Source organism: Thermoplasma sp. Kam2015, from assembly GCF_003205235.1.
GTDB lineage: Archaea > Thermoplasmatota > Thermoplasmata > Thermoplasmatales > Thermoplasmataceae > Thermoplasma.
Genome location: NZ_QJSM01000021.1, coordinates 1 through 56,380, shown reverse-complemented (window position 1 = coordinate 56,380; position 56,380 = coordinate 1). Strand labels below are relative to the sequence as shown.

Genomic DNA, 56,380 nt, shown 5'->3' with positions numbered 1-56,380 from the left:
GGCTTCAGAATGGCCACAATGCTTGGATCGGAAGCAAACGATCCCTTTGAAATCGTTGACGGAAAGATTATGACGACAACCAATCATAACGGAGGTATACTAGGTGGCATAACAAATGGAATGCCCATAAGATTCTCGGTTGCCATCAAGCCAACACCATCAATACATAAACCGCAGAAAACCGTCAACTTGGAGAAAGGCGAACCATCCATGATAACGGTTAAGGGCAGGCATGATCCATGCGTTGCCATAAGGGCCGTTCCGGTGATAGAATGTCTGACTTCGTTTGTTCTTCTTGATCTTCTGATACAGTCAGGGCGCGTCGATCGATACAACATTGGAGATATATGAGGTATATATGGGCAGAGGAAACAATGTCAATACCCTTATAAATGAAATTAAAATGTAAGTAACGTGTCGTTGAATATTCTTGGATATGATGTTGGTGGTACAAAGATATCAACTGTTGTAGGTAACGATTCAGGCAAAATACTTTCAAACGTCAGAATGCCCACTGTAAAGCATCTGGGAAAAAAGAGACTGATCGAAGAGATGATAACAATGGGCGATGCCGCACTAAAAAAAGCCCATGTTGATAAACCAGATCTGATAGGCATCATATTCGCCGGGCCTGTAGATCGGAGCAGAGGCGTGGTCATAGCCTCACCGAACATATTTGGTTTGAGCAATTTCAACATAGTTGAACCAATTCAGGACTATTACAAGACCGATACTTTTCTGGAAAATGATGCACAGGCGGCGGCAATAGCTGAGCGTCTTTTTGGTTCAGGTAAGAATGTGGACAACTTCGTCTATATGACGTTGAGTACTGGAATCGGCGGAGGCATATTCATCAATGGAAAACTTTACCGCGGTGCCCATGGGATGGCTGGTGAGATAGGGCACAACGTGATCATGGTCAATGGCCCAACCTGCGGATGCGGAAGGCGTGGATGCCTTGAGGCGCTTGCCGGCGGTAAGGCCATAGCTAGAAGAGTCATTGAAAACCTGCGTGCAGTTAGGGACTCGGATTTCTTTTCCAAGTTGAAGCCCAACGAGATAACTGCGGAGAAGGTGTTTGAAGGCAAGAGGCAAGGTGACATGTTCTCCCAGCTTATGCTTGAGGAGACCATATATTATCTTGCAGTCGGTCTCGTTAACATAATAAATACACTGGATCCAGAACTGGTGATAATAGGCGGAGGCATTTCGAAAGCTGGCAAGGATCTATTTGATCCGCTGAATGATGCGGTGAAGGAGGAGTTTAAGAGCATGTACAGGCCATTTAAGATAGTTCCTGGCCTGGAAAATGGATCGGATCTTGCAGCGATATCGGTTCCTCTGTACACGGAGATGGAGATGCATGGCGAGAGAGAAAAGCAGTATTGAGATGTGCCTCTACTACGAAGACGGAATGTGTCATTTCTCATCCTATGCCACTCCGTGCACACTGTGCATGAATTACAAGACGGCATATCCCATAGGAAAGAAGAAAAAGCCGATATACGATATATTCGATCTTGCTCCGGATATATTTACAGAGGGCAGCGATCTCCAATCACGGCTTTACTGATTTTTTTGATATCATTTAAAATATGTTATATATAACGTGGAGTAACACTACGCCCATTCAGATATTGTATCGGATTTATGTTGGTGTTTTTCCAATGAAACCCGAAAATTCGTTCCTAAGTTAATATTAACCGGTTATTTTTCTTCATTAATTCTAAGTTTTTTATATCTTGTTGTTGAAGTGAAATATTTTTCATCAACGTTATATATGATGAGGTATGATCATTCCACATGGCGAACACGGTTGCGGAAGTGATAATAAAGACACTGGCTGAACTTGGCGTAAAAAGGATATATGGAATACCTGGCGACTCCATTAACCCGCTGGTGGATGCTCTGAGAATGCAGGACAAGATAGAATTCGTGCAGACAAGACATGAGGAGGGCGCAGCACTTGAGGCGGCATTTGAGGCAAAACTGACCGGCCAGCTGACAGTATGCATGGGTACATCTGGCCCAGGTTCAATACATCTTCTAAATGGCCTATATGAAGCCAAGATGAGCAGGGTGCCTGTCATAGCCCTGACAGGACAGGTTGAATCTGATCTCATCTATCATGATTATTTTCAGGAAGTTGATCTTAACAGGCTTTTTGAGGATGTTTCTGTTTTCAATGCACAGATTGTCAATCCTGAATCTGCGTTCTACATCATTAATAGAGCTTTCCGCGAGAGCGTCAGCAAGCGTGGTGTATCACACATAACGCTACCGGTAGATGTATTGAGAATGAATGCCGAGATCGGATCCATAGACAATAATTTCAGGGATAATCCGCGCTTTGTCATAGATCCAAAACCAGCAGAAGATATGATAAACGGCAGCAAGAGGCCGCTGATATTCATGGGCAGGGGTGTCATCGGGGAGACCGGTCGCCTGAATGAATTTGCCGAAAAGATAGGCGCTCCGGTGATATACAGCGTGAATGCCAAGGGGCTCGTCAGCGACGAGGATCCAAAGGTAATGGGGCCACTTGGTCTGCTGGGCACAAAGCCCTCAGTGGAGGCCATGAAGAAGGCGGATCTCGTCATCCTTCTCGGAACAATATTTCCATATGTTTCCTTCATAAATGAAAAAGCGAAGGTGATTCAGGTGGATATAGATCCGTCAAACATAGGTAAGAGAGTCCATGTTGATCTGGCCTATCACTGTACGGTTTCTGATTTTCTCAGTCAGGTTAAGCCTTCAGAAAAGAAGGAAAAATTCTACACAGATATGACGGCAGAGAAACAGGACTGGATTGCAAACATGGAAAAGCTTGAATCTGACAGGTCAAAGCCCATAAAACCTGAATTTCTCACGAGCGTGATATCGAAGAAGGCGGAGAAGGATGCTGTTTTCATTGTTGACACAGGGAACGTGACGGTCTGGTCCATAAGACATATTAATGGCGGTCAGGGGCGAACCTTTCTGCTGTCTCCCTGGCTTGGTACAATGGGCGTTGGCATACCGGGTGCAGTGGGTGCTTCGTTCGCAACCGACAGGCAGGTCATAGCGATCACCGGCGATGGGAGCTTTGCAATGACAATGATGGAGCTCATAACTGCGAAGAAATATTCTAGGCCGGTAAAAGTGGTTGTATACAACAATTCAAAGCTTGGAATGATAAAGTTTGAGGAGGAGGTTATGGGATACCCAGAATGGGGCGTGGATCTTATGAATCCAGACTTTTCCAAGATCGCCGAGGCTATGGGTATAACGGGGATAAGGGTTGAGGATCCAGAAAGGATAGAAGAGGCTGTGGATGAATTTCTCAGGATCAGTGGCCCTGCAGTGCTCGATGCTGTTGTTTATGCAGATGAGCGCCCGATGCCACCAAAGCTAATGTTTTCACAGATAAAGGGATATGTGACATCAATACTGCGAGAAAAGCTGGAATGATCCACTGATTCCATTTTAAGTGTTCTTATTTAAGAAATAAATGAAGATGAAATTATATTATTTTGAACCTGATTGCTTGAGTCTCTCGAGGAGCTTCCTGTTAATATTCAACAGCTCTGTGCCCTTTGCCAGGCCCATGCTTATGTTCCTTGATCCTATGTTCCTCATTATATCCTCGGCCTCTGGATGATCCAGGCCTATCACAGGCAGCATCATCTCTACGGTTCTTGATGCCGTGCGGTTTCCAGTGAAGTACCTTATGACAAGCCTTATTATCCTGTCCAGGTTCGCAAAGAGGAATTCACGGCCAGGCAGAGTCTCCATCGCAGAGCTGAAGAATGTTATCATATCCTGTTTCTTTATCTCCGTCTTCTCTATCATTCCATAGATGGTTGAGAGATCGGTTGATGATTTCAGTTTGCCGAAGGCAGATATTATACGCACGCGATCCTCGTCCCTGTCTATGGATCTGAATTTCTCCAGAAGTCCCTTCAGATCCCCCGTGACAAGGGCATAGGCAGTTGCTATAGAATTCCTCATCTCAGGGTCAGCAGAATCCAGATCCTTGAACTGCTTCGACATCTCCTCAGCATAGGACTCATCCACTATCACATACAACCTAGATACACGTCCAAGGGCTATTCTGAGGTTCTCGTCTTCCTTCCCGATCAGATACTCAAGCCTGGATCTGCAGAATGATCTGGCTTCATCGTCGAAGGCGTGCGTCAGCATGTGCAGGTACTCCATCTGGCTCACTATCGATGTTATTACGTTATGATCATCGTCATTGAAAAAGTTCCGTATTCTTTCCCTGTATGTATCCGGATCTATCGTTCCTGATAGAAGGAAGGCAAAGAGATCGTCAACCATGCCCACGCGATCCAGCGGAGAAAGGTCAGCGTAGTGATCGATAACGGTACTGAAAGTTCTGTCGTCGTACAGAACTCTGTAGAATCCGGTGCTATCGGCGTTGATCTTTATGAAGTCTTCCTTTTCGATCTCTGTCCTGCCTTCGACAAGAATCTTTTCAACGCCGTGGCCTCTTTTGATGTTTACAGGTATCGGCCATGCACTTTCCTCATCTCCGTCAAGAAGGAAGCGTCTCTGGATCAGCACGATCTTCTTGCCTTCTGACCTTGCCTCTATGACCGGGTATCCCGGATTCTTTATCCAGTACTCCATGACCCTCTTCACAGGTTTACCGGACACTTCCTCTATTGCAGTCCAGAGATCTGAACCCTCAGCGTTTCCGTACTTATGATCGTTTAGATACTTCGCTATGCCCTTCCTGAACTCCTCGCTTCCAGTATAATCCTCTATCATGCGGAGTATGGATGCACCCTTTCCATAGCTTATCTCATCGAATATCTGCGATATCTCATCTGGATCCTTGACGTCAACCTCGATTGGATGGGTGTTCTTCAGTGAATCTGACCGAAGTGCTCCTGACGTTCTGCTAACAAAGAAGTCGCCCCAGAATGACCATTCGGGAAAGATGCTGTCCATGGTCTTGTAGGACATGAACGTAGCGAAGCTCTCATTGAGCCACAGATCGTTCCACCACTTCATCGTGACCAGATCGCCGAACCACTGGTGCGCGATCTCATGAGCTATCACGTTTGCTGAATTTCTCTTCACCGTTATGGCAGAATCCTCGGCGAGATCCATGTATATCTCCCTGAACGTTATCGCGCCCCAGTTCTCCATTGCACCTGCACCGAACTCCGGCACTGAGATCAGGTGCATCTTCGGCAGTGCGTAGGGTATGCCGAAGTATTTCTCGTAGAATTCTATGGATCTCTTCGCTATCTCAAGCGGATATTTCGATCTTATCTCCTTGAGCGATGCGAGTATCAGATCGATGTCCCTGTACTTCTCATACTCGTACCTGAACTTCCCAACACCTATGTATAGTAGATACGTTGACATCCTTGGTGTATCCTGGAACTCGATCACCTTCCTGTCTGATACCTCCACACGCTTTGGAGGCATGTTGGATATGGCATCGTACTCCTTATCTATGACCGCTGTTATGGAAAACACTGCCTTGTAGGCGGGGTGATCGACGCAGGGAAACATACGCCTGGCATCGGTGGCCTCGAAGTGTGTCGTTATCATACCGTTCTCCTTTCCAGCATAATATATGCCAGACAACGAATCTGATACCTTTCCGGAGAACGATATTTCTATCTTCTGTGGTTGATCTTCGCCCTGAGCCCTGACGATCTGGCCATCATAGGAATATGAAGCATCCTTACCATTTACCTTCATCCAGTTGATCTGCAGGCCTACGGCATCCAGAACGATTTCACCCGGCCCTGCGGTTATGGTTTCAGTTCCATTGAACGTTCTCTTATTGATATCAAAATCCAACGTGAGATCGTACTTCTCTACTTCCATGAGAAAGGATCGCTGACTATGCTTAAAACTTATTCCTCAAAATGCAAAAAATTGTCAGTAGGACTTTGTTACGTTCAGCCCACTGACAATCATATATGGAAATCTTGACGGAAATATTTCATTCCACCACCTTACATACTCACTTTCCCTCGAAAGCGCAGATATATTTTTCAATATGGATGGCATAGAATCGCTGATCCTTATGCCATCCCAGTACTCCTTTATCTCTCCGTTTCTGATGTAGTAAACCCCATCCCTGGGCACAGTTGAGAATACTCCATTTCTGTAGTCCTGGAAACGAAGATACCAGCTATTCATTATCATCAGACCTTCATGCATATCTGATATCATCTCGTCAAGTGTTCGATCACCTGCAGACATCTCTATCTGCCATGCTTCGGGGGAGATAATGCCAGCATTTCCGGTCGTTTCGGTGTTCATGTACCTGGCTGTGGATGTTGAGTGCAGATATGTTTTCAGAGATCCACGATCGATTATGGGAACACGTTTTGTGGCTGTACCTTCCTCATCGAAGAAACGATAGGCCATTCCCATCGTATCGGTTGGATCATCGTATATGGAAACGATCGGCGAAGCGACCTGTTTTCCGATCATATCCTTAAGATAGCTGAGACCCGAGATCACGGTATGTGCGGAGAATGCGTAGGATCCTGAGGTCAATATGTTGCCGGCAGCCATTGGAGCCAGTATCACGTCGTAGCGTCCCTCTCTGCCTTCATGCTTCTCCACATTTCGGATACCCTCTGCTGATCTTCTTCCGATGGCGTAGGCGTCGAGCTTTCCTCCGATGCCACTGTGTCCGCAGGCCTGACCAGATCTATCGTTCTTGAAGGATCGGACAACGGCTTCTACACCAAGGGAATTGTAGTTTCCTCTGTTGTATCTTGTGGCGATCTCAACCCTAGATCGCATGGCATAAACTAATCCGGCCATTCTTTCAGATCCGGCATCCACTGCGCCATTTATAGCCTGATCTGCAAGATCATCGGCGTCAAGAGCCATGTCTGAGGAGTCTGAGATCGCATAATTCTGTCTTCTGTCATTTATACCGTAAAACAATGGATTCTCTGGCGCCTGATCCAGCCTCTTTGACAGTTCCTCAATGGATTTTTCGAGATCGGATCCCTCCTTTATGGTGGTCATGATCGTTCTCTTTCCTCTAGCAACAAAGACGTTCAATACGGATTCTTCCCATATATTATGAAGATCCCTGCTGCCATTGGAAAACCTGATCTGTTCGTCGTGGTTTGTGAACATGATCACGGAAAACTCATCGAACCTTTTCTCAAGACAACCTGATACCTTATCCAGATCGAACATGGTCATCACTTTATCCTCATGTTTCTAAGTCTCATGTGCGGGCCGCCCATCCAAACCTCAACCCCCTGCTCCGGATCGCCCTTTCCGCATATGCCGGCGCTGAAACGCAGATCCTTGCCCACCGCATCAACTGCGGAATAGAATTTTATGGTGTTTGTCTCGATTACAGGACGCCTGACTCTGCCGCGTATATCTCCGTTCTCTATGTAATATGCTTCCTTGCCCACGTAACGTTCATTGAACCTAATATCGTCGATGTTCCATTCGGTGAACGATTTAATGTATATCCCCCTGTGCACATCCTCGAACAGTTCTTCAAAGGAGTAATCGCCTGGCTCGATGTACGTTGTGCTCATGCGCGCCAGAGGTTCCATATCCCATGCTGAGGATCGACCGGATCCGTTGCTTTCTGTTCCTATCCATGATGCGCTCTCCCTGTTCAGCAGGAATTCGGACGTGAATCCGTTTCTGTAGAGATATCTCTTCCTCGCATGCACGCCCTCATCATCGTACTGATAATATCCATAAGAACCCTTTATCGTCGGATCGTCTATAACGCTCACCTTGTCCGATCCTATCCTGTACGGAAACCTCTTACCTGTGAGAAACGATTCTCCGGCTAGCGCAGCCTCCCTCCCGGATATACGATCGTATTCGGTCGGATGTCCTGCGCTCTCATGCGCAACTATTCCTGATATCTCAGGGCCAACTATAACATCGAAATTTCCGGGTTCAACGGAAGGTGCCAGTATGATCTCTCTGAGGTTGGATACATCGTTTCTCATGGACTCAGAAATGTATGGAAAATCGAAGATCTCATAGCCTCCTGTCCATCCGAATTCCTCCGAAGACTGTTCGTATCTGTCGTTCTCGGAAACGCCGATCAGATAGTTGAAGAAGATTCTTGAGTACGTTCCCTCAACGCGCGATCCATCTGTATTCTCGTATATCTGATGCACGTATCTGTCTGAAAGTGCACTGATCCTGACGCTGGATCCATCAGCGGCCACTGAATCTGCTTCCTTCAAGATATTGATCATATCCTCCAGGCTGTGATCCTGTACCCGATCATTACCTATCTCTGACCAGCTGGCTTTTTCTGCCTTCCCATGGTATATCTTATTTTTGCCGGGCTTTTTGGATCTGGATACGGCGTCGTCGATTATGCTCTTTATCCTCTCCCAGTCCTCGGAATCCGTATACGCCATCGCTATGGAATCATTGAGAACCCGAATGGCATATCCACTGTCATTGGCATAGACCGATTCGTCAAATTCTCCGTTCCTGATCACTGCACCTCTGCCTTCGGTCTCCATGTACCTAACATCTGCATATTTAGATCTCTGTCCAGCGTATTCCATTATGCGGTCAATAAATTCTCCTCCCATATCATACCCCCTTAAAAACATCATACACTTGAACGCGAATATTTGAAATATGAAGAACAGAATCAACTGGAGAAGACAGCATTTTCACTGCTTCTCCTTTATCTTCTTAAGTCTCTCTTCATATCTGTCGAATATCTCGCCGAGAACCTCCGCGAAATTCCAACCAGATCCATTCTGGACGAGGAACAGTGGCGGAGCAGATATCCTAGTTCTTATACTGTATTTGGTGGACCCCTGGGTCTTGTATTTCATAACGTGGATCAGAAGCTTTCCCTGGGACACATCTGTCATCCTGGAGAATTTCTCAAGGAAGCGCTGTGAGAGCTCAAAGGCTATATCGTACAGATCCTCATCGTATATGTCCAGGCCACTTATCTCTATGAGTATACCCTCCTTGCTCTCTGTCTTTATCATGTTTATGAGATCGCTGAAATCCACTATACCCACAATTTTTCCGGAGTCTGTCACTGGCATTATGTGCAGGCTGTACTGCATCATTAGCTTGACGGTCTCCTCAATGCCGGCATACCTGTCCACGCTCACAGGCGGATCCATCAGCGATTTGCAGGCAATGTTTATGGGCTCCTTCTCACCGTATCCTCCATACTTGATCTTCTCCTTATGCCTGTACAGTATGTTCAGGATGCTGTTCAGTCTGATTATGCCTGACAGTTTGTCGTCCCTGCTGGCCACAGGTATTTCGACCTCGTTGAGCATTCTCATGCTGTCGAATGCCTCCTCTATTCCGTCATCCTCGTAGACATAGACTGGATCAGAGCTCATGATCTGGAATATTCGCACATCCTTGACATCCACGATCTGCGGAAGATTCTTTATTATGTCTGTCCTTGAAATTATCCCCACGAGCTTGCCCTTCTGGAACACGGGAATAGCGGATAATCCAGTGTCTTTTATCAGGCGCACGGCTTCAAGGACGTCATCATCTGCGTCGAGCGTCGGTGTGCTTATTGCATAGTTCGATATCTTTGATTTAACCTGTATGCTTCTCTTCTTCAGCAGATCCGAATAGGTTATCATGCCGGCATAGCGATCCCCATCCATTACGGGGAGCTGGTGTATGCCGGTTTCGTTCATCTTGGACATCACCTTAGAGAACGTGTCTTCAATGCTCACAGTTATGGGGTCCGTGGTCATCAGTTCGCTAACTTTCATAGTACCTCATTTTCATATTGCGTACGAATTTATTAACCCTATCTTTCACATCGACTCCCTTGAAGGCATCTATCATCATGGCCGCCAGTTCATCAACATCATCAACCCCCATCCTTGTTATCTCGGCAGTCCCTATTCTTCCTATTCTGTCGACTATTATACCGTTATCTTCCATCACTCGGCTGAATCTTACAAAATCATAGCCATGGGATGAAAGCCAGCCAGGTTCCATGAGTATCTGATGGGATTCGGTGTACCATGGACCGTACTTGATATGTATGTGTTCATCCAAGGCTTTGGCAAGATTTCTGGCATTTCTGATCACGCGCGGTGCATACTCCCTGCCATACTTCATCATCTCCTCTATTGCAACGCCCACTCCTGCCATCCTGGCGATATTATAGTTGTCCATGGTCTTCCAGGTTATGTTTTCCTCAACGCGCCTGTACAGGTCGTCGTCATCGGTGAGAATCAGACCTCCCTGAGGTCCGAAGAAAGTCTTATGCGTAGAACCGAAAATTATATCGGCCTTCTTCAAATCCTTCTGGAATTCGCCTCCAGCTATCAGGCCCATCACATGGGAAGCATCGTATCCTATGATGCACGAATTCTGATCACATACCTCCCTGATTCTGGCCATATCATATGATTTAACGAAGATGGACTGTCCGAGCAGTATCATCTTGGGCCTTATGTATTCGGCCTGCTTAGCGAGGCCATCGTAATCAACAAAACCATCAGCGGTCACGGGTATATCATAGGACTTGAAGTTCATCATCTTCGGTAGATAGTTTCCTGAATATCCGGTGTATCCGCCGACGGATTCAGGTATCTTCATTACGCTCTCCCCTCTCCGCACCAGAGCTGCAAGAACGGTCATTGCAGCTATATGCCCACTGAGGGGCCTTACCTCTGCGTGTTTGAGGCCAAACAGTTCAGAGGTTTTTCTTGAAACTGTATCTTCGAGCTCTTCTGCGAACCTGGTTCCACCATAATCATTGACGCCATTCTCAATATGAGAATATCTGGACGCGAAATCAGAACCGATGGCTCTTATCACATTGGGACTAACGGCGTTCTCAGAAGCCTGCAGATTTATGACGGAGGATCTGTATCTATCTGCATCCCTGACTATTTCTATAACGTTCCTCATAAAGGGACATTACGAATGTCGCGATAAAAAATTATCGATCATTCAATTTTGAAGCATTATCAGAAAGGAGCAATTCAAATATATTTAAAAATATTTATATATTTTTAAAGACTGATTATACGATAGTTATGGTGGGAGGTTTTACGGGGAAGATTCTGAGGGTCGATCTTGGCAGTGGCACGCTGAAGATCGAGGATACAAACATGGAGTGGGCCAGGGATTATATAGGTGGGCAGGGACTCGCCACGAGATATTATGTTGATGAGGTTGATCCAAAGATAGATCCCTACGACCCAAATAACGAGCTGATAATAGCGCCAGGGCCTCTTACTGGAACGAGTGCACCCACGGCTGCACGTTATATGGCTGTGACGAAAAGTCCTTTAACTGGAACCATAACCAGAAGCAATTCAGGCGGCTACTTTGGGGCAAAATTGAAGCATGCAGGCTTTGATATGATAATATTCAAGGGAAAATCCAGCAAGCCAGTGTATCTATTTGTGGACAAGGGCAAAGCAGAACTCAGAGATGCATCGGATCTCTGGGGTAAGGATGTCTTTGAAACCACAGACATACTCGTCAGTAGGATAGGTGGAAACGTCAGCGTGGCTTGTATAGGCCCTGCCGGTGAAAATCTGGTTAAATTTGCATCGATAATGAACGACAAGCATAGGGCGGCAGGCAGAAATGGTGTTGGGGCGGTCATGGGATCAAAGAAGCTCAAGGCGATCGTGGCTGGCGGCGGGAAGATGCCGACGATCGGCAATCCCGAAATGTACAAGGCAACACTCCCAAAGATGCTAAAGAAGATAAAGGAGAACCCTGTCACCTCTCAGGGTCTGACTCAGTTCGGTACCGAGGTTCTCACCAACATAATAAACAGATCAGGTATATATTCGAACAGAAATGCAACGGATTCTGGCGACGATCCGCTTGCGGATGATGTGAGCGGTGAGACGCTGGCTGAGACCTATTTGATCCACAATCAGCCATGCTTTGCATGTCCAATAGGCTGTGGTCGTGTAGTCAAGTACAATGAGAGGGAGAGTGAGGGGCCAGAATATGAAAGTACATGGGCACTTGGACCGAATACAGGCGTTCATGATCTTTACACCATAATAGCGGCCAATGATAATGCGGATCGACTCGGATACGATACCATAAGCGCAGGACTTACCATATCAGCTGCAATGGAGCTGTATGAGAAGGGCAAGATACCTGACAAAGACGTGGGACCGACAAAGCCGAAGTTCGGAAATACATCGGCTGTGCTCGAGATGACAGCGAAGATAGGATACAGAAAGGACTTTGGGGACAAGCTGGCTGAAGGTTCCTATCGCCTTGCCAAGATGTACGGTGATGAAAGCGTATCCATGAGCGTCAAGGGGCAGGAGATCGCGGCATACGATCCGAGAGGCGTATGGGGCATGGCTCTGGAGTATGCCACTAGCAACATAGGCGGATCACATATGAGGGCATACACCATATCAAACGAGATACTTGGGGTTGAGCCAACGCAGGATCCACTGCAGCTTGAGGGCAAGGCCGATCTGGTGAAATACATCCAGGATTTCACCGAGGTAATGGACTGTTCTGGTCTCTGTCAGTTCCCGTCGTTTGCGCTGAATCTTGATGATTACATAGAGCTTGTAAATGCAGTGACCGGCTTCAATTACACGAAGGACGAGATAATGAAGGCAGCCGAACGTGTGTGGAACCTTGAACGTCTCTTTAATCTCAAGGCCGGAATAAAGCCAGAGGATGATAAGCTGCCAGATCGCTTCCTGAACGTTCCGATTCCAAAGGGCCCAAAGAAGGGTAACGTCGTTCCACTCTCAAAGCTTCTGCAAGACTATTACAGGGCACGCGGCTGGGATACCAGAGGATACCCGACAGAGGAAAAGATAAAGGAACTGGGTTTGGATTTTTACAAGATATAAAAATTTTTAATAAAAATTAATATTTTGTCTTTCATGACGGGGTTGCCTGAACCTCCTTGTATCCATACACCTCTGGAAGTATAAGTATTGCAGACAGTAGCCCTATGAGTGGAAATATGGCTGTGAAGAGTGTTGCTGGCCCCTTTCCAATCGCGTCGAAGAAGGCTGGAAATAGGAATATAGAAAGAAATGCTGGCAACTTAACAAACACATACGCAAAGCCGCTAGATGTTGCCTTATATTTGGGCGGGGCTACCATTGATGGAATGGTCATCACGTTTTCTGCATCCCAGTAATGACCCCACAACATCAAGGCAGCCACGAATGGCAGTATGATCAGAAGATGCGTAAATATGGCAATTGCGGCGATTATTAGAGCGATTAGAACTATGCCGAAGCCATATATGCTGAGCCTTCTCTGTCCTATCTTCGGAAGTATTGCAGGGCCCACAAGTCCAGAGATCATGGCGACGAAATATATCCCCAGGGTTATCAGATCAGTTCCGATTATGCTTGATACGCCAAGCAGTACGAAGAGCACTGGGATGTAGAAAGCAAACGTTGAAAATTCACTGCTCTGTGCAAAGCAGGCGATCCAGCCATAAACCGAACTTCTCCACTTTATCCTGTCTTTCCTGATCTCGCTTAAAAATCTTGAAAGTTTAACCTTTTCTACGGCCTCATCACGATCAGGGAGCATGCTCAGCGAATCTCCATACATCTCCTTTGTAACCTTCTTTGCTTCGACGTATCTTCCCTTTTCGATCAACCATATGGCAGTTTCAGGAAGATTATATCTCAATACGAAGATCACAAGGGCTGGTATGGCGGACGCTCCTAGAACAATCCTCCACAGGATGTGTGGAGATACACCCGCATAAAGCAGTATTGCAACTGCCGCTATGGCCGATATCTCTCCGACCGCGAACATGAACTGCCATCTGTTCCCCATGACCTCCCTTTTTCCCTTTTGCATGTACTCCATTATGTATGTGTATCCACTTGCAACGTCCATACCCAGGGGAACTCCGAGTATCAGCCTCAGAGCGGCGAGAACGATCATATTAGGAGAGAAAGCCTGAGCAAGGCCCACCACCATGAATATAACCATGGTGGACAGGAAGATCTTCCTTCTTCCGATCCTGTCAGCGAGCCAGCCTCCAAGCAGTGCTCCGATGACGGCCCCTCCCTGTGTGCCGGCGGCGGTAAGTCCAAGCAGCAACGCCGATGGATGGAATATCTTCGAGAGGAAGATCAGTATGAACGATATTGAATAAAGATCCCATGACTCTACGAAGATTGAGGCTATCATGAGCCATCCTATCTTGGTTCCAGAGGAAGAAAATTTATCGATAAGGTAGCTTATGGCCTGATTCCTTATGGATTCATCCAGTTGACCAGATCTATCCATATTTAATAATCAAGTTATGCGTATAATAATTTTTTCATATTTTATAAAAAAAGTATCTCAAAAACACGTTTCTGTGAAAAATACGTCAAAAAAATCCATCAAACATCTCTATAAGAACATGAGATATGGAAAGCCTTATATATAAAAAGATGAAGCCTGGGTCACTCATTGAGAGCTTCCCCAGGCTCGTTTCGCCGTGAGTCCGATGTACTCATTTTTCATTGGAAGAGGTGGTCCCTGACAGTATTTATGTGAAGGGGCTTTCCGGAATAATCCACGTATATGTTCTTCAATTTCAGATATTCCGATATTCCGTACTTGCTCCCTTCGCCTGCCTGCCCCGTCATGCGGAAGCCTGTATGGTATCCCTGTGATGCCTCAGGTCCAGGCATGTTAACGTACAGTTCTCCGAACCTGATCCTCTCCGCGGCTTCGAAGATCAGATTTGGATCCTTGGTGAACAGATAGGATGCTAATCCGTACTTCGAGTCATTGGCTAACTTATACAACTCGTCAACATCGGATACCTTTCTCGCGCCTATCACAGGTGCGAATATCTCTTCCTGGAATATCTTTGAATTCTGGTCAGCATTGTCTATTATTGTAGGGAGGAAGAAATAGCCATTCTTATAGGGCCCGCTGAGGCTGGGCTGGGTACCTCCGAACAGAACCTTGGCACCACTCTGCTTGGCCTCCTCCACTATTTCTGCGGTGGCCTGTAGAGCTCCCTTGTTTATGAGTGGCCCCATATCTGCGTTCTTTGGATCTCCCAGTGCGATCTTCTTGCTGAGTTCAACGAATCTGCTCATGAACTTATCGTAGATATCCTCATGGACGTATAGTCTTTCAGCCGCAATGCAGGACTGTCCCGCATTCCAGTACTTGGCCCAGAGGAGTGTCTTCAGTGCGTTGTCCATATCCGCATCCTTCCAGACCATGAACGGTGCCTTTCCGCCAAGCTCAAGTATCAACTTAGCCATATTTGCGGAAGCCTTCTGCATTATTCTCTGGCCAGTTGATGTCGATCCGGTCATCGTGATCAAATTTACCTTCTTGTGCTCAACTATGTAATCACCGATATCTGATCCCCTGCCCGTTATGAAGTTAAGAACACCTTTTGGAATACCAGCCTCTACGAATTTTCTAACTATCCACTCTGCACTACCAGGTGTGTCGCTGCTGGGCTTCAGTATGATCGTATTTCCAGTCAAAAGCGCGGGCGCGAGTTTTCTGGCAACCATGCCAGCAGGGAAATTCCATGGTGTGAGAGCTACCACTATGCCGTATGGCACCTTGTACTGCAGTATCTTCCTGTGAGACGACGTCCCTTCAACAACCTCTCCGTTGAGTTTCCTTGCCCATTCAGCATAGTATTGTATTTGATCCAGAACGCCGTCAACCTCCTCCTTGGCCTCCTTAACAGGTTTTCCGTTTTCCTCCATTATTATGTTTTCCAGTTCTCCTCTCTTCTGTTCTATGATTTCCTTTGCTCTGTATAGTATCTTTGATCTTTCGACAGAGCCAAGGTCATTCCAGGACCAGAACGCATCTTCAGCTGCGTCGATAGCCCTATCCACATCATCCCTTGTTGCTGCTTCAAATTTGCCTATGACCTGCCCTGTGACCGGACTGTACTTGTCCACAGTCTTGCCTGACGATGAGTTAACCCACTCACCATCTATGTAAAGTTTCGTGTCCATGATTATGGATAGAGCTTCATCTTAATTTAAGCTTTTTATCGTTTTATATAAATAATGCTTATAGCAAATATATCCAAATATTCCTGCGGTCGATTAGATCAGGCCGTTTCGCTCAAGATATTCGAGGGTTCCATCCCTCATTAGTATTGACGTTCCGATAAGATATCCATTGTATGTCCTGGGAATTTGCGAGACATTTGTTATGTTTATTCCGCTCTCGAGTATCTGTACGTCATAATCAATGCGAGTGCTGACCTCTTCGATATTCAAACTATTCAGATCGCGCCTGTTCAGGCCCAGTATAACGTTTTCCCCTGGTACGAACCTCTTAATGGCATCCGGCCTGTGGTATTCCTCTATCACGTCCATGCCTAGATCCAGTGCACGTTTAACTATGCGTTCTACCGTTTGAAAATCAAGGAAGTCCAGTATTGCCAGTACAGCATCTCCGCCTGCATTGTATGCTTGAACGACAAATTCATCATCAGGCGTGAAATCCTTTACCAGTACAGGAATGTTCAGCCTGTGAGCAAGGATCACGTCATCGAAGGATCCTGAAAAGTACATCGGTTCGCTCAATATGCTTAACCCCGAGATCCTGTGAGACCTCACATAGGATAGATAGGAATGGATATCCTCATCCGTGCTGAAACCAGAAGGCGATCGCCTTTTGTATTCAGCTATGAGCCCAAGTTTTCCATGGAGATTACGTTCCTTTATGATCTTCTTGAGGCTTATAGTATCCCTTATGCGGCTGAAATCGCAGCGCCTGAACCTGTTTCGCATAAGTATTTCCTTTGCGTTCATAATCTCACGAAGTTGTGTATTATTTTGAACCCGTATTCTGTGAAATAGCTCTCAGGATGAAACTGCACTCCGAATATCCTCATGTCAGGCGAATGGAAACCCATAACCGTCCCATCGCTCTGCGAAACAGCATCCACAACTACGCCATCGCTTGGTACAACTGCCAGAGAATGATATCTTATGGCATGGAATACGGGCGGAACGCCATCGTAAAGCGGGCTTTCGCCATGCCTGACAACATCCACCTCTCCATGATATGGTCTTTCAAGCGTTACTATTCCAGATCCGAGCATGTGTGCCAGTATCTGATGACCGAAGCACACACCTAGCACCGGCCCGGTGAAGTTTTCGATCATATGTATTATGTTTCCGGCATCCCGCTTTGAGAGCGGTGTTCCAGGCCCAGGAGATACAATTATCCTATCGTACTTTGAAGTATCGGCCCAGCTATCATTGTCAACCACATCTACCTTCACCCCCATCGAACGGATGTAATAGAAGAGATTGTAGACGAATGAATCATGATTATTTATTATCAGTATGATCAAATGACCGCCCTCGCCTTTGAATATATCTCACGAACCTCAGCATCAGGATCCGAATCCTTCACTATGCCAGCGCCGGCCCTGACTCTGAAGCCAGCCCCATCTGAATATGCACTCCTTATGGTCAGAGCAAGATCCATGGCGGATTCCATCGTGATACCAATGGCACCTCCATAAGGTCCACGTGGAGTCTCTTCATAGCGATCTATTATCTCGATCGCACGTTCTTTGGGAGATCCGGATACGGTTCCCGCAGGGAACATTGCCTTGAGTATATCGAGATGAGAGGTGTTGGAAAATCTGGCTCTTACCTGGCTCACAAGATGTTTCACCGAGGTGAATTCCTCTATCTGCATAACCCTTGATACGTTGAGAGATCCGATATCCGCGAACTTGCTCAGGTCATTTCTGGCCAGATCAAGCAGCATCCGGTGTTCGTTGGCATCCTTATAGCTTCCCGTTAATATGGATGAATCCCATGTGGCCGGGACTGTTCCAGCTATGGGATCGGTGAAAACCTCGTTGCCAACCACCGTGACAAGGTTCTCGGGCGAACTCCCAAGAATCTGATATCTTCCAATTCTATAATAGAACACGTATCTGGATCTATCGTTATCGATGAACTCACGAACCTTCTCCCATGGATCGAGGCAGATATCGAATTCCCTGGATATCACGGCCTGAAGGATCTCCCCCGATCTGATCAGCTTCCTGACCTCTGATATCTTTCTGGAAAGATCCGGATCAGAAAAGTCTTCAACGTTCTTCTTTCTCATCGATCCACGTCTCGTTATCTTTCTCTTCAAAATCGTCTCTGGATCGAATGAGATGAGCTCTGGCCATCCTGATCTTTTCACCTGTGTTCTGAATATGCTATTGACGAAATCGTATGTGACCACGACGGGACGCAGATGGCCATCAAAGATACTCTGCGGATCCGTTATCATTTGGCCACCGATGAAGGCGTATTCGTCACCTGAAACTCGGTCTGGGAAGGAAGCGAAGTAGGCTATGGACTCGTGATCCTTATACTCCTCCAGTTCATCGATGATCTTCATAATATTCACCCAGAGCTTCAAAGAAATCCATGATCTTATGTCTGTCCTTCCTTCCGGGGGCGTATTCGAGAGAGCTACTCACATCGATCAGAAGAGGGTTTCTCCTCAGGATCATATGAACATCGTTTTGGTCTATGCCTCCGGCAAACCCAAGCTTCTTTCCATCAAAATCATCACTGTCGATCACCTCTGAGATCTTGGGCTTACGCTCCACCATTATTATATCTGCCTTCTTATAATCGGCGTATATCTTAGAAAGATCCTCGAGTCCATAGCGTATGACGGATATCACCCTGCCACCTCGTTCATGAACATAATCTATGAGCGAATCATCGTGCGGAAAATGGATCTGGACGTAATCCTCCATCATCTCTGAAGAGTATATGGACGAGATGTCAGTGTAAACGGCGGAAATGGTCAGACCTGCCCGTGAGGCTTGTCTGAGTACCTCATAATCGGCATGCCTTGGACTCTTTTGATCGAAGACGAATCCAATAATATCAGCACCTGCCTCGTACGCCATCATCGCATCCTCGACGTTCGTAATACCACATATCTTAACTTTCATGCAGAATTTCCTCCAGAAATCTTTGCGGCTTGCCGCTCATCACGTGATCCAACGCGAGGTCGTAGGCTTCAGTGATACTATCGGCGAAACCGTTCAGCACCAAAAGCGGCGCTGTGTTAAGAGCTATGAACTTTGATCCATCCTGGTTTTCACCCACCATGGATGCGAGTGTTAATTCTTGGATCTTTCTTGGATCAGGGGATGCTATATTGCTCGCCTCGATCTTGCCCACAATGCCAGGAGAATCCAGAAACTCCTCTTCTATCGTCTCGTTTACCCTGAGTATCCTTGCCTTCGAAAGCGGGCTTATCTCATCCATTCCATCCGCGGAGTGCACTATGATGGAAGCGAAGCCGGATCGCAACGCTGTCTTCGCATAGAGATCCATCATCGTTCCATCAGCAGTTCCTATCACCCTTTTGCTTGGTGCCAGAGGATTCAGCAGCGGTCCAAGGAAATTCAGCACTGTGGGAAATCCCAGCGCCTTGCGAACAGCTGAGAACATGGCGAATTCCCTGAGGAAGTTAGGTGCGTAAAGAAACACGAAGCCCCTGGTATCGAGCAGATGCTGTGCATCGCCTACGGTCTCTGGAAAACGGTATCCGAGTTCCATCATGAAGTCGGCTGATCCATGGCTGCCAGAGGCCGATCTATTACCAAATTTTGCCACTCTGATTCCATAGGAAGCCGCAACGATTGCAGAAGCGGTGCTAACGTTTATTGTGTTTGCCATATCGCCGCCGGTTCCAACGATGTCCGATGCTTCGCTCTTTATGCTGTATTTGTGCATTGCATCATAGAACCCCATGATCTCATCCTCGGTGATGCCGCGTATGCGAAGGACGGACAGGACGGCAGCCCTGTACGCATCACTGCATTCCACGGATGCCATGTATCTCATGAGATCAAAGGCCTCTGTCCTGCTCATGGCCTTTCCAGTAAGAAAATTGTAATACATCTGCATCAGGCCTCCAGAATCATATCAACGAGGGATCTGTATGAGACAGTATCCCCAGAATCGATCATCTCAACAACGGCTGTACCAACGGCTATGCCAAATGCATCATATTTTGCCAGCTTCTTCATTGTCTCCATATCTCTGATACCAAAACCATAAACTATGTGTCTTCCGCCCGCGAAGGGCTTGAGATGTTCATATATGGTATCTATGCTGTAGGGGAGCTGTACTCCTGTGGCCGGCATCATTCCCTGATAGATCCAGTCTCCTCCGGCTGATATCTGATCCTGCATAATCTTTGTGGGGGTTATCGGGGTAACGAACGGAACGTATTCCAGAGAATACTGCCTCAGCAGTTCCACAGTTTCGTAGAATGCCTCCCTATGATCGATCATCAGATCTGGGATGATCGATCCGTCGAATCCGTTCCTGTTCAGGTAGTCCAGGATCCGTGTTCCCCTAGATTTCAGGACTTCATAATACATCAGGGAATATTTTCTGGATCCCAGTTCATCTGCCATTCTGAACACCTCGGCGTTTTCATTTTCGCTATACATGTTCAAGGATGGATCGTGCGTTCTCCTCAGCTTCATGCCGTCATAAACAGGGTTCTCTGTGGGAAAGCCGAACTCAAAGGCGTAAACCCCTCTGATTTCAGAATGAACTGTCTGATCGTATCATATCTGTATCCTAGAGTGAAGTAGACGAATGGCCTCATCATGCATCACGTTCCGCTATTATTCCAGAAACTAAGTCATGCCTTATGGATACCCTGCCGTATCTTATTGCACTGACAACAGCCGGATCTGTTATGTAATTACCGTCGATCATGAATCCGTCCACATACATCGTGCCTGCCGCGATTGGGATCTTTGCCGGATCTGGGGTGCCCTCCGCAGCTATTGTGCAACCTCCGGACCCTATGGTGGTTGAGAGAACCGGTATGATCGAATCGGGAACGCCAGAATCGAATATGATATTTCTTATGGATGCTTCCGGTCTCTCGATTATCGAACCTATGGATCTAAAATAGAGTGCATTGGCATTTGGCATGACCGGATCGATTATGTTTGATCCGGTCTCTATAGCTCTTCTCAGTATCTGATCGTTGTTCGAGCAATCATCGATTATTTCGAGACGCTTGTCCAGCATATTGGAAGCCAGGGTCACGGATTTCATCCAGTCTTCATTGTGAGAAAGGGTTATTATATTACGTGAAGAATAATAGACCTGAAAGAGTGCAATGAAGAACACAAGGGGTACGTCAGAAACGAGTCGGATCACGCTTCCATCATCCCTAAAGCGAAGACGGTATCTGCTGATGATAGCCGAAAGATCTTGCGGTAGTTGCAGCCTGTCCAGATATATCAGCTCATGTCTGATTATGCTGGGTGAAAATGCCCTCTGTATATCGAATGTGGATATGTGATCGGATGAATAGTGGACCATCACGAAATTCCTCGATGTGGATCTGCCTGAGGATCTTCCATCGATATTGATATTCTTAATCATTAATAATGTGATATATGCACAATATATAAGCATTTATGCTTATATTATATGAACATCAATTAAAGTCCATGATCAATCGTCGTTTCTCATTTAGTCGCCACATGAAGATAAACCGCACCGAAAAAGAGATCGATGGACTGTACTGAAAATCCCTTTTCCACAAGCTTCTGCGTTATGACTTCCGGACGGTGAAAATACCTGACAGTATTGGCAAGATATGTGTAATTCTTTGATCCAGTCGCCCTGTTTCCCAGGAAGGGAACAAATCTATAAAAGTAGATTCCAAAGAGCTCAGATATCACAGGTCTGGTTGGATTATAAATATCCATGTTGACGAAGATGCCACCGCGCTTCAGAACCCTGTAGACCTCTGAGAAATATCTATCTATATCAGCCAGATTTCTTGTCAGGAAGGCGGATGAGACCCTGTCGAATGATGAATCCTCGAATGGCAGTCTCTCTGCCGGGGATACAACAAATCTCACATATTTTTTCAGCTCCCTGTTGAACATGCTGTCCGTTATGTCCAATGCAGTTACGTCACAACCATGGCACTGAAAGTATATCATCTCAGTCACCTTTCCGCTTCCAGCGCCACAGTCGAGGCACCTCAGATCATTGCTGAGATCAAGATGCTTCACGAGCACCTTTCTCCAGTGCTGATCCAGGCCCAGGCTTATTATTGTATCGATAAGATCGTACTTGGTTGATATTTCATCAAATATCTTCTTGACCGCCTGATGCTTTGCCATCATCGCCATCACTGGAATATCTTGGCATACTGTGCATACGGGATCTTCTGTATATACAGTATGTTCTCTCGGTCTATGAATCCGGCATCTATGGCCAACCCAATCGTGTATTCGCCAACGAGGTTAGCTATGGTGCACATATTGAGTGATGATAGAAACATCTCATCGGTGACCCTTACCTCTCCATAGAAAGACGGGTAGATCTCTATATGCAGGTTCTTCTCCCTGAATTTCTTTCCGAGGATATCAGCATCGGCCGCCGCAAGTAAAACCTCACCGCGTACCTCGCTGATCTTCATCACGATCTTCAACTTATCACATCTATCTTTCCATAGGATCTCTCGAATATCTGGCCTGCATTTTTGAGCTTGAGCAGCGCTTCCTCCGCCTTCTTCTGCTGCATGCCCCTGCTCATGGCGGTGTTTATCACATCGGATACTTCGGCCACGCCCTTTTCTGCCTTTATCTGCTTTATGATGTCCAGTACTGTCTCCATATCATTCCTCTGCTTGGAGCTTGCACCTGTATATATGATGTCGATATCCATCTTTCCATTGTCCATTGATACGTCCATTAGATAGTAGTCCACGATCCTCTTGGCAAGCAGGGCATCCTCAACGGTGACTATGGTTGAAAGCCTTGCCCTTGCTGCAGCTTCAGCAAGCCTGACAGTTGATTCCAGCTGTCTGACTGTTATGGGTATCGCATCATGCGTCATGCTCCTCGTCTTAACGTACTGATCCTGAAGAATTGCTATTGCCTCATCACTGAGCCTAGGGAATATATTATTCCTTGCGTATGCCACATACTTTCTCAGGGTATCCTTATCTATTTCTGGCTCGAACCCGCGCTCATCAATCTCCACATCGGTATCGCTGTGTTCTATGCTCCTGTATATTTCGCCGATCCTGTGCGCTTTGAGAACGTGCTCGGCCAGCCTGCTGTCATTGTCCTTGTTCGGCTGATCTACCATCTTGAATATCACATCGAACCTTGATAGTAGGGGCAGTGGAAAATTTATCTGTTCCGCCAGATTCCTGTTGAGATCGTATCTTCCGAACTTGGGATTCGCCGCAGCCAGAACCGAGGCACGTGCCTTGAGCGTTGCCATTATCCCTGCCTTGGATATGGTCACAGTTTGCTGCTCCATTGCCTCGTGCATCGCCGCAGTATCATGTTCGTCCATCTTGTCAAGCTCATCGATGGCTACGAAGCCGTTATCTGCCAGAACAAGTGCGCCAGCTTCCAGCGTCCATCTTCCCTCGCCAAATTCATCTCTGACAGCAGCTGCAGTCAGACCTGCAGCACTCGAACCGCGCCCGAATGTGAATATGCCTCTGGGTGAGACCTCGGCCATGTATTTCAGCAGCTGTGATTTTGCTGTACCTGGATCTCCGACCATGAGTATATGTATATCTCCACGCATCGTGGTCCCATCCTTCATAACCTTGCGCACGCCGCCGAACATCTGAAGGGCAAGCGCCATCTTTACCATGTCCAGACCGTGAATCGTAGGCGCTATGGATCTTGATATTACGTTTATTATGTCCGGCTTCTTCGAGATTTCAATGATCTTCTTCTTGTCTTCCTCGGTTATCTTCACGCTCTCAAGCTCCTTTACATCCTTCCTTATGTTGACGGCATAGAGATAGGTGAAGAATTCTGTCAGCGGTATATTCCCTTGCCTGCGCTGTTCAGTCTTCAGTATTCCATCCACCACGACACGGTTTCCAGGAAAAAGCAGGCCAGCAAGATCATCCTCAGTTATGATGGTTATACGCTGAGGCTGTGATCCACCTTCCAGGGTCTCGGGATCCTCCTGTATCTCAACCTTCTGTACGTCTATGAATTCAGAAAGGTTTGGCCTCAACTTGAAGAATATTTTGTCCTTTACCTTTGAAAGGCCGCAGTGCTCGCATATTTGAGGCTCGCTGAGCCTGTTCTCGGTCTGATCAACGTACGTTAGCCCATGGCAGTTGCTGCATTCAAATGCGGCGTTCTTGAGCTTTGGAAAGACTTCTGTGTTCTTCCTGACTATCCCTGATACGCTTATGAGCGTCCCTATGTTGGCGCTCCTGATATCGCGTATGCGGTATGCAACGTTCTTCTCCTCCAGATCCTTGAGCCTCAGGTTGAAGATGTTGAATCTCTGAGTTACCCTGTCGAGCAGGTAATCCTGCAGTATAACCTCCTCACCTGCCTTCAGGTATATTTCTGGCGAAACGAGTATCGATCCGGCAAACTGCCAGTTGAAGTCCTCCAGATCCTTGAACGATACATACAGGGTCCTAACCTCTGGATATTCCTGGTGGATCCTGTTTATCTCGTCGGAATATCCATATGATCTGAAGAAATCCCTCCACAGATCCTTAACCCTGTCCACAGAAACTTCCGATGATATCATTCAACTACGTATGGAGTCATAAATACTTATGCGTTTTGATCGCCTTGAGTCACACATTTTCAGACATTGCGCCTCATCGCCATACAGACGATAATATGTAACAATTTTTATTATGTCATACATTATCATATCGCTGAATTCCACGATCCCAAAATTTAAATATGTACTAGGTTTCTTACATCGTGTCATTCAAAAAGGATGTAATGGATAAACTGACTGAAATATCCAGCAAAATAGATGAAATACAGAAGAAGCTTGAAGCCATGTCTGACGCGTCGCTCCTGAAGGAGTATTACGCTGAGATGGATAAGAAATTGAGCGATCTGCCAGATGAGATGGCACGCATGCTAGAAGCGCAGGTGGAAAAGCTACGTGACGATCTGAAGGCTGTGTCCGATGCTGTCTCTCAGAGATCAGAGAGTTCGCCTGCAGTGGAAAAGAAAACGCAGAAGGCAAAGGAAAAAAGTTCAAAATAAATATTAAAGATCAGACGTTATTGCTTCTTTATGGTCTCAGAATATGTGGACGTTACTCCGATCCAGATTCGATACGACGATATCGATCTGCTGGGGCATGTTAATAACGCCAGGTTTCTGACTTACTTCGAGATAGGCCGACTCAACTATATGAAAAAATTTTTCATGGCGGAAGAACCAGTCACAGTAAATATTGTGATAGCAAGGGCTGAGATCGACTTTGAAAGATCCGTTCACTTTGGAGACGAGGTATACGTAAGAACATGGATATCAAGGATTGGAAACACAAGCTTCGACTTCAGCTACAGCATTGAAGACAAGAACGGAAACGTATACAGCAGGGGAAAGACCGTCAATGTGTTTATAAAGGATGGGAAGCCCGCCAGAGTTCCTAATTTCCTGAAGGACATGCTGACTGAGATAGGGACGTAGGGTGATATTCATCCAGTTTTTGCCTTCCAGTAAGCATCATTGAATGCCCTGTTTATCTTATCTATGGCCTCATTGATGTCGGTTATGTCTTTCATGGTCATCATTACGGTGAACGTATTCGTACTGCCGTTCGATCCAGTGAAATACCATCTTGTATCATCCTGAGGCAGTCCGAGTTTCTCCTCGATCTTCGATATGGAAACATCCGATGGTAGCGATACCTGAAGCCTGTATGAGAAGCGATCATATTTTCCAAGGTTTTCGAATACAGTGTTGCCAAAGAAGGCTGAGTTGGGTATCTTTATTATATTGTCGTTCTGCGTTCTTATATCCGAGAACAGATAGGAGATCTTCATGACCTCGCCGGTGATCGGACCGGAGAACAACCATGACTGCATGTTCACAACATCACCCGGCTTTAGGGCTCCGCCCGATGTAACAGCGAATCCGGAGAAGATGCTTGAAAAGATTCCCTGCAATGCTATACCTATTATGAGGGCTCCAACCGATCCGCCAACAAGTGCGCCTGTCAGATTTATGCCCAGAGATGTCAGTATTATGGCTAGGATCACAGCGTACATGAAGAAGGACACGATGAGCTCTATGAGGTTCTGTGCAGATCTGTTCATCTTCTTTGAAAAGTACCTGTCGATGTTTTTCCTCACGATATGGAGTATAAGGACGCCTCCTCCACCGACGAATATGGCTGCTATTGCTCCGTTCACATATTCTGTGTAAGGCGCCAGTTCGCTGATGTACGTTTTTATGAGGAAATCCACTGACGGCTTGATTATGAACAGCGCTATCGATATGACAAGTATGATGAAAACGATCAATACGGCATCACGGAGATTCTTACCGTCCATCTATTAGCGGATGACAGCATGCTTAATATTTTTATTCGGATTGAAAGAACGTTCCGCTAAGGTGATGATCTGAAAACAGATATTTTCATGAAGAGGCCTATTGGCTTTCCAGTGAGGCGCTTTGACAACCTTATGGGGGCCAGAGTCATTGAGAGAGTAAATAGGTTTGCAGTACGCATTGATTTGAACGGTGAGATTCACATGGCGCATCTCCATGATCCGGGCAGGCTTCTGGATCTCATATATCCTGGATCTGAGGTTCTCATCAGAAAGGCAGAAGGATCTGGAATGAGCTGGCGTATAGAATTTGCTTCTGACCGGGGCAATATGGTGCTTGTTGACTCCGGGATCCATTCTGAAATTGCGAGGCATTTTCTACCAGAAGGTGCAATACCAGAGGTTAAAGTGGGAAGGAAGAGGATTGATTTCAGATACGATGATGAATATGTAGAGGTCAAGGGATGTACCCTGAATGTAGATGGAATCGCGATGTTTCCAGATGCGCCTACCAGACGTGGTCTTGAGCATTTAGAGACTCTTGAGAGTCTGGCTAAATCAGGATATGGATCGCATATACTCTTTCTCATAATGAGGGACGATGTGAAATGCTTCTATCCAAATTTTTCCACCGATCCTGATTTTTCAAAAAAGTTTATGGAGATCGTTCCAAGCAGGGTGGAATCAAAGTTCCTGAAATTCAGTTTTGACGGTAGATTTCTCAAGTATGCCGGTGAAATTATGATGTGCCACGATGCATTGCATCATTACTCTAGGGTATGATCGTCGGGGACTGATCAGGCCAGGTGTCATTTCATACCGGCGCATTCTCTCGCTATTGCTTCAACAACAGAATTCAGCTTATTCATGGCTTCCGTCGCTGCAGTATCATCGAATTTCCAGCTTAAAGGCCTGAATCTCACATGGGTCTTATGATCCAGCTCGTATATCAGAATTTTGGATGGCAGTTCGATCCCAAGAGACGGATCTCTTTGCATCATTATCGTGCCTATGGCTGGATTGCCGAAGACGAAGACGATGCAGTTATTCATCTGCAAGCCGATATTCTCGGCATTCATCCGGTGATCAAAGACCGCAAATCTGATCAGATTTCGATCACGGATAATGCGGTCTAAAGCGGAAACTGTTTCATCAAACGTGTATCTGCTCACAATATCCACATATTCCTCCATATCAATCACGATAAACGATGTATTTTATAAAAAAGTTAGGAGTTTGGGAGAACAGTAATTCTCCTTCTTCGGACAGGAGATACACGGACTTCCCTCAATGGAAATAGTTATAGATGGTCTTACCATATTCTTTTGTATCATTCACGATAAACAAGTGGATGATACTTGAGTGGGATCGATGAGATCCGAATACACGCCTGTGGAGATCGCAACCTCCGTAACCCTTCTTCCAGACGTGGTCCGAAAGAAAGTTTCCAATGACGGGAAACTGCGATCTGGCAGTAGGGGGATCGAGTTTGATCGTTGAAGCAGGAAGCTCCGAAGCTTCAGCTGAGGAGTAGATCACGAGAATATACGATGCATGATATTTCAGGCGGGATTCTGGTTCGGCTATCGCTATTCTTCTTCTCTGTTCTCCTTGTAGAGTTGCGATGCTATTTTCTTGCCTTCTCTGGTGAGATCGTAGTAGATGCCAGCAGGCTTATAATTGACTTCCCTTGCCTTTATCTTTATCCACGGTTTCACAGATGACGTGGGTGATCTTTTCAGTGGGCCGTTGAACACGGTCAGAAGTTTCATGCTCTCCATCTTCTTGCAGGCTTCCTTCAGCTTTACCTGATCATATGTGGGTGCCCAGCCACTTGCGCCGAGCAATCTATGTGCCATGTATTTTGGACTGTCTGGACCGTATTTGTATATGTGTATGAGGATCTTTCTGCAGAGGTCATCAAGGACTTCCATGATACTATAAATTTATTATCCGATAAATATGTATCATTTCCCCGGTGGTGGGCAATACACCCTTCATTATTGTATCTGGATTCGCTGAAACGGTTATTACATAAGGCGGTATACACTGGTATGGGGGAAGAAGATCTCATCGATTTCGTTGTGAAAGCAAAGAAGGAAACGTATGCGTCCGGCAAGGGAAAGACCTCAGTTAGAATACCGGGTTCCAAGGAAATGCATTACGCTGAAGGCCATTATGAGTATGTAGACGTGTATTTTGGTGATCTGGCGTTCAATGGAATTGAAACGGTGTTTGATGCATGCAAGCCAGTATGGGGTATGGTATATTCTGGTGCAGTACTAGAGGATTATCAGGATGTAGGCGCTCTCTATTCCTTTCTGAAAAAATGCCTGTCTCTGGTGCAAAGGGAGGCACCGTTCAGGGGGCCAAAGTACTGCGATCAGGGCGTATATATTTATGGCAATGATTTCTCCGGCGATATAAATCATTTCATCGGGTATGAGCATATAGATATAGATGGAGAGACCGTATACGAATTGCATTATTCAGGCGGTGAGATATTATGATGATCTACGGACCTTATGGTTCTCTCAATGTATCCTCTGGTTATCAGCCCTGAGGCGATATCCGCTTCAATCTTTTCCCTATCACGATCATGCGGTCTACCGTATCCACCGCCACCCGCAGTTCTGATCTCTATGATATCGCCCTGCTTTAGATAGTATGTGGCCTTTGTGCTGCCCTTCCTCCACCTTCCTCTGGTGAAAACCCTCACCTCCGTTGGTGCACCGGGTAGGCCACCCTGAAGCCCCCAGGGTCTGTGTCTCTCCCTCTCTGAAAGCACCGTGACGATGATCTCACCATCGCTTACCATGAATGATCTTACTATTCCGCTCCCTCCCCTGAATTTTCCGAGGCCCGCACTGTTCTGCCTGAATTCATATCGCTTCATGATCAGAGGCATCGTCCTCTCTATCTCCTCTATGGGTGTGTTCATGGTATTCGTCATGTTTGCATGTATTCCATCCGTGCCGTCTTTGCCAAGCTTTCCACCAAGCCCGACCCCTATGGTTTCGTAGAATGCCCATGATCTTCCGTTATGAAATCCACCCATCATTATGTTGTTCATGGAACCTCCAGATGCGGCAGGAACACGATCCGGTATTGCCTTGCTCAGGGCAAGATATATTAGATCGGCATTTCTCTGGCTAGTTTCAACGTTACCGCCTGATACGGGTGCGGGGAAGACGGGGTTTAGCACGGTTCGGTCAGGAACATGGATGTCGAGGAATCTGAAAGTCCCATCGTTAACAGGCATATCTGATCCCATTAGCGTTCGAAACACATAGTATACGCCAGATATGGTTACACCAAGCACTGCATTCAGCGGGACATCAACCTGCTCATCTGTCCCAGTGTAATCCACGCCTATACGATCTCCGGAAACTCTAATGGTCACCCTCAGTCTTATATCGGTTCCATCTGGTTTTTCAAGATAGTCCTCAGCAGTATATGTTCCATGCGGTATCTCGGACATTCTGCTTCTGGCCAGTTGATCCGCATATTCCAGATAGTATGACCTTGCTTCCCTGAAGGCGTCCAGGCCATTTCTTTCTATTATCTCCAGAACCCTTCTCTCCCCAGTGTAATTTGCAGCAACCTGTGCCTTTATGTCTCCGATGCGTTCATACGGATTTCTTGAATTCGATGAAAAAATTGATATGAGATCCTCGTTGAACCTATCATTTCTCATCAGAAATACCGGATCAAGTATTATTCCCTCTTCGAATATTGTTCTGCCGTCGAAGTTTATGCTTCCTGGAAGTTTTCCACCTATATCAGAATGATGAGCCTTATTGGCAGAATATGCGACTATCTCGTCCCTGTAGAATATTGGCCTGATGACCGTCACGTCGTTGAGGTGCGTTCCAGATATATATGGGTTGTTCACCACGACGGAATCGCCCTCCTTGAGGTCTATGTGATGATCTGACAGATATTTGAGTGTGTTCTTCAGCCCCCATGGTAGCGATCCCAGATGCACCGGTATGTGTTCTGCCTGAGCCAGGAGTGATCCGTTCTCATCAAACAGTGCGGCTGAGTGATCCATCCTCTCCTTTATGTTGGGCGAATATGCAGAGTTTCTAAGAGCGATGCCCATCTCCTCGCTGGCGTAATAGAGCGAGCTGGCTATTATCTGTTTGGTAAACATATCTGTCATGATCTCACCATCCTCACGTTGAGATATCGGTCAAATTTGAATTTCCAGCCAGGCGGTACAAATATGGTTGAATCATAGCCCTCTATTATGAACGGCCCACCGCCGCTGAAACCTTCATGTCCCGTTGACCACCTCATGACTGGCGTATCTAGCATTTTTCCGGAAATATAGACGGATCTCTCCACGATCTCTTGGTCAGTCGTTTTCTCTGGCTCTATGAGCCCGATCTTAGGCATCCTGATCGTGAGCCTGATCCTGAGACTGACGATCTCCAGAGGATCTGAAGAGACATAACCGTAGATCCTTCGATATTCCGTTCTGAACGTTTCCTCATAATTCTCAGAGTATGGTACAGTTATTTCATAGGACTGGCCTACATACCTGATATCTAGGAATCGTTCAATCAATGGATCGTGAAGCCCCTCCTTTTCCATGTTATCAATGGAGATCCTCTCAAGCGATTGGAAGGCGCTTCCAATGTCTGAATTAGGTACGAAAGGTATTGATACATCTCTGACCATATCCACCGACAGAAGTCCATAGGCCGAGAAAAGACCGGGATGTGATGGAACCATGATCTCACCGATTCCAAGGTCGGCTGCAAGTTCTGCCGCATGCAGCGGTCCTGCACCTCCATATGCATACATTACGAAACCACGCGGGTCTCTTCCCCTCTCAACACTCACTATGGATATGGCTCTGGACATGGCGTTGTTTATCATGCGGATTATGCCAGATGCCGCATCGATCGTGTCAATTCCCAGAGGCCTCGCGATCTTCACGCTCAACGCGTTTTCGGCAAGATCCCTGTATATTTTCATATTTCCGCCAAGCAGATGATGGGGATTGAGCCGGCCCAGAATTATATCTGCATCCGTCACCGTGGGGTCCTTCCCCCCTCTGTTATATGCCGCCGGACCTGGATCTGATCCGGCACTCTTCGGGCCGACACGCAGAGATCCAGCTTCATCGATCCACGCGATCGTCCCTCCACCGGCGCTAACCTCAGCCAGATCGATGAACGGGAACCTCACGGCATAGCCGCTTCCCTTGATGGATCTCCCGCTGTGCGTTTTTCCGGCCGCCTCGAATTCGTACGCCAGATCCGGTCTCCCTGAGATAACCACTCCTGCCTTTGCAGTCGTCCCACCCATATCGAATGTTATGACCTTCCCATCTCCAAGGAGCCTGCTGAAATTCGCTGATGCTATAACTCCGGCAGACGGTCCGGATTCTATGACGGATATGGGTAATCTCTCTGCGTAATCTATGGCGCTCAGCCCTCCATTTGATCCCATCATGTATATCTCGGATCTGAAGCCAGCGTTTTTCAATCCCTCGCGAAACCTTCGCAGGTATGAGGAGACGATGCCAGAGAGAACGGTGTTCACAACGGTTGTGCTTGTTCTCTCATATTCCCTATACTGCGGATCTACCTCATGAGAGGCGAAGACGTAGCCATCAAAATCGCTGAAGATCTCCTTTATCCTATCCTCATGGACTGGATTCAGATAGGAATTGATCAGCGATATGGCCACACCTTTCAGTCCCGAGTCTTCAATCTTCTTCCTTATCCTTAATATCTCTTCTTCATTCAGATCTTCAATGACCCTACCAGAGCTGTCTATCCGTCCGGAAACTCCAAAGCGGTATCTTCTAGCTATGAGCGGATCCGGCCTCTGGAAATCGAGATTGTAGATCTCGGCTCGCCTCTGCCTCCCAATCTCAAGGATGTCGATGAAACCCCTGTTAGTTATCAGTGCGGAAGGTGTCAGGCCTGTTCTGGTGAGGAGTGCGTTGGTTGCAACCGTGCTCGCATGGTTTATCATCCTCACCTTTTCTGGATCCAAATGCATGGAAAGGAGACCGTCTATGACTGCCTTCTCCGGGTTTGACGGTGTGCTGGGTGTCTTAAGAATATTTATCCGATTTGACTTTGAGTCGAATATGACTATATCAGTGAAAGTACCACCTATATCCACACCTATATAGAGAGGGGCTTCGTTCATGCGGTGTGGATCTTCAGTTTCTATAAATATTTACTCCGCTGGACAGACGCTTGATCTGAATAACATAGATATACATCGTATGACATGATATTTGATCATGATCGAACCGAAGGTGGAACATAAAAATACGCCGCATGAGATAATCGGAGCTTCAATGGCCGGAACCATACTGGAGTGGTACGGTATCTTCATCTTCTCATCAGGTGCAATATATATCTCCTCCGTGTTCTATCCAGCGGTTTCCAGAGCCGTGTCAATACTGCTGACGCTGCTGACGTTTGCGCTGGGTTTTCTCCTGAGGCCTCTGGGAGCCTTTGTATTTGGGCACTACGGTGATCGCATAGGGAGGAAAAACATGCTTCTGATCACGCTGCTCATATCCGGTCTTTCAACTGGCTTCACCGGTGTGATACCTGGCTACGCGTCCATCTCGTTATCTGGGTGTATATGGATGTCGTGAAGACAGAGGAATACCCTAACCATTGTTGCAGCACATTTAGAGAGATCTGATCCATTATGGCCTTCACCGCGAATATGTGTCTGAACTTGTGCGCGTGGATCCTGATTCCAACCTTCTCTTGGAGCTTCTTGAAATAGAGATCAGCAACCTATCTCCTCATGTGAAACAGAAGATCTTCGGACTTCTAGTTCAGGTTCATCTCAATGGGATACTGTATGTACATATCTCTTAATACCGGATGGAGCGGTATTATCCTGTACTTCTCCTTCTTCAGTCCGGTTTTCTTGTCCATCCCCTGCTTCAGCGTCTTCATCCTGACTGAATTTGTTGATAGGTTTATGTCGGCAGACCGGATGAGAAGAACCTCATCAATCCTTCCTCACGTGCGTTACAGAAAGCTTGCCAGGAGAAGATATCTCTTATGATAGGAAGATCTTCTCCTGTCGCTTTCAATTTTCATGTTAATCTCATTCAGAATAGTATTGACTTCCCCATCGGCGAAAAAATCAATTGAGAGATTCCTTAGTGATGACTGGATCATCATGCTCTTTGGGATAGGCAAAGGCATAACATGACAATATGTTATGTCTTAAATATATTGCTTACAATTGGCATCGACAATGGAAAAGAGATCTTTTTCCCTCTTTATATACCTCGCTCGAGGGCCCTTTCCGATGACATGACAAAATATAACATTTTGACATGCCATAACCTTGGCCTAAGTTAAACTTAATTACAATTTGTGAACCGGTAAAAATTTCACAATTATGCCTTAAATCACCTTACAAGAGTTACGATTAAAGATACCCTCTATAACAGATCGGTCGGAGAATAATATTAGTGTCCTATGGAATAAATTTTAGATCATGAATTTATGATGATTTCGAAATGTGATGCTGTGGGTGACGGAACCGGTTATTCGCTCGCAGTAACAAAGCATTACAGATCAATGAGGGAGAACCATGGGGAATCTGTCAAGAAAGGGCAGTTCGTCTATTCATTCGCCTTAATGGATCTCAACACACGCATGTACATTGGCTATGCCGTTTCTCTCAGATCGGAGAAGGATGCTTACTCGAAATCTCTTGACATGATACAGAGGCTGAGAATAGATCTTGACAGCATAAGACTGGACAGATATTACTCGGGACAGAGCATACTTGATGATTTCTCTGAAAATACCAGAATATTCATTATTCCAAAGAAGAATTCCAGGATAAGGGGACCCAAACGTTGGAGAGATATTATCAGAAGATTCATGAATGATCCCATTGCATATCTGAGGGAATACTTCAGAAGAAGCAATTCTGAAGCAGGATTCTCTGCAGACAAGAAAACAACAGGGCAAATGATATTCCAGAAGAGAAAAGATCGTATTGAGACGTCAGGATTCTGCAAAGGGTTGCTGCACAACCTGATGCTTGTTAATGGATAGGCTTATGTCCCAGAGTCCGTCAACATTGATTATCATCTATACCTATGCTAATTGTACCAGTATAACCTGCCATGTAATTCGAAACGTGAATGTTGATTACGAACCAGATTCCTTCATTTGATATGGAATATGGAAGCGTTCCTCCGAATGGACCTGCTGAAATGACCGTAAAACCAGATGTACTAGATTTAAATCCAGATATCTCAGCGCAATTTCCGTAAGATTTCGTGAGGCCAATTTGAATAGTAAGATTATCTCCCGCTTCACCATTTGATTTAATAGTGCCAAATATAGAAGGCACGCCAAAAAAAGCATCGTTTTCAAAATATGGTTTTATCGAAGTAATTGTTACATTTATGGTTGAGGTAGAATTCGTTTTAACCGTTATATTTGAGTGGTATCCAGCCATATCTTCGGAAATAGTGATATTCATAGTTAGCGTTCTATTCTTGTTAGGCATTATAACAAACGGTAAATGTGGATAAGTAGAGTAAATAGAAAACCCCGGGGTATAAGTTGATATTTGTGTAACATTTATTGCATAAGTGTTGTTGTCATAAACCGTGAAATTATAATCTGTGGTCGAGCCTGATCTTGAATTAAAACCGGCAAGGTGCACTATTTGAATAGAGGTTGAATTGTTCAAATTGTCATTTACAAATTCCTTGATAGAGATATTAGATACATTGATATTTGTTGTTCGATTTCCTAAAATATAGATTTGAACGCTTCCATTAAAAGACTTCATTCCACTTTGAGCAAAAATTTGTAAGGTAATATTTCTAGAAGAATATGAATTTAAGAAAGTAGGAAGCAAAGGAGCAACATTTTCTATATCGAACCCGTCACTTTGAATATTAATGTGATTTAATGTTATATTGAAGAAATTATTGTTTGTTATGCTGAGATTTACTTGGGTCGAATTCCCAGCCATCATTCCAAAACCATGATATATTTCTAAAAAGTTAACATTAACTCCTTGAGTATCTGATATCGTAAAATAAGATTGAATGCTGTTAACAATTACGTTGTCTTTTTTATGGTTATTTGTACTAGAATTAGTATTATTGGATTGCGAACTTGATGTATTGTTGCTCGACGGTAGCTTAGCAGATAAAGGCGTTTCAGGGCTATTGTTTGATGAAAATAAACCATCATGATAGGCTACTGCCAAACCAGTCCCTGCAGTCGCAACTGTCAAAACAACTATCAATGCTATGACCTTGGAAAACACAATATAGTAACACACTTTGTTTCTTATTATTTTCTATGAATTTTTAATTCTAATGCAAAATTGGGTCAGGGAAAAAGTCTAATTGAAATTGCTTACATTTCTTCTTTTAGAACTTTTATTGACAACCCCCCATTGCATTTTTATTAAGTAAAGTTCCCATTTATCTCATTAATCAGCCATCTTGCATTGTTCAATACACGATCCAGGTTCTCCTTTCCAAGATCCTTGCCCTGTGATCTGGCATTGTCCAGCCATCCCTTGATATATGCTGCTGAGTCTTCCCTGAAGTCAAATCCGAAGTGTGCGCCAACAAGATAAGTGGACAACTCAGCTTCACTCTCTGCAAGGCCTCTTGGAAGCTCCTTCCTGTAAAGATGCTCCAACCTTGCATGTGACATCTCATGTATAAGGGTGTGAAGAACATTCACATCCTCTCCTGGTATCTTCATGACGACAATCTTCTGACCTTCACCAGAGTGGGCTGTGTATCCACGTGCGCCATTCGTTATTGTTTCCTCTTCCACGGTATAATGGTCTTTAGCAATCTTTTTCAAAGTATTATACAGGGTAGTGGCCTTGACATCCTCCTCGACAGGTTTCTCCTTTCCCGGTATCTGCGATGTCTAAGAGATGTCATATACTTTGCCGAAGGAGAAGACAAATGCAGTGCCTCCGCCCTGAAGGTTGAACTTCTCCATGACAAGCTGATCTATGGCCTCGTCGCTCAATCCCTCTGCCTTTCTGTCCTCAATGAACTTCTTCACCCTTCCCAGGCTGTCCCTTCTGGGTACTCCAACAGGATACAGGATGCTGATGGGTTTTGCGTTCTCACCAACGGTCCTGCCGAAATATTTCCATTCATCCCTTGACCTGACAATGGTCGCATCGGGGTTCTGTGTGGCTATAAGGATCGAGTTGAATGCAGAATAATCCCCAAGGGTGCCGCTGTATCTCCTGAGGTGCAGCATTATCTCGTCCACGTTGGTGATTCTGGACAGGGATCCCAGGACATTCCATACCCCCTGTTCGTAGTCCTTCGCCGTAGGGCCTATTGAATCCAGCTCGACGTCTCTGATCTTTCATGACACCTTTTGTCCGGATGGAGATGATAGCTCACATAAGTACTGCGTTGTCTTCATTGCTTTGACCTAGGCGGGTTTTACGTTTAGTTGTTAGAGGGCTTACCGTATTTGCCTCATTGAGAAGCCATCCCAGCGGATCCGAAGACTATGTAGGTTTCTTGCCATCACTCTCCGAGGACGCGGCGTCAAACAGTAGTTCCAGATCCTCTATGTCAAGATCAGAATATACATCAAATTCCCAGAACGTTCTGCTCCTGTTTCTCTTCATGCGCATATATGGGTCAATCGTCGAATTTGTGACGCTTTTTATGTAGTCCTCAATGCCGGGGGCAACGAGGGTGGTGAGGTCACTGAACTGACGGTTAGGGTGCAGAAATTGTGAAACAATCAACTGATCATCGGATTGAGGGATATTTGTTAAACAGAGAAGAAAAGATTAAATATTTGTTATATTGTTTTGTTATAATGGTTGATAAGGCAAAAAGTGTGATAATTGCCTCAATAGTTGTTACATCTGCATTTGCCATTTCCCTTACTGGTATGGCATTGGAGGGTGTTGGCCCATTTAAGCAGGCACAGTCTATAGGTGTCCAGGTATTTGATGGACAAGGTTTTCCCCTAGTAAATGCTTCGGTGCAGGGAATTATGTATAAGCCACCTGATGAAGGATATGGGACCGAAAACCTATTCGTAGTTAACACAAACGAAGGAGGATATGCTTCGGTCACGAACCTAACACCAGTTAGGAACCTTGTAAACAAATGGGTGGAATATCAGGGCGCCATGTTAAATTCCGCCAGCCATCCTGACTTGTTGTTATTGATAACTTACCATGATTCAAATGGAACATTTCTGTCAATCGGGTCTGTAAACATGTCGATGGCACAAATTTCAAACGGGCAGTCTTTCCGAGCTACCATCCATATGCCGCTTGATAAACGCCACAGACTGATTCCAACTGGCAAGCCTGCCGCTCAGGCACAAGCCAGTGTGGTAACTGACAGTTCCACATTGCCAACGATAATTCCCGATGGAGCTTACTTTTATTGGGAACAGGATTATGCAAACTATACACCAATAACACAAATACCAGTGACATTCGCCTACATATACGGTAACGCTGAAGCTTATATTAGTGCAAGTGCCTCGACAACTTTAAATTACAACGTGGGATTTGCGTTGAATCCTGGAAGCACTTCAAGTGCTCAGTACAATGCCGGCGGATCAGGATATTCGACCAGTTCAGGCAGCGTTTACAGTTTCCAATCAGGTGAGATGGTCTATTCTTATAGCACTGGTTCCACAGGTTACGCTTACATCAACGCGTCAGTGGAAGGCGCCAACTATTCTCTATGGTATGTAGATTGTTATGGAGCTTATCCAATGGATGAATATTTCTATGATGTAGGAATAGTCAACGTGCAACTCGTAGGATCCTCAAGTGATATCCAAAGCAGTACGGCATTTGGAATAACGGATTCCATAAGCAACATAGAAGGCCTAAATACCTGGCAGCAAGAAACTAGCGGGCAACCAGGACAGGGCATCGGTAACATCGGATCACAGTATTACCAGATTTCTTCACAAGCACTGGTTGAGCAATATACAAGCACTGACAGTTCGTGGATTAGCTTTGGAATAGGTCTGGGTGCAATTCTGCTGGCATTTATTGCCCCCCCGGTTGGAGTGGCTCTCTCAGTGGTGGGACTCCTTTTCGGTACATTGCAGTTTGGTAGTGGTTTTTCCTCATCCAATGGAATGGTGCAATATGACGCGCCAACCAATTACGATATCAACACTTATGTAATTTTGTCAGGTTCTCAATATTACCTGACCAATGGTTACACCGGAAGTGTGCCAATGTTGGGGGTCGAAGTATATGCCTATCAGGTAAGTTCTGGTTCAGGAGGATCGGGTGGTGGAGGCGGCGGAGGCTGTGTTTTAAAAGGAACAGAGATCACTCTGGCTAACGGAACACAAATCCCGGTACAGGATCTACGACCAGGAATGAAGACCCTGTCATATGATACTTCAAATGGTAGTCTTATACAGTCAACCGTTTCGAGTGTAACGGAAACAAATGTTTCAAACGTGCTGGAGCTGAACAACCAAATATACATATCAGGGATGGGGGATCAACCGGTCTATGTTAAGCTAGCTAATGGCACAACGGAATGGTTGGTTCTAGGAGAAGTGAACTATGGAATGAGTGTTTTTGATCCTGCAAACAACACATGGATTCCGGTAACGAGCATAACCTTGCATAATGGAAACTACACTGTATACGATGTCGTCACAGCAAGGCAATTCACAGATGGAGGTCACACAGCAGTTTTCAATGATTACATAGCGAACGGTGTGCTTTTGGACAAGAAACTAGCTTAGATCCAGCTGTAAATGAAAACAAAAAAATTTTTTAATTATTTTTTAAGTAAGCACTTTAGAATATGGCTGAGAGTTCTTTCAGTGGTTCTGACAGCATTGGTTGTAACGGTCACGCTGTCGTATTTCGTTTACTATCACCAGAGTGCAGAAAATAGCCCTGGACCAATTATTCTTGAAGACATACCATCCGGGAAATTTGTCAAAGTATCTAACACCGATCTGTTCTCTTCTTATCAGGATGGGATTTTTCTTATATCCTGGTACGGCTGTCCAATAGGTGCAGCTTATTCTTGGGGCATCTATGGGATGCTAAGCAAATATACAGATTTGAATAAGAGCGTGTCGACCCACAGGTCAGATCCGAATGATGTTTTTCCCAATACTCCAGGACTAATATTTAGTCCATTCACCTTCAGTGCTTACGGACATACAGTGAAATTTTACCCAGTCTACCTCTATAACCAGTATATGAATGCAACGGTTTCTGGAACTCCAATTTTGGCAAAGAATCTAATCGAAACAGGTCTTCAAGAGCTCCAAAACGATGTGTCAGGAGGAATATACCAAACTGCGATTGACTACACGACAAAAGTTCCTATTTTGGGCTATGAAAAACCAAGTGCCTTCATTGGTGCCCCTGCACACATAAATTCTATATGCATATACTCTGGAACAAATGGAACTTACTTGATTAACGGCCCATATTTTAGTCCTCAATTAGTAGATGGTTTTTCCCCGTCCTATCTGGAAAGTAATTATTCTTCGATACAAGTTATACGAAATGAGACGAATGCATTTTCTGAGGCGCTTAATTTATCAATACAATGAATGGATTAAATTAAAATAGGCACTACTTATATTTGACTATGAAGATTGAGACTGAAGTTATGCCAGCACTGACTCCAATATGGGTGGGCTACAAATCGTACTCAGGCTTGACCCAGGATGGCAGAACATTTTACGTTGTTCTTCCTAAAAAATCTTTAATTTAGTAGTTTCCAATATATAAATGATTTTACTTGGCATTTTCCACTTTCATGTCATGTTTCCGGAACTTAATATTGCGGTCCGTTTCTTAAGTTAGTACCCGTCATTTCCAATCCATAGAAAATCCATGGAAAAGCTTATTTCTTGGAATGCTGATCATAATATGCTCTTGAATCGAGGAGTAAGGGTCTTCCCTCGGGGGAAGACCCGGCTGTTCAATTTCAGTTATATATTAACTGGATAACCGCCTTTTGCAGATTTCCTGAAAGGCAGAACGATCCCATGCCTGATCATCCTTATCAAGTCTGGAATGCCCATTCTGCAGGAGATCATATCCTGTATCATTCTCAGAATGACATATGCTATCAGTGCGGAGAATATCTGTATCAGGATGCCGTTTACATTCCTGGATATGAGATGATCTATCCTGAGATATGATTTCATCGTGCGGAAGAATATCTCTATATTCCATCTTTGTGAATATATACAGTGGATGTAGAAGTCAGGAAGATCCATTATGTCTGTGAGATAATCTTTCTGCTCTCCATCAACGTAAATGCTCACCAGTCTAAGGATCACTCCATTGCGGAACCTTACAATCCTGGAATGTGCATATTTCTTTACAACCTCATAACTGGCATTCTTCTTTATTCTTGTAACGAACCTTATTTTCCTGCTCTTGAGATCCATGAATCGATCAAGATCATAATAGCCGAGATCGAACGTCAGTATCGATCCTTTCAGGAGATCGGGATCAATGCTTCCAATGATTTCATCGAATCCTGGTGAATCATTCAGGTTAGCCGGCGTTACCAGTGATTCAATCGGTAATGTGAATGGAAAAACTACGGCAGCATGATGCATCTTTATGCCACTCTCTGTCTTCTGTCGCCTGTATTTCCCGGATTCCTTTATTGCTGTGCGGATGAATGTGGAGTCAATGCCTATTATGTTGAGGAATCTCCTGTACATAGCATAGTTATGCGCCATTATGTATGGATATATCAGATCGTAGAATAATTCTAAGAAGACCTGGTAAGGTCTTCTGGTATCAAGCTTTGATATCTGTGACTTGCTCACATGATTGTCCATGGAAATGTCAGTGAGATCCTCATGGGATATTGCGGATTGCACCAGAAGCATTGCATGTTCCAGGAAATTTATCTTCTTTGAATACAGATCCACTTCTGTAATAGCAGACACGTTTTCACATGGTTTTTTGAGGATCTTCCTGACAACATCGATCATAGACTATTAATTACATCATAGGATAAATATGACGACTGTCAGACAAAAACTTAAGTATTGGAAACTAGATTGTTTAAACGGAAAACCCAACAAAGTTAAAGTTTACATTGAAATAGAATAACCTAGGGTTATAGACCTTGTTATCTTTTGGGATAAAAGTTAACTTAAATTGTAGAATGGAAGTCGTTCATCGATCGGTTTATTTATGTTCCATATGAAGATAAACAAAGGTTCAGAGATGAGCAGTCCGGAATCAGTAACTTGGTATTTCTCTAATAAGGGGATGCAGTGGTCAAGATATGGGTCATTAGAACAATACGTGAAGCAGGTTGGGAGAGCCGCTATAGCAGACGAGCTTAGAAATGATCCAGAATTTGCAGAGGTTTGTAAATATGCTAAACAAGCAGGAGAACTTCAGCTTCGGTCCGATATTACTAAGTCTGTAGAAGATCTTGTCGGCGCGGTTTTTGGTATCTCCTTCGTTGGGGCTCTTGATGTTATAATCGGGGCAATTGAGGATGCCTGCGGCCATAAATTTATTGCTGGTAGGTTAATAAAAAGTGGGATCGTGCTTTTGGGAGCGGCTGCACTCGCCTCGGCATTCTCAGGCAACAAAAAGAAGTGAAGTTCCCCAAGTTAAGAATAAATGATCCCTGAGAATGTAAAGCGACTGCCAAACAAAAACTACTGTAGTGAAAGACTGCCAGCAATGGGGTCCTAATAAGGAAATATTATCTCCCATCAATTTAGAATTCATAGGGCGAGCTTTCCGATCGGCAGGGATTATTCGTCGGTCAATTCCAGGTATTGTGTACGTTCGAAGAAGATTGAAGACTGATTATAGCCACAATCCATGAAAAGATGTGATGTGAGACCCGATCCTTTTCAAACGTTGGTATAACACTTAACGACAAAATTAATTATATGTTATACCTGGTGAAGCTATGAGTTGTGGACTTGGAAAGATGGAAAGGGGGATACTGCAAACCGCATGGGAATTAGCGGCTAAGGATCCAGCGCATCCGGCTGTTTCCATTGATGACATCAGAAGGAAACTTGCCAAACGTGCAGGGAAGGTGGATAAGGTAAGCACGGAGCAGGAATTTGAGAAATGGCTGAAGGAAGAGAATATACCTCCAGATGAGGTGGCAATCTTGAGAAAGATAAGGGCATCCTCATTGGGAAAGGCAAGAACCAATGAGTGGCCATCAAACAGCTTCTCCTCATCTTTCTACAGATCCCTCGGAAAACTGTATGAATTGGGATTATACCATTATTCACCACCCGATTATAGGGATTTAGAAAAGTATTACAAGGGGCGTAGATGTGCGTATTTTGACTAATTTTGAAATGAACCGTTGTTGCTACAATTCAAAACAGCACAAGGGTTATAACGTGTACACATATAGGGAGACATGGAACCGGGACTGCAACTGAAAGTCGGAAAACGGAAGCAGCAGGGACGAGGATACACCGGGAAGACATACCAAGCATGTCCCAACTGCAAGGAATATTACCTGAGGGGCATTTACGTCCTTGACAGGAACGGAATAAAGAGTAAATGGGTTAAGATCGGCCTGTACTGTGAAGGATGTGGAATGTCCTGGACATATAGGAGAAAGGAACTCTGCGCCCGGAAAGGAATTGATTTTGACATCTAACCGTCATTCGCCGAATCGACGGCAGAACGGCTTCTGCGGGGAACCACTTTCACAATTGACACCAGATTTCACAGACCCTCGAGTGTGAGATCTCAGCTCTCCTGGATGGAAAAAATTCGTCGATTGGTGAATCAGATTACCCCTATGCCGAGAAGTATGAGCAAAAGCCCACCAAGCATCCCCGCACTGCTGGTATCATCCTCACCGTGAGATACTGGGTCCACGTTTTCCCATTTCCATAAGAGAAGGTTGCAATGACTGTATTGAGCTCATTGTAGACCGGAAATTTGTAAGATATGTTCATTCCTGTGATGGTCTGGCCATTGGGGAATGACCATGACATGTTGTATGGTCCTGCTGCATCCCAGTTTGGAAATGCCTGGAAGTGGAAGGCCTGCGTGATGTTCAGGCCGGTTGAATAATTGAAATGGACTGGAGGCGGCAGGCTCTGGATGCTGATATTGGCATAGCCGGTTGCACCGTTTGCTGATGTCACCGAGAAGTGAACTGTGTAGTTTCCAACAGGGAATGTGTAGATCGGATTTGCCTCAAGGGAATAGTGATTCGGTGAAAATGACCAGTTGTATGCGTAATCAGATCCCCCGAGAACGCTGGAAGAGAACTGCACTGACAGAGGACCAAGACCCGAAGTCTGATTGGCTGCTATTGCAACATACAGGCCAACGTTCACAGTGAAGTTCCTTGTTTCTGTGTAACCCCCGTGGTCTGTGACCTGAACCTCGAATGTATCCGGACCGGAGGATGAAAAGACATGTGAAATGGCAGCGCCTGTCTCATGCTGCCCTGATGGGAATATCCATGATATCTGGTATGGGGAGATACCACCGGTTATATTTGCATTCATGCTGAATGGGATGGACACAACAGGTTTTCCTTTCCAGAATACGGATATTGTGGGATCGGGATGCACATCAACCGTTATTGATGTGGCGGCATCCTTGCCGAATGAATCCGATATGATCAGCTGCACTGAGTAATTGCCTGGAGACCGGAATGCATAGCTGACTGTGGAGTTGCTGAATTCATGTCCTGCAATGATCCACTCATACCCGTACGGGCCGATGCCACCGAAGCCTGATGCCCTGAACTGGTCGCTGACGTTTGCATCCAGATCGGATGATGATGAAATGATGGATGCCTTGGGATATGAGGCCACAGTTATATCAGTGGAATATGAGTCCGTCTGGCCCTGGGAATCCGTCACCACAAGCCTTACGGGATATATTCCGGCAGTGCTGAATGACCATGATATGGAGCTGCCATTCCCCTCCACGGTACCGTTGATGTACCATTTGTAATGGAATCCGGGAGTGCCTCCCGTTATGTTGGAGTTGAATGTATCGGTAACATTGGGATCGATGTTGCTGTATTCCGGGAGTATCCTGGCATGAGGAAGCGGATTGATTCTTATCCCGATAGATGAGGATGCCCTGTTCCCTGATCCGTCCGTGACCGAAAGGGAAACGTTATACGATCCTGGCTGGGAGAATATGTATGTGAGACTGGCCTGATACCAGACGATGCCGATTCCGGAGACTGACCATGTGTAGTTGAAGAAAGGTGTTCCGCCCGTCAATGATGATGTGAATCTAACTGGGATGCCAACATCGGTAGATGAAATGGATTCTGATGCCTTCACCGATGGTTTTGGTTCAACCTGGACATCAAGGTATGCATATGCCTTGGATCCCTGGCTGTCGTCTATGAGAAGTGAGATATTGTATTTCCCGGAAGATGGGAAGGAATACTCAAGATAGAGGCCTGTGGATGTATTGACCCCGTTGATGAACCAGTAGTAGTTGTATGGCGCTGTCCCGTATGATCCATAACCTTCCCAGTAGGTAGTTGTGGAAACATCCGTTATGTTTGATCCCTCAATTAGGGCAGAGGGCTTCTCAATGACAGTTACCTTGAATGATGCAGTGGATTTCTCTCCCAGGGAATCAATAATGGTCAGATTGATCGTATATGATCCAGTGGCAGAGAAGTTCATGTGGAACTGCTGGGAGTAATTCATGATGCTGCTTCCCATTGACCAGGTGTAATTGAAGGGGGATGTGCCCCCTGAAATGTCGGCATAGAATGTGTCGTTGATGCCCTGATCAACAGTGGTGTACTGTGCATCTATTAAGACTGAAGGATCAGGATTCACCACCTCATTCACGGATGCGGAGGCGGTATTCCCATTGCCATCCGTAACTGTGAGGGATACAGGGAAGGTTCCTGGTGAGGTGAATGTGTAGTTGACATATGCTGATGTGAGCGTCTCACCGTTTATGGTCCAGGAATAGCTGTATTCTGGAGTACCACCTGATATGGATGCGGTGAAGTTCGCCCATATGCCGGCATCGGTGGGGTTATGGACAACATGGATCACAACTGAAGGATCAGGGTTGACCGTTTCCTTCAGGGAATATTGTGCAGTGTGGCCATCGGAATCAGTTACAGTGACATTCACATAATAAATGCCTGATGAAGAGAATGAATAGGAGAATGATGACGCCGTTGATTCCTGAACCCCGTTGATGTACCACACATATGTGTCCGTTCCCGTGCCTCCGGATTCAGATGAGGAAAAGGCCACGGAATTCCCCACATCGGTTGGATTCTGGCTGCTGCTTATGGAGACTGCGGGATTTGGATTGATGTTCACAGTGACAGATGCGCTGCTCTGCACTCCCACTGAATCCGTTATTGTCACTGTGAGGGTGTATCATCCTGACTGGTCAAAGGAATATGAGAAGTCCTGGGATGTTGACACCTGCTGCCCGTTGAGTGTCCAGGAGTAGCTGTATGATCCGGTTCCGCCGGATGGTGTTGAGGAGAATTCTATTGGATAGCCAACATCGGCACTGCTGACATTTGAGGATGCAGATACAGTCGGATCAGAGTTGACCGTTTCAGTGATGGACTGTGAGACGGAATAGCCTGCTGAATCAGTCACTGTGAGGTCGACACCGTATGAACCGGATGAGCTGAATGACACATTGATATCCTTGGTGTTGTAAGAATTTCCGTCAACTGACCAGGAATAGCTGTATCCCGGGGTGCCTCCGGACACCGATGATGTGAACTCAACTGTCCTCCCTGAATCTGTGGGGTTCTGCGATGAGGCTATGCTAACTGAGGGATCTGTATTGACTGTCTGCGTAATTGAGGTCGAAGCAGTATATCCGTTGGAATCAGTCACGGAGTAGTGCAGGAGATACTGCCCTGCAGAACTGAACGTATAGGAGAATGACGATGATGATCCGGATGCCAGCTGGGAATCCGATGTGGATGTGCCGTCATAGAGGACATAGCCGTAAGTTGTGTACGATCCGGTCCCTCCGGATACAGAGGTGCTGAAGTCCACAGTCTGACCGGCATCAGATGGGTTCCTGTTTGATGAGATGGATATGGATGGGTCACTGTTTGCCGATATTGTGACTGTGTTTGATGAAAAACTGTACCCGTTCTCGGTTGCCTCAAGGTACACAGAATATGATCCGGGAGAGGAAGGCGTGAATGAGTATGATGAACCGGTTGCCCCACTGACTGCATTGCCGTTAAGGTACCACTGGTATGAGTAGGATACGCCTGATGGCAGGCTTGAGGAGAATGATACAGACTGCCCGGCATCTGGTGTGGTTGTGCTTGCTGATATAGTGGCATAGGGTGTGTAAACATCAAGAGTGCCGGAAGCGGATGCACCATCGGTGGAAAGAGACCATGATTCATCGGTTCCTCCTGATGATCCACCTGAGTTTGGAATCGTGTATGTGACCCCAGATATGTATGCACCGGACCATGAGGTCTCCGAATAGGAGTAAGTAGTGTAAACGTAGCCTCCAATAAGGTACTGCTCACTCTGTGTATACCACTGATCATAAGAGACTCCGCTGGCTGATGCTGTCCCTGATTCGACTGACGAACCTCCGACATCCAGAGTCCAGCCTGGTGTGCTCGGGTAGGGTGGATAATCAGGAGGCGGGTATCCGGAGGTGGACGTCTGTTTATTCTCGTTTGTGGCGGAACTGGATCTCCCGGATACTGTTGAAAATGAGACAGTCTGACCATAATATACAGTTGTTGTACCGCCACTTGATGCGGAGACGTCAGCAGGCTTGATTCCGATGATGGGACGGTTATTATGTCCTTTAGAGGGGTCCCAGTGGCTCAGCGCCTGGAATCCCGCTATCCCGACACCGGACAGGATCATGACTGAAACGAATATCAGGGCAATTCCTGCTTTCTGTGATCTGTTCAGCGTTCTTCCTTCAGGATTTGGTATTTTCAGAATGCATCACCTACACGAATGCCCCCACAACAGGGGTGTCCTTTGCCAGTGCGAATGCCAGATATCCCGCACATATCACCACTGCTGTCCCGATAACGAACACCGGCAGTGAGAACGGACCAAGGGATTCTGATGCCTGGACCATCATCATGACCAGCGACTGGAATGCGTCCATCATCAATCCGAAGAGTGAGGATATGACTCCGAGGATGGCCTGGAGGATCATTGAGAAGATGTACAGCAGTCCATTCTGGAGCTGCTGCATGAATGAGTTCGAAAGGTCCTTCGGATAGTTCCATGGCAACCATGGAGACTACCACCATGCCATCTATGCACACACCAGATCCCTTGCGGAATCGAAGAACACAAAGACTAGGAGAAGACCTGCTATGGTCAGGCCTATTGATGACACAAGCACCGCTGGCATCCACACCCCCAGTGCAGTAAAGGAGGATCCCTAGAAATAGAACATCATACCTATCCTGTAGCCGAACCAAGTCATCTCGTACTGCAGATCGGCCGAGAATGCCGAAGTCACCGAGTGGAAGAACCCAAGAAGGATGTTCAGCAGGGATGATGTGAATGACATTCAATGGTGCACCTCATATGTCGTTCTCGAATCCTGTCACATCCTTCTCCGCATCTATGAATGTGAAGAACAGGTATCCAACCAGTATTCCAGTGCCAAGGCCCACAACGAACATCATTGGAGCCCAGACGCCGTATCCTGTCATGGAGAAACCGAATGACTGAAACATAAGTACTACGGACCGGCCGAATCCTGACATCATCTGCTGGAACATGCTCCCCAATCCGGCGGATATGCTCTTGAACAGCGACAGTATGACAGACCAGAGGCCTGAGAATATTGTGGAACCTATGGATGATGTTCCGGTGACATATGGGATCAGAAGTGCAGGAAAGGCGATTCCTGCCCTTATTTTCCTCAGGGCCCATGACACCCTTCCTGTGAATTGTTTCAGAGTGCCTCTGATGGATATCATTCTCTCTTCCCTCCTTTCTGTGCCACAGGAGTGCTGTTCAGCGATATGTCATGGACAGATATCTCAAGGAATGCACTGGCAAAGAGAAGCACCGCCCCGATGATGTATGAGATCTGCATGACAGGATACGGTCCAAAGACAGTCACAAGGCTGTTGTTGCCGTATGCGGATATGGACAGACTCATTGATGTGACGTTGGCCTGTATCTCGAATGTGACAGGAGAGGACTGGTTTCCAGTGAGCAGAGCTGGCGATATGGCAAGTGAAAGGAATGTAGAATTCCCGGATGATGAGTTGAAAACAGGTACAAAATCCGTTGCATTGGTTCCTGTGCCCATTGTGACGTTGAAGTCCTTCGCCTTTGTTGAGAACATTATCCTGGACACTGCAAAGTTGTTCAGCTCAGCCAGTATGAGATTGCTCTCCACATAAACAGTGTGGGAATATGTGGTCACATTGTTCACTGTTGCCGATGGAAAATCGAATGTTGCAGTGCCGTTGACCTGGCCGAATGGAACAGGCCCTGATGTTCCTGTGATGTAGACAACACTGCTCTCATTCTGCAGCACATGGGAACTGTCATGGCCGGAGAGGAACAGGCCTCCCAGGCCTGCACCTATGGGCACAATGAGCATTGCCACAATGAATATGATCAGGAGTGCGAGCATCCCCCTTGCACCCTTGGACGTGCCGGATTCCGATCTTGTGAGCACAGAGGCCTTTCCAGATTTCTGCCCCCTGAACCCATGCTTGTGTGACCATGCCGCATTCCATGTGACGGCGAGAACGGCGACAAGCACCGAGACAAGGAACAGGAGGGCGTTGGGATTGCCGTTGAATGCCGGCTCTATGACGAACTTCCCGAAGCTGAACATATAACCAAGAAGGCCGACAATGAATGCACCTATTATAAATGCAGGAATTATTCTCACCAGGAGATCTTCAATTGACCTTCCAGGTGGTGTGAAGAACTCAACCATCGCCCAGACTATTGCGCCCATCAAGACCGCGGGAGCAACTATGCCCTGGGTCAGCACAACAGTGTGATGCATTATGACAAACTGAGGCTTTGACAGCAGCGACACAAGCAGAAGGAATGTGCCTATGAGGGCAACAATCACTGCACCTAATGACCAGTTGGGATTGCTCCATCTCTTTTCCGATTTCCTTACCTTATTTGCGGAATTCTTTGACATGAGGTTTCCTCCGCAAACCGGAGAAACGGAAACCCAAGCTAACCAGGATTCGAATATGGCTTCCGCTCCCCGATTAGCTCTGATTAATGTTAAGACGAAGTTCTTTATATATTTCTTACATCGGATCTAAGTGTTCTGTTATCAGGAATCGGAAATAAAGACAAAAAGAAGAACCGTGATTAAAAATAAATACTGTTACTGATTAACTACTCTGTAACACAATAGTGATACATTCCAAATTAAGGTGAATTAATGGATACTGTAAAACAGTGGATTAGGATTGAGGGTCTTGAGAAAGAGGAAATCCTTAAAAGTATGGGATTTGTTATTTCAGATAATGGATATCTGGACGTCGATGGCAGGAGGGCAGCATCTGTTGACGGTACCACTGGTATAAAAGTCAGCGATGTCAAAGGCATTGTGCCCGGATCTCTAGCTCTTATTACCGATGTTTCTGAAGTAGAATTAATTGAAGAGTAGCTCCACCAATGCCACTTAGTTTTCTGCCGAAACTTGTAAGTTTATTGAAGAAAGGTGTAGAATGGCTTACAGTAAGACCGGACAAACCTGATATTAACTTCAACACTTCTGATCGCAATATCAGGGTGGATCATCTGAAGGGCCAGAATATTACCATTAACATCTACAAAGAAGCAAAGGACTATGATCCAGTAGCTGCTCAAGATATGTTTACCGCTCTCAAAGATGATATTGAAAATCACCAAGAGATTGGTCTTCAGTTCGATCCATCCCTGAGCATTGTCACCAGCCAGAAGCTTATCCCCACACAAAGAAACAAGATAGAACTGTTCAAAAAAGTAGGGTGGAAGCCAGATAAGCTTGCTTCAATAAAGATTGCGTTCAAGATCATTAATCTTGAGGACTCTGCTCAATACGAGGAAGCAGAAAGTCTTATGAAATCAGCTTTCAACGGCCGTAAGAAATCAATGAACAAGAAGTTTTACAATCTGGCAAGATCGGGTTATCTTGAGGGTTTTGCTATGCAGTTGATGATCAGCAGTGAACTTCACTCTGATGAGGCCATTACAAAGATACTTGATTACTTCCCGGAAGCAATATTCATAGATGACGATATGGATGCCCTGAAATTTATTCAGGAGCTTCAAAGGAGAGAACAAGGAAGTGTTAGACGCGTCTCAGTGTATGCACGCGGAGAGAACCACATTACAGGTTTGAATTATTTTTACGACCAGTACCTGAAATATTATCTAAAAAAAGGTGCTGAAGGTATAAACTTGTATATTCTTACGTCACGAGAAGAATATAAAATAGGTGCAAGCAACGCAGTAAGGATAGAACTCGAACTAAAGTACGTAAAAACCCAGAATTTTTGACGAAAAACGATTTCATGGAAAATTTGAGTACCACGGATTTACGCCACGGGATGAATTGATGTATGGAAGAAAGCATTTCACTTCGTCACGTCCAGGTGTGAAATCTTAAGCCATTTACTCATCTTATCATATTTCGGTTGATACGGTAAAAACTTCTGGCAGGATAACCTTTCCTGTTGAGGCCCCGTGTTCTCCTCTCAACTATACCCATGTGGAACATCTCAACAAGGATTGCCCTGACCTTCTGCTGTGGAAGTCCTAAGGCCTCTGCAATCTCTCCAGGGGTCCTGGAAAGTGCAGTAGACCTATTATTGCTGAGTTTTTCCAAGAACCCTATAATCAGTGACCATTCCTCTGATAACTGCGGTTCAGTTTCTATTGTAAACCACCCCCTCATTGACAAATGAAAGTTGCTTATTCCTCATGATTTCAAGAAATTGCTCAATTGGAAGACCAAACTTCATTTTGAGTGGATCCGCACTATCAGGAAATTCAAAATATTTCCAAATTCTTCTCTGAAATCTTATAACATAGAAGATCTCCAGCCATTGGAATTTCTCTTTCTTGGATTTGAGGGCTTTCCACTGGGCCTCTCCTTTTCCAGAGTGTTGCTTAAAGCTGTATGATAGACCCTTAGGGTCCTTGACCTCAATAATCACATTCGGAGGCACTATGATATCTCCCGGCCTTGACGGAGAACCATGTTCTGCCTCGATACCGTTCTGGAGGAGCATCTTAAGGAGTATTCCCTCTGCAGCTGTACCTTTAGATGTCATGGCTCTCCTCCTGCTAGTGAAAATAGGTCTTTCTCATTTTCAGTCAAGGGAAGCCTGACCTCTATGATTTCTTCTATCTTCCATGATCCCGGGTCCTGCTGACATAATGGGCATTCGGGTCTGTAATTCATATAAAATTCCCTCTCAACCTCATATCCTAATAGGCAGTTTTTCATTGAAGTCCAACCACATGCAAGGCAGGTTACTTTCGCGAGGGTCATTCCTCTCTACTCCCTCTTTGTATTAATCTTCCCTTTTCAATCGCTTTCTTGAGCACTTCCACAAGGTGTGGCGAGTATGGCCTCACTATCCAGTCGCCGGGCCTGATGCCGTTCTTAGTTTTCTGGAACGACTTATCGGCCTTTGCTCCACCCCTAATGAGTGCTATGAGGTTCCTGAAATCCCGGGTGATTACGAACCGCAGTTCAACCTCATCCACGAAGGCAGCAGGATCTGTATCAGCGAGATCCATCCAGTTGTCAGAGAATGTGAAGAGGGATATCATTGGGCATCAGCCCCTTCAGGGCACTGAAGAATCAATTTCCTGTAGCACCCGGCATGATAGGATTTCATCTGCCAGGCTTCGTCATAGGCATTGACGTAGTTACCAGCATAGACATCAATGGGCTTTCCGCATGCACTGCACTTCTTTGCCATTATGTCACACCTCCTGCCTCCAGCGCGAAGTTTCTGTACTCTGGTTCCATCCTTGCCTTGACCTCTGACTTTATCCTGTCCTGGATGATGACGGGCCGGAACCTTGCAAAGAAATCCAAGGGAAGATCTCCTATGGACTGATTCCTCAGGAATTCATCCTGGAATTCCTCAATATCGAGGGATAGTCCATATGTGGACCGGAGAGTTTCCAGATCTGGAGAAACCCATTCCCTTGCGGGTATTGCGGAGAGATTATTTCCCCGGTCCCTGAGAAACTGCCTGAGGCGCTTCCTTGTCTGCGCTGATGCCTTATCTGTAAGCCTTGCTTTACCCTCGGAAATATCTACCTCGCAATCCCTGATGATCCCTGACTTGATATCGTCCATTATCATGGGAGCGGGGTCAATGCTGTCCATCCTTCCGACCTTGAACACACCGGACTGCACCAGGGAACGGAGATACCAGGCGTGGCAGTCCCTCTCGATTGAAAGGTCGATCTGCAGCCTCCTCTTGGTCTGCAACGATTCCTTTAGGTATTTTGCCCTCGCCATCTTTGGGGCAAGTTCTGCCTGCATTTCCGCAATCTCCTTTTGGAGCCTGGAGAGCTCAATCTCCTCAGGATCCTCCCCGCATGCAAGCTCTATGGCCTCCTCTACCAGAGGACCAAGGTTGAGACCCTTCTCCCTTGCCTTCTTGATGATGCTCAGTCTCAGACTCACAGACTGCGGCACCTTCCTGTCAATAGTAGTGGGCTTGGTCTTCATGGCAGATACCTCCTCCGAAAAATCATCCCATGAGAGATAGAGAAAGAAGAAAGAGAGACGTAATAATAAATAATAATAAATGAGATTAATAAATTAATTATTAATCTTATTCTGAAAAATAAGGAAATAACTGGTTTTGCCGAAACCACCATTTTGAGATTCCTTAATAAGGAATCTTCCTGACCCGCCGTTATGGCTTTCCGTGGATGATTGGTCAGAAGAGAAAGCTTAACAAGTTTCTTGTTAAGAGAGGTCATCACTGATCACCTCCGGTGAACTGGCTGTAGAACCTGTCATATACGGACTTGAATTCCAGCACTGCGGCCTTCTCATAGCTGCTGAGCACTGCCAGATCCTCCTGGTTCAGGTCATACATGGAATACAGGGCTATCTTCTCCCACCTTACCTGGAAGAACCATCTGAACCCCTTCTCAAGCGCATTCATTTCCTCCTTGAAATGCAGGTAGCCTTCTAGGTCCCTGTTCTCTAGAGCTTTGCTTGCATCCTCTGCGATCTCTGACATCACCTTCTTTACGGAATCATAGAATCCGGTAGGCAGCTTCCTCAGCTTCTTTGTGAGAATCTCCGCCCTCTGCAGTTCCCTTATTCTGGTGGTGAGGTTATGGCGGGACATTTCAATCATTTCCATTGCCACTCTCTCCTGTAGGGTCTCTGCTCAGGCCATCTGCCTTCCCTGAACCTTCTCATCCTCTTCTTGTGGGCATCCCTCTGCAGCTTCTGCTCAGGATCCTCAAAGAATGTTGGATATATCCTGATGGTCAGGGGATTCTTCCCTTCAACCAAGCAGTCATCTGGATGATTGGACATCCAGATCTCAAGATGTCTTTCTGCCTCCGAGAGGTCGTAATCAACAAGATCCATTATCCCAGGATCATTGGCCGATATGGTGTAGGGCCTTTCCATCTGGAATAGAAGTGAGATCTTGGACTGGATTGAACTGTCCCTAAGGGTTATCATGGCCTCATTCCCTTGAAAACAAAGCGAATGCTCCTGAGGCATTTCCTTATGTCATCCCCGTCAGCTTCCTTCAGCTCCCGGAACATTCCCTGAAACGGGTTCTGATTCTTTGGAGGTACAACTGTTTTCATTCCAGAACCTCCAGAAGTTCTCCAAACGAAGCAGGCGGAACCCCATATTCCAACTTATATTGATTTATCAGTTTCTCTATCTGGGTTGTTTTAAGGCCAACCTTAAATCCACAATTAAGAAACGTGGAGGTCATAGCACCGCCTCCGGTACCGGATGTGAATCAAACCAAACTGGCAAATCCCGGTGCCTCTGATGCTCTTGGTACAATATCATATCCCCTTTATCCGGTGTTTACGATCATATTCATAATCATAGCCTTTATGACCATAGCGAAGATAAGGGAATCAAAGGACATTGATATAGCCAGCACCTGATATGCTTATTATTTTATTCCGTCTTTTTCTTTAGCCTTTCTGCGGCCATTCTTTCGATCTGCGTGTCATCAGATAGAGGATCAGTGAAAACTTAATAGATCCTAGAAATAAATGTATTCGTGCGAGATCTTTGTTCCACACACCGAACCGAAGCGGTCAATAGAGCCAGACCTATACTTAAATGGGCAGGAGGAAAGAGGCAGATCATTTCTGATCTTGTATGGTCTGTGCCAGAAAATTTCAATACATACTATGAACCATTCTTTGGCGGAGGAGCGCTGTTCATCGAGCTCTCAAATCGTGGGCTTCTGAGAAAATCGGTCATCTCAGATATCAACGGAGATCTCATGGATCTTTACCGAATGGTCAGAGACAGGCCAGACGATCTTGCGAACGCACTGTCCTCATTGAGATTCAGAAACAGCAAGGATGATTATTATGTGGCAAGAGAACAGTACAATTCGATGAAACGTGAAAGCTGTCCAGAAAAGTACGCTCTACTCATATATCTCAACAGGCATGGATACAATGGTTTATACAGAGTGAACTCCAGGGGTGACTTCAATGTACCGTTTGGAAGATATGAAAATCCATCTCTACCTATGGCCAGTGACATCTACGCTCTTTCTGATGTGCTCAAAAAAGCCCAGATACTCAATGCGGATTATAGAGAAGCAGTCAAGACTGCGTCTCGTCATGACTTCGTCTATTTTGATCCCCCATATATGCCCATAAATGGGTCTTCGAATTTTACATCGTACAGTCCCAGCGGTTTCAGCGAAGATGATCAGAGAGATCTCTTTCATACTTTTCTAGATCTGTCAGAAAGGGAAGTTTTCGTAATGGAGAGCAATTCAGGTACACCGTTTATAGAAGATATGTATTCTGGATTCAATATGTTCAGAGTGAAGGCCAGAAGGAATATAAATTCGGTGGCTAATTTGAGAGGCCCAATCGATGAGATCATAATAAGAAATTACGATTAAGCCGGTTCTAATCATGGAGGAAAAAAGGAACAGATGATAGAAAATAATGCCTTCACATTTTCCTCTGGAAAGAAAGCCCATCCTTCAAGATGGAGAGGAATTGCGACATTTTCATATATTGAATGAATATATTTATACTGTTCTTAAAACCCTTTAGATCAAATTGCTTCCAAACGAATAACAGAAAGACACACTCATAGATACTTTCATCAGATTCAATGAAGCATCCAATTTTGTCTCAAGAATAGCCTTTGATAAGAAGCTTTTCAACAAGGTCTTCCTGCAGAGTTCCCTCAACATCAGGAACAGGGCTGTCGTCAGCCACCCTATTGTGGCTGGTGCCATTTTTGGTCATTCGATCCTCTCAGCTGCAAGCCCAGGAGCTTTAGCGAGGAGTAGCTGACCGGAAATACTTAGGAATATATCTATCCCTGCCAAAATAATTGATAGCAGCTACCAAAGTGAAGCTCTATATAGATAAAGAGAACATGCTAATCAAACCAAAGAAGGAATACCATGGTTATACGAATTCAATTTCCAATATCTATAGACGTAGTTGCGCTTCGTCAACAGTGCATTCAGGAACATCAAGAAGATTCAACTGATGAAGGTAGAATAAATGCGATCAAAAAGCACGTCTGCTGATATCACGATATAAAGACTGTCCGAATTATGTCCGTATAAGCATAGGACTCTTCGATGAAAGGAAGATCCGAGGCTTCAGCTGAATGGAACTGACGTACATTGGGATCGAGATCATTTTTTTTCCTTTTGAAAAAGATAGAAAGATTCGATGCCGGAATCATTCATCCCAGACGGATCTTCGATCAAATATGATAGGCTGATCCCTGGCATGAAGCCTACCACCTCGATCTGAAGTGGATGAGAGGCGAGAAGGAGTTCGCGGTAAACTACAGGGCG

Annotated in this window: 66 protein-coding genes and 1 pseudogene (1 of these 67 cut by a window edge); 22 read left to right on the top strand and 45 right to left on the bottom strand. The window is 45.6% G+C overall.

Annotated elements, in window-relative coordinates; translation table 11 throughout:
• The 4 genes from aroC to DMB44_RS04620 form a co-directional block, all read left to right on the top strand.
• On the top strand, positions 1–351 hold the end of the coding sequence (gene aroC, locus DMB44_RS04635) for a chorismate synthase (protein ID WP_110641324.1). The gene continues 732 nt to the left of window position 1, outside the view; the window shows 351 of its 1,083 coding nt (coding positions 733–1,083); its start codon lies beyond the left edge, outside the window; it ends in the stop codon at positions 349–351.
• 63 nt (positions 352–414) lie between these two features.
• Positions 415–1,389 (top strand): ROK family protein, encoded by a 975-nt coding sequence (locus tag DMB44_RS04630; RefSeq protein ID WP_110641322.1) that lies wholly within the window; start codon positions 415–417, stop codon positions 1,387–1,389.
• Positions 1,364–1,573 (top strand): hypothetical protein, encoded by a 210-nt coding sequence (locus tag DMB44_RS04625; RefSeq protein WP_153280154.1) that lies wholly within the window; start codon positions 1,364–1,366, stop codon positions 1,571–1,573. The genes DMB44_RS04630 and DMB44_RS04625 overlap by 26 nt, the downstream gene beginning before the upstream one ends.
• Before the next feature lie 230 nt (positions 1,574–1,803).
• On the top strand, positions 1,804–3,450 hold the full coding sequence (locus DMB44_RS04620; protein WP_110641318.1) for a thiamine pyrophosphate-dependent enzyme: 1,647 nt from the start codon (positions 1,804–1,806) through the stop codon (positions 3,448–3,450).
• A gap of 57 nt (positions 3,451–3,507) precedes the next feature.
• On the opposite strand, the gene DMB44_RS04615 is transcribed toward DMB44_RS04620, so the two are convergent.
• The 5 genes from DMB44_RS04615 to DMB44_RS04595 form a co-directional block, all read right to left on the bottom strand.
• Positions 3,508–5,850 (bottom strand): M1 family metallopeptidase, encoded by a 2,343-nt coding sequence (locus DMB44_RS04615; protein ID WP_110641316.1) that lies wholly within the window; start codon positions 5,848–5,850, stop codon positions 3,508–3,510.
• Positions 5,851–5,904: 54 nt separating this feature from the next.
• Positions 5,905–7,197 carry a TldD/PmbA family protein gene (locus DMB44_RS04610; protein ID WP_110641314.1) on the bottom strand — a complete coding sequence of 431 codons (1,293 nt, stop codon included), beginning with the start codon at positions 7,195–7,197 and terminating at the stop codon, positions 5,905–5,907.
• Positions 7,197–8,579 carry a TldD/PmbA family protein gene (locus DMB44_RS04605; protein ID WP_110641312.1) on the bottom strand — a complete coding sequence of 461 codons (1,383 nt, stop codon included), beginning with the start codon at positions 8,577–8,579 and terminating at the stop codon, positions 7,197–7,199. The genes DMB44_RS04610 and DMB44_RS04605 overlap by 1 nt, the downstream gene beginning before the upstream one ends.
• Positions 8,580–8,663: 84 nt before the next feature.
• Positions 8,664–9,752, bottom strand: a complete 1,089-nt coding sequence (locus tag DMB44_RS04600; RefSeq protein WP_110641310.1) for a CBS domain-containing protein — start codon at positions 9,750–9,752, stop codon at positions 8,664–8,666.
• A complete protein-coding gene (locus DMB44_RS04595) occupies positions 9,742–10,905 on the bottom strand; it encodes a serine hydroxymethyltransferase (RefSeq protein ID WP_110641308.1) in 1,164 nt (387 codons plus the stop codon). The genes DMB44_RS04600 and DMB44_RS04595 overlap by 11 nt, the downstream gene beginning before the upstream one ends.
• A 128-nt stretch (positions 10,906–11,033) precedes the next feature.
• On the opposite strand from DMB44_RS04595, the gene DMB44_RS04590 reads away from it, so the two are divergent.
• Positions 11,034–12,845, top strand: a complete 1,812-nt coding sequence (locus DMB44_RS04590; RefSeq protein WP_110641306.1) for an aldehyde ferredoxin oxidoreductase family protein — start codon at positions 11,034–11,036, stop codon at positions 12,843–12,845.
• 31 nt (positions 12,846–12,876) lie between these two features.
• On the opposite strand, the gene DMB44_RS04585 is transcribed toward DMB44_RS04590, so the two are convergent.
• From DMB44_RS04585 to DMB44_RS04550, 8 genes are all read right to left on the bottom strand, one after another.
• Complete coding sequence (locus DMB44_RS04585; protein WP_110641304.1) at positions 12,877–14,256, bottom strand: MFS transporter; 1,380 nt, start codon at positions 14,254–14,256, stop codon at positions 12,877–12,879.
• A gap of 218 nt (positions 14,257–14,474) precedes the next feature.
• Positions 14,475–15,956, bottom strand: coding sequence for a D-glyceraldehyde dehydrogenase (locus DMB44_RS04580; RefSeq protein WP_110641302.1), 1,482 nt, complete (start codon positions 15,954–15,956; stop codon positions 14,475–14,477).
• A 93-nt stretch (positions 15,957–16,049) separates the two neighbouring features.
• Positions 16,050–16,763: an indole-3-glycerol-phosphate synthase TrpC gene (locus tag DMB44_RS04575; protein ID WP_110641300.1), complete on the bottom strand. Its 714-nt coding sequence runs from the start codon at positions 16,761–16,763 to the stop codon at positions 16,050–16,052.
• Positions 16,760–17,311: an aminodeoxychorismate/anthranilate synthase component II gene (locus DMB44_RS04570; RefSeq protein ID WP_110641298.1), complete on the bottom strand. Its 552-nt coding sequence runs from the start codon at positions 17,309–17,311 to the stop codon at positions 16,760–16,762. The genes DMB44_RS04575 and DMB44_RS04570 overlap by 4 nt, the downstream gene beginning before the upstream one ends.
• A complete protein-coding gene (locus tag DMB44_RS04565) occupies positions 17,308–18,366 on the bottom strand; it encodes an anthranilate synthase component I (protein WP_110641296.1) in 1,059 nt (352 codons plus the stop codon). Before DMB44_RS04565 ends, DMB44_RS04570 begins: the two co-directional genes overlap by 4 nt.
• A complete protein-coding gene (locus tag DMB44_RS04560; protein WP_110641294.1) occupies positions 18,350–18,934 on the bottom strand; it encodes a phosphoribosylanthranilate isomerase in 585 nt (194 codons plus the stop codon). The genes DMB44_RS04565 and DMB44_RS04560 overlap by 17 nt, the downstream gene beginning before the upstream one ends.
• Positions 18,924–19,898, bottom strand: coding sequence for an anthranilate phosphoribosyltransferase (trpD, locus tag DMB44_RS04555; protein ID WP_110641292.1), 975 nt, complete (start codon positions 19,896–19,898; stop codon positions 18,924–18,926). The genes DMB44_RS04560 and trpD overlap by 11 nt, the downstream gene beginning before the upstream one ends.
• The gene (locus DMB44_RS04550) at positions 19,898–20,485 is read right to left on the bottom strand and encodes a tryptophan synthase subunit alpha (protein ID WP_237265294.1); all 588 of its coding nucleotides are present in this window, start codon (positions 20,483–20,485) and stop codon (positions 19,898–19,900) included. The genes trpD and DMB44_RS04550 overlap by 1 nt, the downstream gene beginning before the upstream one ends.
• Between DMB44_RS04550 and DMB44_RS09680 the strand changes: the two genes are divergently transcribed.
• Positions 20,465–20,596, top strand: coding sequence for a hypothetical protein (locus tag DMB44_RS09680; protein WP_255414315.1), 132 nt, complete (start codon positions 20,465–20,467; stop codon positions 20,594–20,596). The genes DMB44_RS04550 and DMB44_RS09680 overlap by 21 nt on opposite strands.
• Positions 20,597–20,609: 13 nt before the next feature.
• Here DMB44_RS09680 and DMB44_RS04545 read toward each other — a convergent pair whose 3' ends face one another.
• From DMB44_RS04545 to DMB44_RS04530, 4 genes are all read right to left on the bottom strand, one after another.
• Positions 20,610–21,404, bottom strand: a complete 795-nt coding sequence (locus DMB44_RS04545) for a hypothetical protein (RefSeq protein ID WP_110641290.1) — start codon at positions 21,402–21,404, stop codon at positions 20,610–20,612.
• An 86-nt stretch (positions 21,405–21,490) separates the two neighbouring features.
• Positions 21,491–22,156, bottom strand: coding sequence for a ubiquinone/menaquinone biosynthesis methyltransferase (locus DMB44_RS04540; RefSeq protein WP_161952097.1), 666 nt, complete (start codon positions 22,154–22,156; stop codon positions 21,491–21,493).
• An 8-nt stretch (positions 22,157–22,164) separates the two neighbouring features.
• Entirely contained in the window at positions 22,165–22,458 is a 294-nt protein-coding gene (locus tag DMB44_RS04535; RefSeq protein WP_237265302.1) for a DUF424 domain-containing protein, read from the bottom strand.
• A 5-nt stretch (positions 22,459–22,463) separates the two neighbouring features.
• Positions 22,464–24,560, bottom strand: coding sequence for a minichromosome maintenance protein MCM (locus tag DMB44_RS04530; RefSeq protein ID WP_110641284.1), 2,097 nt, complete (start codon positions 24,558–24,560; stop codon positions 22,464–22,466).
• 182 nt (positions 24,561–24,742) lie between these two features.
• Between DMB44_RS04530 and DMB44_RS04525 the strand changes: the two genes are divergently transcribed.
• Both DMB44_RS04525 and DMB44_RS04520 read left to right on the top strand, forming a co-directional pair.
• Positions 24,743–25,036, top strand: a complete 294-nt coding sequence (locus tag DMB44_RS04525) for a hypothetical protein (protein ID WP_110641283.1) — start codon at positions 24,743–24,745, stop codon at positions 25,034–25,036.
• A gap of 30 nt (positions 25,037–25,066) precedes the next feature.
• On the top strand, positions 25,067–25,468 hold the full coding sequence (locus tag DMB44_RS04520) for a thioesterase family protein (RefSeq protein ID WP_110641281.1): 402 nt from the start codon (positions 25,067–25,069) through the stop codon (positions 25,466–25,468).
• 8 nt (positions 25,469–25,476) lie between these two features.
• Here the strand turns inward: DMB44_RS04520 and DMB44_RS04515 are convergent, their stop codons facing one another.
• Complete coding sequence (locus DMB44_RS04515; protein WP_110641279.1) at positions 25,477–26,334, bottom strand: mechanosensitive ion channel family protein; 858 nt, start codon at positions 26,332–26,334, stop codon at positions 25,477–25,479.
• Between the two features lie 87 nt (positions 26,335–26,421).
• On the opposite strand from DMB44_RS04515, the gene sfsA reads away from it, so the two are divergent.
• Complete coding sequence (sfsA, locus tag DMB44_RS04510; RefSeq protein WP_110641277.1) at positions 26,422–27,114, top strand: DNA/RNA nuclease SfsA; 693 nt, start codon at positions 26,422–26,424, stop codon at positions 27,112–27,114.
• A gap of 26 nt (positions 27,115–27,140) precedes the next feature.
• On the opposite strand, the gene DMB44_RS04505 is transcribed toward sfsA, so the two are convergent.
• Positions 27,141–27,524 (bottom strand): DUF302 domain-containing protein, encoded by a 384-nt coding sequence (locus DMB44_RS04505; RefSeq protein WP_110641275.1) that lies wholly within the window; start codon positions 27,522–27,524, stop codon positions 27,141–27,143.
• Positions 27,525–27,702: 178 nt separating this feature from the next.
• Between DMB44_RS04505 and DMB44_RS09675 the strand changes: the two genes are divergently transcribed.
• Positions 27,703–27,831, top strand: coding sequence for a hypothetical protein (locus tag DMB44_RS09675; protein ID WP_255414302.1), 129 nt, complete (start codon positions 27,703–27,705; stop codon positions 27,829–27,831).
• Between the two features lie 89 nt (positions 27,832–27,920).
• Here DMB44_RS09675 and DMB44_RS04500 read toward each other — a convergent pair whose 3' ends face one another.
• Positions 27,921–28,265, bottom strand: a complete 345-nt coding sequence (locus tag DMB44_RS04500; protein ID WP_110641273.1) for a hypothetical protein — start codon at positions 28,263–28,265, stop codon at positions 27,921–27,923.
• Between the two features lie 120 nt (positions 28,266–28,385).
• On the opposite strand from DMB44_RS04500, the gene DMB44_RS04495 reads away from it, so the two are divergent.
• Positions 28,386–28,841: a DUF5680 domain-containing protein gene (locus DMB44_RS04495; RefSeq protein ID WP_110641271.1), complete on the top strand. Its 456-nt coding sequence runs from the start codon at positions 28,386–28,388 to the stop codon at positions 28,839–28,841.
• Here DMB44_RS04495 and DMB44_RS04490 read toward each other — a convergent pair.
• Positions 28,817–30,496, bottom strand: coding sequence for a hydantoinase B/oxoprolinase family protein (locus tag DMB44_RS04490; protein ID WP_110641269.1), 1,680 nt, complete (start codon positions 30,494–30,496; stop codon positions 28,817–28,819). The genes DMB44_RS04495 and DMB44_RS04490 overlap by 25 nt on opposite strands.
• On the bottom strand, positions 30,493–32,505 hold the full coding sequence (locus tag DMB44_RS04485; protein WP_110641267.1) for a hydantoinase/oxoprolinase family protein: 2,013 nt from the start codon (positions 32,503–32,505) through the stop codon (positions 30,493–30,495). Before DMB44_RS04485 ends, DMB44_RS04490 begins: the two co-directional genes overlap by 4 nt.
• A gap of 97 nt (positions 32,506–32,602) precedes the next feature.
• Here DMB44_RS04485 and DMB44_RS04480 point away from each other — a divergent pair, with 97 nt between their 5' ends.
• Positions 32,603–32,965: an MFS transporter gene (locus DMB44_RS04480; RefSeq protein ID WP_237265293.1), complete on the top strand. Its 363-nt coding sequence runs from the start codon at positions 32,603–32,605 to the stop codon at positions 32,963–32,965.
• Here the strand turns inward: DMB44_RS04480 and DMB44_RS09775 are convergent.
• The gene (locus DMB44_RS09775; protein WP_369907623.1) at positions 32,904–33,065 is read right to left on the bottom strand and encodes a tyrosine-type recombinase/integrase; all 162 of its coding nucleotides are present in this window, start codon (positions 33,063–33,065) and stop codon (positions 32,904–32,906) included. The two genes, DMB44_RS04480 and DMB44_RS09775, sit on opposite strands and share 62 nt — an antisense overlap.
• An 84-nt stretch (positions 33,066–33,149) precedes the next feature.
• Positions 33,150–33,278, bottom strand: coding sequence for a hypothetical protein (locus DMB44_RS09670; RefSeq protein ID WP_255414314.1), 129 nt, complete (start codon positions 33,276–33,278; stop codon positions 33,150–33,152).
• A gap of 579 nt (positions 33,279–33,857) precedes the next feature.
• Here DMB44_RS09670 and DMB44_RS04465 point away from each other — a divergent pair.
• Positions 33,858–34,400, top strand: a pseudogene (locus tag DMB44_RS04465) (ISNCY family transposase); the annotation flags it as partial.
• Positions 34,401–34,419: 19 nt separating this feature from the next.
• Here the strand turns inward: DMB44_RS04465 and DMB44_RS04460 are convergent.
• From DMB44_RS04460 to DMB44_RS09295, 4 genes are all read right to left on the bottom strand, one after another.
• Complete coding sequence (locus DMB44_RS04460; protein ID WP_110641259.1) at positions 34,420–35,634, bottom strand: hypothetical protein; 1,215 nt, start codon at positions 35,632–35,634, stop codon at positions 34,420–34,422.
• 143 nt (positions 35,635–35,777) lie between these two features.
• A complete protein-coding gene (locus DMB44_RS04455) occupies positions 35,778–36,158 on the bottom strand; it encodes a hypothetical protein (protein WP_110641257.1) in 381 nt (126 codons plus the stop codon).
• A gap of 99 nt (positions 36,159–36,257) precedes the next feature.
• Complete coding sequence (locus DMB44_RS04450) at positions 36,258–36,614, bottom strand: hypothetical protein (protein ID WP_110641255.1); 357 nt, start codon at positions 36,612–36,614, stop codon at positions 36,258–36,260.
• A gap of 247 nt (positions 36,615–36,861) precedes the next feature.
• Positions 36,862–37,107 carry a hypothetical protein gene (locus DMB44_RS09295; RefSeq protein ID WP_153280151.1) on the bottom strand — a complete coding sequence of 82 codons (246 nt, stop codon included), beginning with the start codon at positions 37,105–37,107 and terminating at the stop codon, positions 36,862–36,864.
• A 74-nt stretch (positions 37,108–37,181) separates the two neighbouring features.
• Between DMB44_RS09295 and DMB44_RS04445 the strand changes: the two genes are divergently transcribed.
• The gene (locus tag DMB44_RS04445; protein WP_110641253.1) at positions 37,182–39,101 is read left to right on the top strand and encodes a Hint domain-containing protein; all 1,920 of its coding nucleotides are present in this window, start codon (positions 37,182–37,184) and stop codon (positions 39,099–39,101) included.
• 12 nt (positions 39,102–39,113) lie between these two features.
• Positions 39,114–39,929: a DUF929 domain-containing protein gene (locus DMB44_RS04440; RefSeq protein WP_110641251.1), complete on the top strand. Its 816-nt coding sequence runs from the start codon at positions 39,114–39,116 to the stop codon at positions 39,927–39,929.
• A 384-nt stretch (positions 39,930–40,313) separates the two neighbouring features.
• Here DMB44_RS04440 and DMB44_RS04435 read toward each other — a convergent pair whose 3' ends face one another.
• On the bottom strand, positions 40,314–41,336 hold the full coding sequence (locus DMB44_RS04435) for an IS4 family transposase (protein WP_110641249.1): 1,023 nt from the start codon (positions 41,334–41,336) through the stop codon (positions 40,314–40,316).
• A 214-nt stretch (positions 41,337–41,550) separates the two neighbouring features.
• Here DMB44_RS04435 and DMB44_RS04430 point away from each other — a divergent pair, with 214 nt between their 5' ends.
• From DMB44_RS04430 to DMB44_RS04420, 3 genes are all read left to right on the top strand, one after another.
• Complete coding sequence (locus DMB44_RS04430; RefSeq protein ID WP_110641247.1) at positions 41,551–41,961, top strand: hypothetical protein; 411 nt, start codon at positions 41,551–41,553, stop codon at positions 41,959–41,961.
• Between the two features lie 319 nt (positions 41,962–42,280).
• Entirely contained in the window at positions 42,281–42,679 is a 399-nt protein-coding gene (locus DMB44_RS04425; protein WP_110641245.1) for a hypothetical protein, read from the top strand.
• 72 nt (positions 42,680–42,751) lie between these two features.
• Positions 42,752–42,997, top strand: coding sequence for a hypothetical protein (locus DMB44_RS04420; protein ID WP_110641243.1), 246 nt, complete (start codon positions 42,752–42,754; stop codon positions 42,995–42,997).
• Between the two features lie 142 nt (positions 42,998–43,139).
• Here DMB44_RS04420 and DMB44_RS04415 read toward each other — a convergent pair whose 3' ends face one another.
• From DMB44_RS04415 to DMB44_RS04395, 6 genes are all read right to left on the bottom strand, one after another.
• A complete protein-coding gene (locus tag DMB44_RS04415; RefSeq protein ID WP_110641241.1) occupies positions 43,140–45,719 on the bottom strand; it encodes a PKD domain-containing protein in 2,580 nt (859 codons plus the stop codon).
• A gap of 12 nt (positions 45,720–45,731) precedes the next feature.
• A complete protein-coding gene (locus tag DMB44_RS04410; RefSeq protein WP_110641240.1) occupies positions 45,732–47,219 on the bottom strand; it encodes a PKD domain-containing protein in 1,488 nt (495 codons plus the stop codon).
• 88 nt (positions 47,220–47,307) lie between these two features.
• Positions 47,308–47,601 (bottom strand): hypothetical protein, encoded by a 294-nt coding sequence (locus tag DMB44_RS04405; protein ID WP_110641238.1) that lies wholly within the window; start codon positions 47,599–47,601, stop codon positions 47,308–47,310.
• Between the two features lie 153 nt (positions 47,602–47,754).
• Complete coding sequence (locus DMB44_RS09665; RefSeq protein ID WP_255414313.1) at positions 47,755–47,886, bottom strand: hypothetical protein; 132 nt, start codon at positions 47,884–47,886, stop codon at positions 47,755–47,757.
• Positions 47,887–47,899: 13 nt separating this feature from the next.
• A complete protein-coding gene (locus DMB44_RS04400; RefSeq protein WP_110641236.1) occupies positions 47,900–48,301 on the bottom strand; it encodes a hypothetical protein in 402 nt (133 codons plus the stop codon).
• On the bottom strand, positions 48,298–49,497 hold the full coding sequence (locus tag DMB44_RS04395) for a hypothetical protein (protein ID WP_110641234.1): 1,200 nt from the start codon (positions 49,495–49,497) through the stop codon (positions 48,298–48,300). Before DMB44_RS04395 ends, DMB44_RS04400 begins: the two co-directional genes overlap by 4 nt.
• A gap of 252 nt (positions 49,498–49,749) precedes the next feature.
• Here DMB44_RS04395 and DMB44_RS04390 point away from each other — a divergent pair, with 252 nt between their 5' ends.
• Together DMB44_RS04390 and DMB44_RS04385 are read left to right on the top strand one after the other, a co-directional pair.
• Positions 49,750–49,977 (top strand): hypothetical protein, encoded by a 228-nt coding sequence (locus DMB44_RS04390; protein ID WP_110641232.1) that lies wholly within the window; start codon positions 49,750–49,752, stop codon positions 49,975–49,977.
• 8 nt (positions 49,978–49,985) lie between these two features.
• Positions 49,986–50,852, top strand: coding sequence for a hypothetical protein (locus DMB44_RS04385; RefSeq protein WP_110641230.1), 867 nt, complete (start codon positions 49,986–49,988; stop codon positions 50,850–50,852).
• A gap of 118 nt (positions 50,853–50,970) precedes the next feature.
• Here DMB44_RS04385 and DMB44_RS04380 read toward each other — a convergent pair whose 3' ends face one another.
• The 10 genes from DMB44_RS04380 to DMB44_RS09285 form a co-directional block, all read right to left on the bottom strand.
• Entirely contained in the window at positions 50,971–51,249 is a 279-nt protein-coding gene (locus DMB44_RS04380) for a hypothetical protein (RefSeq protein ID WP_153280150.1), read from the bottom strand.
• Entirely contained in the window at positions 51,221–51,628 is a 408-nt protein-coding gene (locus DMB44_RS04375) for a hypothetical protein (protein WP_110641226.1), read from the bottom strand. The genes DMB44_RS04380 and DMB44_RS04375 overlap by 29 nt, the downstream gene beginning before the upstream one ends.
• Positions 51,625–51,849, bottom strand: coding sequence for a hypothetical protein (locus DMB44_RS04370; protein ID WP_110641224.1), 225 nt, complete (start codon positions 51,847–51,849; stop codon positions 51,625–51,627). The genes DMB44_RS04375 and DMB44_RS04370 overlap by 4 nt, the downstream gene beginning before the upstream one ends.
• Positions 51,846–52,133 (bottom strand): hypothetical protein, encoded by a 288-nt coding sequence (locus DMB44_RS04365; protein WP_110641222.1) that lies wholly within the window; start codon positions 52,131–52,133, stop codon positions 51,846–51,848. Before DMB44_RS04365 ends, DMB44_RS04370 begins: the two co-directional genes overlap by 4 nt.
• Positions 52,130–52,285: a hypothetical protein gene (locus DMB44_RS09290; RefSeq protein WP_153280149.1), complete on the bottom strand. Its 156-nt coding sequence runs from the start codon at positions 52,283–52,285 to the stop codon at positions 52,130–52,132. The genes DMB44_RS04365 and DMB44_RS09290 overlap by 4 nt, the downstream gene beginning before the upstream one ends.
• Positions 52,285–53,049 carry a hypothetical protein gene (locus DMB44_RS04360; protein ID WP_110641220.1) on the bottom strand — a complete coding sequence of 255 codons (765 nt, stop codon included), beginning with the start codon at positions 53,047–53,049 and terminating at the stop codon, positions 52,285–52,287. Before DMB44_RS04360 ends, DMB44_RS09290 begins: the two co-directional genes overlap by 1 nt.
• A gap of 256 nt (positions 53,050–53,305) precedes the next feature.
• Entirely contained in the window at positions 53,306–53,698 is a 393-nt protein-coding gene (locus tag DMB44_RS04355) for a hypothetical protein (protein WP_153280148.1), read from the bottom strand.
• On the bottom strand, positions 53,689–54,027 hold the full coding sequence (locus tag DMB44_RS04350; protein WP_110641216.1) for a hypothetical protein: 339 nt from the start codon (positions 54,025–54,027) through the stop codon (positions 53,689–53,691). The genes DMB44_RS04355 and DMB44_RS04350 overlap by 10 nt, the downstream gene beginning before the upstream one ends.
• Positions 54,024–54,158 carry a hypothetical protein gene (locus DMB44_RS09660; protein WP_255414312.1) on the bottom strand — a complete coding sequence of 45 codons (135 nt, stop codon included), beginning with the start codon at positions 54,156–54,158 and terminating at the stop codon, positions 54,024–54,026. Before DMB44_RS09660 ends, DMB44_RS04350 begins: the two co-directional genes overlap by 4 nt.
• Positions 54,155–54,292 (bottom strand): hypothetical protein, encoded by a 138-nt coding sequence (locus DMB44_RS09285; RefSeq protein WP_153280147.1) that lies wholly within the window; start codon positions 54,290–54,292, stop codon positions 54,155–54,157. Before DMB44_RS09285 ends, DMB44_RS09660 begins: the two co-directional genes overlap by 4 nt.
• On the opposite strand from DMB44_RS09285, the gene DMB44_RS04345 reads away from it, so the two are divergent.
• Together DMB44_RS04345 and DMB44_RS04340 are read left to right on the top strand one after the other, a co-directional pair.
• The gene (locus DMB44_RS04345; protein ID WP_110641214.1) at positions 54,282–54,473 is read left to right on the top strand and encodes a hypothetical protein; all 192 of its coding nucleotides are present in this window, start codon (positions 54,282–54,284) and stop codon (positions 54,471–54,473) included. The two genes, DMB44_RS09285 and DMB44_RS04345, sit on opposite strands and share 11 nt — an antisense overlap.
• A 119-nt stretch (positions 54,474–54,592) precedes the next feature.
• The gene (locus tag DMB44_RS04340; RefSeq protein ID WP_110641212.1) at positions 54,593–55,459 is read left to right on the top strand and encodes a DNA adenine methylase; all 867 of its coding nucleotides are present in this window, start codon (positions 54,593–54,595) and stop codon (positions 55,457–55,459) included.
• The last annotated feature ends 921 nt before the right edge of the window (positions 55,460–56,380 follow it).

Excerpts from the sequence above, each read along its gene's own strand:
- DMB44_RS04410 (WP_110641240.1), bottom strand. The coding sequence starts at position 47,219 with ATGATCCTGTCCGGTGTCGGGATAGCGGGATTCCAGGCGCTGAGCCAC.
- DMB44_RS04590 (WP_110641306.1), top strand. The coding sequence starts at position 11,034 with ATGGTGGGAGGTTTTACGGGGAAGATTCTGAGGGTCGATCTTGGCAGT.
- DMB44_RS04515 (WP_110641279.1), bottom strand. The coding sequence starts at position 26,334 with ATGGACGGTAAGAATCTCCGTGATGCCGTATTGATCGTTTTCATCATA.
- DMB44_RS04605 (WP_110641312.1), bottom strand. The coding sequence starts at position 8,579 with ATGGGAGGAGAATTTATTGACCGCATAATGGAATACGCTGGACAGAGA.
- DMB44_RS04615 (WP_110641316.1), bottom strand. The coding sequence starts at position 5,850 with ATGGAAGTAGAGAAGTACGATCTCACGTTGGATTTTGATATCAATAAG.
- DMB44_RS04420 (WP_110641243.1), top strand. The coding sequence starts at position 42,752 with ATGGAACCGGGACTGCAACTGAAAGTCGGAAAACGGAAGCAGCAGGGA.
- DMB44_RS04360 (WP_110641220.1), bottom strand. The coding sequence starts at position 53,049 with ATGAAGACCAAGCCCACTACTATTGACAGGAAGGTGCCGCAGTCTGTG.
- DMB44_RS04355 (WP_153280148.1), bottom strand. The coding sequence starts at position 53,698 with ATGGAAATGATTGAAATGTCCCGCCATAACCTCACCACCAGAATAAGG.
- DMB44_RS04390 (WP_110641232.1), top strand. The coding sequence starts at position 49,750 with ATGGATACTGTAAAACAGTGGATTAGGATTGAGGGTCTTGAGAAAGAG.
- DMB44_RS04445 (WP_110641253.1), top strand. The coding sequence starts at position 37,182 with ATGGTTGATAAGGCAAAAAGTGTGATAATTGCCTCAATAGTTGTTACA.
- DMB44_RS04595 (WP_110641308.1), bottom strand. The coding sequence starts at position 10,905 with ATGAGGAACGTTATAGAAATAGTCAGGGATGCAGATAGATACAGATCC.
- DMB44_RS04550 (WP_237265294.1), bottom strand. The coding sequence starts at position 20,485 with ATGAAGCTGAGGAGAACGCACGATCCATCCTTGAACATGTATAGCGAA.
- DMB44_RS04440 (WP_110641251.1), top strand. The coding sequence starts at position 39,114 with ATGAAAACAAAAAAATTTTTTAATTATTTTTTAAGTAAGCACTTTAGA.
- DMB44_RS09665 (WP_255414313.1), bottom strand. The coding sequence starts at position 47,886 with ATGTCATTCACATCATCCCTGCTGAACATCCTTCTTGGGTTCTTCCAC.
- sfsA (WP_110641277.1), top strand. The coding sequence starts at position 26,422 with ATGAAGAGGCCTATTGGCTTTCCAGTGAGGCGCTTTGACAACCTTATG.
- DMB44_RS09660 (WP_255414312.1), bottom strand. The coding sequence starts at position 54,158 with ATGAAAACAGTTGTACCTCCAAAGAATCAGAACCCGTTTCAGGGAATG.
- DMB44_RS04620 (WP_110641318.1), top strand. The coding sequence starts at position 1,804 with ATGGCGAACACGGTTGCGGAAGTGATAATAAAGACACTGGCTGAACTT.
- DMB44_RS04575 (WP_110641300.1), bottom strand. The coding sequence starts at position 16,763 with ATGAACGCAAAGGAAATACTTATGCGAAACAGGTTCAGGCGCTGCGAT.
- DMB44_RS04425 (WP_110641245.1), top strand. The coding sequence starts at position 42,281 with ATGAGTTGTGGACTTGGAAAGATGGAAAGGGGGATACTGCAAACCGCA.
- DMB44_RS04385 (WP_110641230.1), top strand. The coding sequence starts at position 49,986 with ATGCCACTTAGTTTTCTGCCGAAACTTGTAAGTTTATTGAAGAAAGGT.
- DMB44_RS04500 (WP_110641273.1), bottom strand. The coding sequence starts at position 28,265 with ATGGAAGTCCTTGATGACCTCTGCAGAAAGATCCTCATACACATATAC.
- DMB44_RS04580 (WP_110641302.1), bottom strand. The coding sequence starts at position 15,956 with ATGGACACGAAACTTTACATAGATGGTGAGTGGGTTAACTCATCGTCA.
- DMB44_RS09290 (WP_153280149.1), bottom strand. The coding sequence starts at position 52,285 with ATGGCAAAGAAGTGCAGTGCATGCGGAAAGCCCATTGATGTCTATGCT.
- DMB44_RS04540 (WP_161952097.1), bottom strand. The coding sequence starts at position 22,156 with ATGGCAAAGCATCAGGCGGTCAAGAAGATATTTGATGAAATATCAACC.
- DMB44_RS04560 (WP_110641294.1), bottom strand. The coding sequence starts at position 18,934 with ATGAAAGTTAAGATATGTGGTATTACGAACGTCGAGGATGCGATGATG.
- DMB44_RS04520 (WP_110641281.1), top strand. The coding sequence starts at position 25,067 with ATGGTCTCAGAATATGTGGACGTTACTCCGATCCAGATTCGATACGAC.
- DMB44_RS04480 (WP_237265293.1), top strand. The coding sequence starts at position 32,603 with ATGATCGAACCGAAGGTGGAACATAAAAATACGCCGCATGAGATAATC.
- DMB44_RS04370 (WP_110641224.1), bottom strand. The coding sequence starts at position 51,849 with ATGACCCTCGCGAAAGTAACCTGCCTTGCATGTGGTTGGACTTCAATG.
- DMB44_RS04395 (WP_110641234.1), bottom strand. The coding sequence starts at position 49,497 with ATGTCAAAGAATTCCGCAAATAAGGTAAGGAAATCGGAAAAGAGATGG.
- DMB44_RS04380 (WP_153280150.1), bottom strand. The coding sequence starts at position 51,249 with ATGAGGGGGTGGTTTACAATAGAAACTGAACCGCAGTTATCAGAGGAA.
- DMB44_RS09675 (WP_255414302.1), top strand. The coding sequence starts at position 27,703 with ATGAGATCCGAATACACGCCTGTGGAGATCGCAACCTCCGTAACCCTT.
- DMB44_RS04600 (WP_110641310.1), bottom strand. The coding sequence starts at position 9,752 with ATGAAAGTTAGCGAACTGATGACCACGGACCCCATAACTGTGAGCATT.
- DMB44_RS04545 (WP_110641290.1), bottom strand. The coding sequence starts at position 21,404 with ATGATTAAGAATATCAATATCGATGGAAGATCCTCAGGCAGATCCACA.
- DMB44_RS04585 (WP_110641304.1), bottom strand. The coding sequence starts at position 14,256 with ATGGATAGATCTGGTCAACTGGATGAATCCATAAGGAATCAGGCCATA.
- DMB44_RS04610 (WP_110641314.1), bottom strand. The coding sequence starts at position 7,197 with ATGACCATGTTCGATCTGGATAAGGTATCAGGTTGTCTTGAGAAAAGG.
- DMB44_RS04565 (WP_110641296.1), bottom strand. The coding sequence starts at position 18,366 with ATGAAGATCATCGATGAACTGGAGGAGTATAAGGATCACGAGTCCATA.
- DMB44_RS04505 (WP_110641275.1), bottom strand. The coding sequence starts at position 27,524 with ATGGAGGAATATGTGGATATTGTGAGCAGATACACGTTTGATGAAACA.
- DMB44_RS04530 (WP_110641284.1), bottom strand. The coding sequence starts at position 24,560 with ATGATATCATCGGAAGTTTCTGTGGACAGGGTTAAGGATCTGTGGAGG.
- DMB44_RS04350 (WP_110641216.1), bottom strand. The coding sequence starts at position 54,027 with ATGATAACCCTTAGGGACAGTTCAATCCAGTCCAAGATCTCACTTCTA.
- DMB44_RS04430 (WP_110641247.1), top strand. The coding sequence starts at position 41,551 with ATGAAGATAAACAAAGGTTCAGAGATGAGCAGTCCGGAATCAGTAACT.
- DMB44_RS04435 (WP_110641249.1), bottom strand. The coding sequence starts at position 41,336 with ATGATCGATGTTGTCAGGAAGATCCTCAAAAAACCATGTGAAAACGTG.
- DMB44_RS04485 (WP_110641267.1), bottom strand. The coding sequence starts at position 32,505 with ATGAACGAAGCCCCTCTCTATATAGGTGTGGATATAGGTGGTACTTTC.
- DMB44_RS04365 (WP_110641222.1), bottom strand. The coding sequence starts at position 52,133 with ATGATATCCCTCTTCACATTCTCTGACAACTGGATGGATCTCGCTGAT.
- DMB44_RS09285 (WP_153280147.1), bottom strand. The coding sequence starts at position 54,292 with ATGACCTCCACGTTTCTTAATTGTGGATTTAAGGTTGGCCTTAAAACA.
- DMB44_RS04375 (WP_110641226.1), bottom strand. The coding sequence starts at position 51,628 with ATGACATCTAAAGGTACAGCTGCAGAGGGAATACTCCTTAAGATGCTC.
- DMB44_RS04400 (WP_110641236.1), bottom strand. The coding sequence starts at position 48,301 with ATGATATCCATCAGAGGCACTCTGAAACAATTCACAGGAAGGGTGTCA.
- DMB44_RS04495 (WP_110641271.1), top strand. The coding sequence starts at position 28,386 with ATGGGGGAAGAAGATCTCATCGATTTCGTTGTGAAAGCAAAGAAGGAA.
- DMB44_RS09670 (WP_255414314.1), bottom strand. The coding sequence starts at position 33,278 with ATGAAGACGCTGAAGCAGGGGATGGACAAGAAAACCGGACTGAAGAAG.
- DMB44_RS04625 (WP_153280154.1), top strand. The coding sequence starts at position 1,364 with ATGGCGAGAGAGAAAAGCAGTATTGAGATGTGCCTCTACTACGAAGAC.
- DMB44_RS04490 (WP_110641269.1), bottom strand. The coding sequence starts at position 30,496 with ATGACAGATATGTTTACCAAACAGATAATAGCCAGCTCGCTCTATTAC.
- trpD (WP_110641292.1), bottom strand. The coding sequence starts at position 19,898 with ATGCAGATGTATTACAATTTTCTTACTGGAAAGGCCATGAGCAGGACA.